This is a genomic window from Streptomyces sp. NPDC056480 (assembly GCF_042795405.1).
Taxonomy (GTDB): Bacteria; Actinomycetota; Actinomycetes; order Streptomycetales; family Streptomycetaceae; genus Streptomyces.
Map to the genome: position 1 here is coordinate 1 of NZ_JBHTSA010000042.1, position 42,540 is coordinate 42,540.

At 72.4% G+C, this 42,540-nt stretch carries 40 protein-coding genes and 1 riboswitch; of the genes, 11 read left to right on the plus strand and 29 right to left on the minus strand.

From position 1 onward, the window contains the following. Positions 1–74: 74 nt before the first annotated feature. The 4 genes from fxsA to ACFQ79_RS19860 form a co-directional block, all read right to left on the minus strand. A complete protein-coding gene (gene fxsA / locus ACFQ79_RS19845) occupies positions 75–668 on the minus strand; it encodes an FxsA family membrane protein (RefSeq protein WP_383585188.1) in 594 nt (197 codons plus the stop codon). Positions 669–741: 73 nt separating this feature from the next. Then, entirely contained in the window at positions 742–1,518 is a 777-nt protein-coding gene (locus ACFQ79_RS19850) for a polyprenol monophosphomannose synthase (protein WP_383585190.1), read from the minus strand. Positions 1,519–2,089: 571 nt separating this feature from the next. Then, the gene (locus tag ACFQ79_RS19855) at positions 2,090–3,733 is read right to left on the minus strand and encodes an amidohydrolase (protein ID WP_383585192.1); all 1,644 of its coding nucleotides are present in this window, start codon (positions 3,731–3,733) and stop codon (positions 2,090–2,092) included. Between the two features lie 68 nt (positions 3,734–3,801). Then, entirely contained in the window at positions 3,802–4,242 is a 441-nt protein-coding gene (locus tag ACFQ79_RS19860) for an Lrp/AsnC family transcriptional regulator (protein ID WP_017242178.1), read from the minus strand. A gap of 225 nt (positions 4,243–4,467) precedes the next feature. On the opposite strand from ACFQ79_RS19860, the gene ACFQ79_RS19865 reads away from it, so the two are divergent. Continuing rightward, positions 4,468–4,836, plus strand: coding sequence for a hypothetical protein (locus tag ACFQ79_RS19865; RefSeq protein WP_266963850.1), 369 nt, complete (start codon positions 4,468–4,470; stop codon positions 4,834–4,836). Positions 4,837–4,870: 34 nt separating this feature from the next. Here the strand turns inward: ACFQ79_RS19865 and ACFQ79_RS19870 are convergent, their stop codons facing one another. Then, on the minus strand, positions 4,871–5,962 hold the full coding sequence (locus tag ACFQ79_RS19870) for a phosphotransferase family protein (RefSeq protein ID WP_383585196.1): 1,092 nt from the start codon (positions 5,960–5,962) through the stop codon (positions 4,871–4,873). Positions 5,963–6,200: 238 nt separating this feature from the next. Next, positions 6,201–7,337 (minus strand): hypothetical protein, encoded by a 1,137-nt coding sequence (locus tag ACFQ79_RS19875; RefSeq protein ID WP_383585198.1) that lies wholly within the window; start codon positions 7,335–7,337, stop codon positions 6,201–6,203. 271 nt (positions 7,338–7,608) lie between these two features. Between ACFQ79_RS19875 and ACFQ79_RS19880 the strand changes: the two genes are divergently transcribed. Further along, positions 7,609–7,845, plus strand: coding sequence for a hypothetical protein (locus tag ACFQ79_RS19880; RefSeq protein ID WP_383585201.1), 237 nt, complete (start codon positions 7,609–7,611; stop codon positions 7,843–7,845). A gap of 196 nt (positions 7,846–8,041) precedes the next feature. Here the strand turns inward: ACFQ79_RS19880 and ACFQ79_RS19885 are convergent, their stop codons facing one another. The 4 genes from ACFQ79_RS19885 to ACFQ79_RS19900 all read right to left on the minus strand — a co-directional run bounded on the left by ACFQ79_RS19885 (position 8,042) and on the right by ACFQ79_RS19900 (position 11,677). Further along, positions 8,042–8,605, minus strand: a complete 564-nt coding sequence (locus ACFQ79_RS19885) for a dihydrofolate reductase family protein (RefSeq protein WP_383585204.1) — start codon at positions 8,603–8,605, stop codon at positions 8,042–8,044. 68 nt (positions 8,606–8,673) lie between these two features. Next, positions 8,674–9,849, minus strand: coding sequence for an acyl-CoA dehydrogenase family protein (locus ACFQ79_RS19890; protein ID WP_383585206.1), 1,176 nt, complete (start codon positions 9,847–9,849; stop codon positions 8,674–8,676). A gap of 184 nt (positions 9,850–10,033) precedes the next feature. Next, positions 10,034–10,189 (minus strand): SCO1431 family membrane protein, encoded by a 156-nt coding sequence (locus ACFQ79_RS19895; protein ID WP_383585209.1) that lies wholly within the window; start codon positions 10,187–10,189, stop codon positions 10,034–10,036. A gap of 75 nt (positions 10,190–10,264) precedes the next feature. After that, a complete protein-coding gene (locus ACFQ79_RS19900) occupies positions 10,265–11,677 on the minus strand; it encodes a peptidase C39 family protein (RefSeq protein WP_383585211.1) in 1,413 nt (470 codons plus the stop codon). Positions 11,678–12,015: 338 nt separating this feature from the next. Here ACFQ79_RS19900 and ACFQ79_RS19905 point away from each other — a divergent pair, with 338 nt between their 5' ends. Together ACFQ79_RS19905 and ACFQ79_RS19910 are read left to right on the plus strand one after the other, a co-directional pair. After that, positions 12,016–12,645 (plus strand): uridine kinase, encoded by a 630-nt coding sequence (locus tag ACFQ79_RS19905; RefSeq protein WP_383585213.1) that lies wholly within the window; start codon positions 12,016–12,018, stop codon positions 12,643–12,645. Between the two features lie 309 nt (positions 12,646–12,954). After that, entirely contained in the window at positions 12,955–14,880 is a 1,926-nt protein-coding gene (locus ACFQ79_RS19910; RefSeq protein WP_383585215.1) for an AAA family ATPase, read from the plus strand. Positions 14,881–15,068: 188 nt separating this feature from the next. Here ACFQ79_RS19910 and ACFQ79_RS19915 read toward each other — a convergent pair whose 3' ends face one another. The 10 genes from ACFQ79_RS19915 to ribD all read right to left on the minus strand — a co-directional run bounded on the left by ACFQ79_RS19915 (position 15,069) and on the right by ribD (position 23,800). Then, entirely contained in the window at positions 15,069–16,118 is a 1,050-nt protein-coding gene (locus ACFQ79_RS19915) for a hemolysin family protein (protein WP_383585217.1), read from the minus strand. After that, a complete protein-coding gene (locus ACFQ79_RS19920) occupies positions 16,115–17,623 on the minus strand; it encodes a hemolysin family protein (RefSeq protein WP_383585219.1) in 1,509 nt (502 codons plus the stop codon). Before ACFQ79_RS19920 ends, ACFQ79_RS19915 begins: the two co-directional genes overlap by 4 nt. 308 nt (positions 17,624–17,931) lie before the next feature. After that, the gene (locus ACFQ79_RS19925) at positions 17,932–18,387 is read right to left on the minus strand and encodes a PH domain-containing protein (RefSeq protein WP_383585222.1); all 456 of its coding nucleotides are present in this window, start codon (positions 18,385–18,387) and stop codon (positions 17,932–17,934) included. Between the two features lie 41 nt (positions 18,388–18,428). After that, positions 18,429–19,277 carry an ATP phosphoribosyltransferase gene (gene hisG / locus ACFQ79_RS19930; protein WP_383585224.1) on the minus strand — a complete coding sequence of 283 codons (849 nt, stop codon included), beginning with the start codon at positions 19,275–19,277 and terminating at the stop codon, positions 18,429–18,431. 66 nt (positions 19,278–19,343) lie between these two features. Continuing rightward, positions 19,344–19,625, minus strand: a complete 282-nt coding sequence (locus ACFQ79_RS19935; protein ID WP_073818722.1) for a phosphoribosyl-ATP diphosphatase — start codon at positions 19,623–19,625, stop codon at positions 19,344–19,346. 35 nt (positions 19,626–19,660) lie between these two features. Then, positions 19,661–20,146, minus strand: a complete 486-nt coding sequence (ribH, locus tag ACFQ79_RS19940) for a 6,7-dimethyl-8-ribityllumazine synthase (RefSeq protein ID WP_015032243.1) — start codon at positions 20,144–20,146, stop codon at positions 19,661–19,663. Between the two features lie 30 nt (positions 20,147–20,176). Then, positions 20,177–21,454, minus strand: a complete 1,278-nt coding sequence (locus ACFQ79_RS19945) for a bifunctional 3,4-dihydroxy-2-butanone-4-phosphate synthase/GTP cyclohydrolase II (protein ID WP_383585226.1) — start codon at positions 21,452–21,454, stop codon at positions 20,177–20,179. Further along, the gene (locus ACFQ79_RS19950; RefSeq protein ID WP_383585305.1) at positions 21,451–22,047 is read right to left on the minus strand and encodes a nicotinamide riboside transporter PnuC; all 597 of its coding nucleotides are present in this window, start codon (positions 22,045–22,047) and stop codon (positions 21,451–21,453) included. The genes ACFQ79_RS19945 and ACFQ79_RS19950 overlap by 4 nt, the downstream gene beginning before the upstream one ends. A gap of 44 nt (positions 22,048–22,091) precedes the next feature. Then, entirely contained in the window at positions 22,092–22,700 is a 609-nt protein-coding gene (locus tag ACFQ79_RS19955) for a riboflavin synthase (protein ID WP_030316363.1), read from the minus strand. Between the two features lie 2 nt (positions 22,701–22,702). After that, positions 22,703–23,800: a bifunctional diaminohydroxyphosphoribosylaminopyrimidine deaminase/5-amino-6-(5-phosphoribosylamino)uracil reductase RibD gene (ribD, locus tag ACFQ79_RS19960; protein ID WP_383585228.1), complete on the minus strand. Its 1,098-nt coding sequence runs from the start codon at positions 23,798–23,800 to the stop codon at positions 22,703–22,705. Between the two features lie 173 nt (positions 23,801–23,973). Continuing rightward, positions 23,974–24,103, minus strand: a riboswitch (FMN riboswitch). Between the two features lie 271 nt (positions 24,104–24,374). Here ribD and ACFQ79_RS19965 point away from each other — a divergent pair. Both ACFQ79_RS19965 and ACFQ79_RS19970 read left to right on the plus strand, forming a co-directional pair. Next, positions 24,375–26,744, plus strand: a complete 2,370-nt coding sequence (locus tag ACFQ79_RS19965; RefSeq protein ID WP_383585231.1) for a chitinase C-terminal domain-containing protein — start codon at positions 24,375–24,377, stop codon at positions 26,742–26,744. 161 nt (positions 26,745–26,905) lie between these two features. Further along, entirely contained in the window at positions 26,906–27,700 is a 795-nt protein-coding gene (locus ACFQ79_RS19970) for an SDR family oxidoreductase (protein WP_383585234.1), read from the plus strand. A gap of 137 nt (positions 27,701–27,837) precedes the next feature. Here the strand turns inward: ACFQ79_RS19970 and ACFQ79_RS19975 are convergent, their stop codons facing one another. Next, on the minus strand, positions 27,838–29,028 hold the full coding sequence (locus ACFQ79_RS19975) for an ROK family transcriptional regulator (RefSeq protein ID WP_383585236.1): 1,191 nt from the start codon (positions 29,026–29,028) through the stop codon (positions 27,838–27,840). Positions 29,029–29,152: 124 nt separating this feature from the next. On the opposite strand from ACFQ79_RS19975, the gene ACFQ79_RS19980 reads away from it, so the two are divergent. The 3 genes from ACFQ79_RS19980 (at position 29,153) to ACFQ79_RS19990 (ending at position 32,782) form a co-directional block, all read left to right on the plus strand. Then, on the plus strand, positions 29,153–30,367 hold the full coding sequence (locus ACFQ79_RS19980) for an MFS transporter (RefSeq protein WP_383585239.1): 1,215 nt from the start codon (positions 29,153–29,155) through the stop codon (positions 30,365–30,367). A 131-nt stretch (positions 30,368–30,498) separates the two neighbouring features. Continuing rightward, entirely contained in the window at positions 30,499–31,974 is a 1,476-nt protein-coding gene (locus tag ACFQ79_RS19985) for a uracil-xanthine permease family protein (RefSeq protein WP_383585241.1), read from the plus strand. Between the two features lie 73 nt (positions 31,975–32,047). Then, complete coding sequence (locus ACFQ79_RS19990; RefSeq protein WP_280922607.1) at positions 32,048–32,782, plus strand: DUF5995 family protein; 735 nt, start codon at positions 32,048–32,050, stop codon at positions 32,780–32,782. Between the two features lie 95 nt (positions 32,783–32,877). Here ACFQ79_RS19990 and ACFQ79_RS19995 read toward each other — a convergent pair whose 3' ends face one another. Together ACFQ79_RS19995 and ACFQ79_RS20000 are read right to left on the minus strand one after the other, a co-directional pair. After that, the gene (locus tag ACFQ79_RS19995) at positions 32,878–34,575 is read right to left on the minus strand and encodes a flavin monoamine oxidase family protein (protein ID WP_383585244.1); all 1,698 of its coding nucleotides are present in this window, start codon (positions 34,573–34,575) and stop codon (positions 32,878–32,880) included. 67 nt (positions 34,576–34,642) lie between these two features. Then, complete coding sequence (locus ACFQ79_RS20000) at positions 34,643–35,449, minus strand: carbon-nitrogen hydrolase family protein (protein WP_383585246.1); 807 nt, start codon at positions 35,447–35,449, stop codon at positions 34,643–34,645. Between the two features lie 287 nt (positions 35,450–35,736). Between ACFQ79_RS20000 and ACFQ79_RS20005 the strand changes: the two genes are divergently transcribed. Next, positions 35,737–36,303: a Repetin gene (locus ACFQ79_RS20005; protein ID WP_383585248.1), complete on the plus strand. Its 567-nt coding sequence runs from the start codon at positions 35,737–35,739 to the stop codon at positions 36,301–36,303. An 89-nt stretch (positions 36,304–36,392) separates the two neighbouring features. On the opposite strand, the gene ACFQ79_RS20010 is transcribed toward ACFQ79_RS20005, so the two are convergent. Then, positions 36,393–36,848, minus strand: a complete 456-nt coding sequence (locus ACFQ79_RS20010) for an Lrp/AsnC family transcriptional regulator (RefSeq protein WP_015032260.1) — start codon at positions 36,846–36,848, stop codon at positions 36,393–36,395. 10 nt (positions 36,849–36,858) lie between these two features. Then, positions 36,859–38,346 (minus strand): amino acid permease, encoded by a 1,488-nt coding sequence (locus ACFQ79_RS20015; protein ID WP_383585250.1) that lies wholly within the window; start codon positions 38,344–38,346, stop codon positions 36,859–36,861. Positions 38,347–38,635: 289 nt separating this feature from the next. On the opposite strand from ACFQ79_RS20015, the gene ACFQ79_RS20020 reads away from it, so the two are divergent. Beyond that, a complete protein-coding gene (locus tag ACFQ79_RS20020) occupies positions 38,636–39,700 on the plus strand; it encodes a GDSL-type esterase/lipase family protein (protein ID WP_383585252.1) in 1,065 nt (354 codons plus the stop codon). A 33-nt stretch (positions 39,701–39,733) separates the two neighbouring features. On the opposite strand, the gene ACFQ79_RS20025 is transcribed toward ACFQ79_RS20020, so the two are convergent. The 4 genes from ACFQ79_RS20025 to ACFQ79_RS20040 form a co-directional block, all read right to left on the minus strand. Next, a complete protein-coding gene (locus tag ACFQ79_RS20025) occupies positions 39,734–40,258 on the minus strand; it encodes a GNAT family N-acetyltransferase (protein ID WP_383585255.1) in 525 nt (174 codons plus the stop codon). Between the two features lie 76 nt (positions 40,259–40,334). Beyond that, the gene (locus tag ACFQ79_RS20030) at positions 40,335–41,777 is read right to left on the minus strand and encodes a GuaB1 family IMP dehydrogenase-related protein (protein ID WP_383585257.1); all 1,443 of its coding nucleotides are present in this window, start codon (positions 41,775–41,777) and stop codon (positions 40,335–40,337) included. Between the two features lie 105 nt (positions 41,778–41,882). Further along, complete coding sequence (locus ACFQ79_RS20035) at positions 41,883–42,215, minus strand: barstar family protein (protein WP_383585259.1); 333 nt, start codon at positions 42,213–42,215, stop codon at positions 41,883–41,885. Beyond that, positions 42,205–42,540 (minus strand): ribonuclease domain-containing protein (locus ACFQ79_RS20040; RefSeq protein ID WP_383585262.1); only part of this gene is annotated, 336 nt, incomplete at its 5' end. The genes ACFQ79_RS20040 and ACFQ79_RS20035, both read right to left, overlap by 11 nt.

The following is a 42,540-nucleotide window of genomic DNA, read 5'->3' on the forward strand; positions in this document are numbered from 1 at the left end:
GTGTACCGGGCCCCGCGGCGTTCTCCGTGCCCCGTTCCCTCACCGCGGTGAGGGAACGGGGCACGGGTGGGACATCAGGGCGTCAGGGGCGGACGGGGCTCGTCGGCCCGACGCGGGCCCTGAGCGGCGTCCTCGCGGATGACCTCACCCTGGACGACCTTGCCGTCCGGGCGGTGGATGCGGGCCTGCTGGAAGGCGTCCTGGAGGCTACCGGGAGGCGCGGCGGCCATCCGGCGCTCGGCGGCCCGGTCCGCGTACCGCCCGAGGAGCGAGCGGACCGGCGGGATCAGCAGGAGCAGACCGAAGACGTCCGAGACCAGGCCGGGGATCATCAGGAGCAGACCGCCGAGCATCAGGAAGCCGTTGCGGTCCTCCGTGCCGGTCCGCTCGGGCGCCGACGGCACGGTGCCGGCCTGCGCGGCGGCCTGGGCCTGCTGGAAGGTCGAGCTGAGGTTGCGGAAGGCACGGCGGCCGGCCCGCTTGACGACGGCGGCACCGAGCACGATGCCGCCGACGAGCAGGGCGAAGACGGTCAGTCCGCCCGCCGCGCCCGCCACCACGGTGAGCAGCCAGATCTCGAGGACCAGCCAGGCGGCGACGGCGAGCGGAAGGAAGGTACGCGCGCGTGAGCGCTTCTGGGCGAGGGGAGGCGTTGCGCCGGTCGTCATGTCCCCCAGTGTGCCTGGCGCCCCGCCGGAACGTCGTAAAGAAAGGATCAGTGCGGGACGCCCCGGCAGCGGGTCAGGAGGCCTTGCGGCCGAGGATCCTGCCGACCTTCTCCGCACGCGCCGACAGGCCCCAGCCGGTGACCCGCCAGAGCGCCTCGACCACGATGTTCCGGCTCATCTTCGAGTCGCCGATCTCGCGCTCCACGAAGGTGATCGGGACCTCGACGACATGGAAGCCCGCGGCGACGGCGCGGCGGGCCAGGTCGACCTGGAAGCAGTAGCCGGCCGAGGCCACGTCCTCCAGGCCCAGGCCCTCCAGGGTCTCCTTGCGGAAGGCCCGGTAGCCGCCGGTGACGTCGCGGATCGGCACGTCGAGCATCACGCGCGAGTAGAGGCTGCCGCCCCGGGAGATGAACTCGCGGGACTTCGGCCAGTTCACGATGCGGCCGCCCGGCACCCAGCGGGAGCCGAGGACGAGGTCCGCGCCCTTGAGGGCGGTGAGCAGCCGCGGGAGCTCCTCGGGCTGGTGGGAGCCGTCGGCGTCCATCTCGACGAGGACGCCGTACCCGTGCTCGATGCCCCACCGGAAGCCGGCGAGGTAGGCGGCGCCGAGCCCCTCCTTGCCCTTGCGGTGCAGGACGTGCACATGGTCGTCCTCGGACGCGATCTCGTCCGCGAACTTGCCCGTGCCGTCAGGGCTGTTGTCGTCGGCGACGAGGATGTGCGCCTCGGGTACGGATTCCCGCACCCGCGCGACGATCGGCTTGATGTTCTCCGCCTCGTTGTAGGTCGGAATGATCACCAAGGCCTTGCCGAGCGGGCCGTAACGCCTCTGGCCACCGTCGTTCACTACTGCCCCTTCGGATACATACACAGGCCCCCACCATAGCGAGGTCCCCGGAGTGCTCCGGCGCGGCGGGTCGGCTGTGAGGGGCGGGGCGGCGACCGGACCGAGCCGGAGGCGCGGGCGGGGCGGGGCCCGGACGGAGCCGGCGGCGCGGGCCGCGCGGTGGCCCGGCGGGGGTCGTACCGCAGGTGAGACGGCGGCCCGGCGGGGGTCGTACACGCGCGTGACGTGCGGTGCGGGGCCCGTCGTCCTTCGGTCCGACCCGGGATCCGCTGGCGGCGGATCGACCGAAAGCCGTTGTCTACTGAACGTCCGGGCCCCACCCGGGTCGCACCTTCCGCCGGAGAAACCTTCCCTCGCGGCCGAGGCGCGGGCGGCGTTCGGCGAATGCGTGGAGATGCTGTCCGGTCGGACGTCCTGTGGTGGACGCGGAGAACCTACCCGCCCCCGACGGTCGACTGTCAACACCCGCTTGACCTGCGGAGACTCCCTAAAAGGCCAGGCCGGAGGGGAAGATCCGCAGGTCGGGGACAAGCGTGCGGAAGGGGTGTCCCAGGTGGGACATATCCCTACATCACTCGTTCGGCCGTACGAACACCGGCTGTCCGTGCACGACCGTCCGCAGGCAGACGGGGAGATCGACACCGGGGGACAGATCGGGCAGACCGGGCGTGCCGGAGCGCGGGTCGGTGGACCAGCGGGCCACCCGGTCGTCGGGGGCCTGGACGACGAGTTCCTCGGTGCGCCAGACCGCGTAGTCGGCCGGGGCGCCCGGCACCAGCGTCCCCGCGTCGTCCCGTCCCACGGCCCGCCAGCCGCCCCGGGTGTGGGCGGTGAAGGCGGCCCGGGCGGAGATCCGGTGCTCGGGGGTGCGGTGGAACGCGGCGGCGCGGACGGTGCCCCAGGGGTCGAGCGGGGTCACCGGGCTGTCCGAGCCGAAGGCCAGCGGCACACCGGCGCGCAGCAGCGCCGCGTACGGGTTGAGGGTGCGGGCCCGCTCGGCGCCGAGCCGGTCGGCGTACATGCCCTCCTCGCCGCCCCAGAGCGCGTCGAACGCGGGCTGGACGGATGCGGTGAGGCCGAGTTCGGCGAAGGCCGCGATCGTCTCGGGCGTGAGCATCTCGACGTGCTCGACGCGGTGCCGGGCGGCCCGGATCCTCGCCAGGCCGAGCTTCTCGGCGGCCGCCCTGACCCCCTCGACGACGGCGGTCACGGCGGCGTCCCCGATGGCGTGGAAGCCGGCCTGGAGGCCCGCCTCGGTGCAGGCCACGACATGGAGGGCGATGGTGGCCGCGTCCAGGTGGGCGGCCCCGGTGTGGCCGGCGTCGGTGTGGTCGGCGTACGGCTCGTGCAGGCAGGCCGTGTGGGAGCCGAGGGAGCCGTCGGCGAACAGGTCGCCTGCCGCGCCCAGGGCCCCGAGGGCGCGGGCCCGCTCGACGTCGAGGTCCGCCCAGTAGCCGACGATCCGGGGGCCGGCCTCGTCGCGGGCGAGGTCCAGGAGGCCGGTGAAGTCGTCCTCGGAGGAGATGCGGGGACCGCCGCACTCGTGCAGGGTGCCGATGCCGAGGGAGGCGGCCCGGCTCCGGGCCGCGCGCTGCGCCTCGGTGCGCTGGCGCGCGGAGACGGCGCCGAAGGCGGCGGCGCGCACGGCGTGGTGGGCGTCGCCGGTGAGCGGCCGCTGTCCGTCGTGGAAGCCGTCCAGGTCGCGGACGCCGGGGACGAGGTCCAGGAGGGCGGTGGTGACGACGGCCGAGTGGACGTCGATTCGGGTGAGGTAGAGCGGGCGGCCGCCGGTGAGCTCGTCGAGTTCGGCGCGCGTGAGCGGCCGGCGCTCGGGCCAGCGGGAGGCGTCCCAGCCGTGGCCGATGAGGATGCGGTCCTCGGGGCGGGCGGCTGCGTGGGCGCGGATCAGCCGCGCCGCCTCGGCGAGCGAGGCGGCGGCGGACAGGTCGAGCCCGGTGAGGGCGAACCCGGTGGCGGTGGTGTGGACATGCGCGTCGACGAATGCCGGGGTGACGAGCGCGCCCTCCAGGTCGACCACCTCGTCCACACCGGTGGCGAAGGCGTCGGCCGCGCCCTCCGAGCCCACCCAGGCGACATGCCCGCGCTCCACCACCATGGCGGTGGCGAAGGGGTCGGCGGGGCTGTGGACTTCTCCACCGCGCAGGAGCACGGTGCGGTGCGCGGCGGGAGACGCAGGGGGCATGGACTCACTCATGCGACCAGGCTATGACCTGCCGGGACCCGGTTTGTCCGGCAGGTCCCCTCGATCACCCCGCGCGCGCGTCAGATGCGCGGCGGCCGCGCCTCGTACGGGGTGGAGAGGACGACGGTGGTGCGGCTGGAGACACCGGCCTGGGAGCGGATGCGGCTGAGCAGGTGCTCCAGCTCCAGGGGGGTGGCGACCCGCACCTTGAGGATGTAGTTCTCGTCACCGGCCACGCTGTGGCACGCCTCGATCTCCGGGATGTCGGCGAGCCGGTCGGGGGTGTCGTCGGGGGCGCTGGGGTCGAAGGGTTTGACCGAGATGAAGGCGGTCAGCGGCAGGCCGACGGCCTCCGGGTCCACGACGGCGGCGTAGCCGCGGATGACTCCGCGCTGCTCCAGACGACGGACGCGCTGATGCACCGCCGACGTGGACAGGCCCGTGGCCTTGCCCAGGTCGGTGTAGCTCATGCGCCCGTCCTTGACGAGCAACTCGACGATCTGACGATCCAGCTCCTCCATGCGGTGACCCTATTGCTCCCGGAGAGGAGCGGCACCGCCGGGGTCGACCGCAATCGGGCGGTATGGGTCATCACGGGGCACCTGCGGCGGGCATGTGACGAACGCCACAGGTTTGCGTCCGGCCTGGGGTACTGCCACACGATTATGCGGACGACCGCATGGGAAGTGCTTGCTGTGGTCGAGGCCGTACAGATCCGGCCGACCCACCCGAGGGGGAGATTCTCCATGCAGGAGCCTGTTGATTCGGTCGACACGTCCGAAGAGCTCGACGCGTACGACACCTTTGAGATGTTCCGGGTCATCTGCCCGGAGTGCGTGCAGCCGATCGCGCTGCTCGCGGACGAGGACGCGCTGCCGGAGCACGCGCTCTGCCCGACGCCGTGGAACCCCTTCGTCCTGACGGTCTGCCCGGGCACGGGACTGTCGGCGACCGAGGCCCGCCCGGCCGACGACACGCTGGAGGTCCAGGAGCAGGACACCGCCCTGCTCCTGACGCTCCCCCAGGGTCTCGACTGGCGCACGCAGCCGTTCTCGCACGTCGGTGGCCCGGGCTCGCGCCCGATCCGGGTGCCGCAGATGCGGCGCGCCGCCTAGGGCACGTCCGGACGGGGCCTCCGGGCCCCTCCGCTCACCAGTAGCTTCCCCGCACCATCGCCGCCAGGGTGGCGTGGTGCAGGATCAGGCCGTCGGGGTCCGCGGGTACCTCGACCTCGCCGAAGTGGGCCTGTCGGTGCGCGATCCTGAGCATGACGATCGCGTGCCGCAGCGCCGCGTAGAGGGTGTGGAACTCCATGTCGCGCGGGGTGTGTCCGGTCAGTTCCGCGTAGCGCCGTTCGACCGCGTCGCGCCGCAGGAGATCGGGCAGCCCGGGCTGGCCGAAGCCGACGGTCAGGTCCTGGAAGAAGCGGTGCAGGTAGACCGTCCAGCCGAGGTCGACCTCGCGCGGGGCGCAGGCCGCCATCTCCCAGTCGAGGACGGCGGCGGGGACGAATCCGTCGTAGACGATGTTGCCGATGCGCGCGTCGCCCCAGCCGAGGACGGCCGGGCCTTCGTCGGCCGGCCAGTGCGCCTCCAGCCAGTCGAAGGCCGACTCGATGAGCGGCGAGGGCGCGAGTCCCTCCACCACCCACGCGTAGTAGGCGCGTTGGGCGTCGACGTGGCGACGCAGCGGTGTGCCCGGGCCGTCCGGCAGCAGGAACTCGGCCTCCTTCGCGGGAAACTGGTCGTGCAGCCGGGCGAGGACGGAGACGGACTCGGCCTCCAGCAGGGCGCGCTCGTCGTCGGTGGCGGCGTGCAGCCAGTTCCCCTCGTACGTGTAGGGCATGACGTCCGGCGGGACCCGGCCCTCGGCGCGGGCCATCACGAAGAAGGGCGCGCCGAGCGGCTCGGGGTCCTCTTCGAGCCACAGCACGCGCGGTACGGGGATGTCGGTGTGCTCGCCGACCAGCCGCATGACCCGGTGCTGGCGGGCCATGTCGTAGACGGGGAAGACGGTGTACGCCGCGGGGTCGGCGGCCAGCCGCAGGGCGCAGCCGTGGACCGGGGCGTCCGGGTGGTCGAGGTCGAACAGCAGGGTCTCGCTGGACATGCCGTTGGAGCCGGGCACGGCGAGCCCGGTGACACGGGCGCCGGGCAGATGCCGGTCCAGCCAGCCGGTGAGCCGGCGCCCGAGCTCCTCGGGGTCGCGGGTCGTGGTGCGGGGGCGGGGCGCGGAGGTCAAGGGAAGCTCCTCGGAGGGCCGTTGACGTGGGAGGGTGCGGCACGCGGGGCCGTCGACGCGCGAGGACCGGAGCGAGGTGCCGCGGAGGAGGCGTGCCGGCGGGCGGTGAGCGAGGCGCGTCGGCGGGCGGGGGACGAGGCGTGTCGGCGGGCCACGGAGGGGCACGTCCGCGGGCCGCTGGGCGCGGCGGGAGGGAGGCCCCTCCGCGGTGCCGCTCGACGTGCGGGCGGGAAGGTTCTCAGCGCGCCGTCGACGTGTGGTCGGCGAAGCCGCTGGGGTCGTGGCGGCCGAACGAGCCGTGCTCGAAGATGCCGTAGCCGGTGTGGCCGTCGAGGGTGAAGCGGGCGGCGTGGTCGGTGACGCCGTACGCCGCCATGGGGTGGGCCGCCGGATACGTGAGGTCGTAGACGCGCCGGTCGGTCCAGCCGCGGCCCTGCCAGGTGCCGTGCTGCCAGTCGGTGGCGGGCGGGTATCCGGCGCCGACGGCGAGCGGGGACGAGGCGAGGACGTCGACGCCGATCTCCAGGGGCTTCCCGGTCGGGTCGGTGAGGTGGACGGTGGCCCGTTCGGGGTGACGGGAGCCCGGGCGGTACGTGATCTCGGTGCGGGGCCAGCCGAGTTGGGTGTCCCGGTGGCCGTTCCGTACGAGGAGGGCCTCGTTGAGGGTGCGGTAGCCGTCGGCGTCCTCCTGGGCGATGACCATGAGGAAGCGGTCCTCGAAGCGCATCGGGATCCAGAGCCAGTGGAAGCCCTCGGGGCGGAACTCGGCCCCGCGGCCGGGCTCCTCGCCGGGGATCGGGCGGACGCCCCAGCTGCGGTCCCGGGTGCCGGTCCACTCCCCCGGCGTGACCGCGAACTCCTCTCCGCCCGCCCTGATCGTGCCGGCGCAGTGGCCGGCCTGGACGAAGCGACGGCCTTCCAGGGTGAGGCGGCCGCCGTGGCGCTGGGTGTGGTGGGGTTCCCAGACGGCGGGGAAGTCGCCGGTCCAGCTCAGGTCGTACGACAGACCCCCGGGGTCGTCCGGATCGGCGGCGCAGCGCAGGGAGAGGCGCTTGAGGGGCTCGTCGACGGTGATGGTGAACGGGCCGACGGAGAGGTTCATCCGGTCGTCGCCGAGCGCGTCGGAGGCCCGGACGGCGTGCAGCCGGTCGCCGACGCGGAGGGTGGCGTAGGCGTCGACGACCCCGGTGTTCGGGTAGACCCCGAGACCGGCGATGAGCAGGGCGCGGCCGGTGTGGTCGAAGACGTGGAAGATGCATCGGTCGTAGGCGTTGCGGTCGCCGCTGACGTGGTGCTTCATCGAGAGCGGGGCCTGGTGCACGGGGTATTCGTCGAGTGCGACGGGCCGGTCGTCGACGTGCCGGTGCACGGACATGGCTGACCTCCTGGTCGGCGAGCGCGTGTCTTCCGCGAGAGGACCTGACGGTACGTCAGGTCCGTGTCGGGGGGCCAGAGTCGTGCACCGGGTACCGGACGAACTGCCGCTCGAATCCCCTCGGCGGTGACCACGGCCGCCGGGGCGCGTTGGTCCGGGCATGACCACGCTGTACACGACGCCCAGCGGAATCGGTCGGCACCGACAGGCCGAGCCGCGCCTTGAAGAATCGGTTCCTCACCCGCCGTCGGCGCCCCCTCCGACGGCCGCGGTGCCGCATCCCCCCGCGCCGGTGCCCGTCCCCGTACCGGCGCAGACGCCCACCCCGACGCACCTCCCCGCCGACCCGCCCATCTACAAGGCCGTGCTCTCCCTCTGGGCGAGCCAGGGACGCACCCTCCCGGGCCACCGCGACCAGGAGTGGGCGCGGCTCGCCTCGGGCCCCGTCTGGGCGGACCGGACGGTACGGGTCAGCGGGACTCTGGTCCGTCGGGGCGACGGGCGGTGACCACCCGCCCGGGCTGACGGGAACGGACGCGGACACGCGGTGGCCGGAGACGGATCCGGACTGCCCCGCGTGTGGGTCCGGCATGCCCCGCGTGCGGAGCCGGTCTGCCCGGCGCGCGTCCCCGGCGTTCGCGGCGTGTGGTCCCGGCGTTCGCGGCATGCGGTCCCTGCGCCCGCCCGCGCGCGCATCGGCCTGCCTAGCGCACCACGCGGTAGCGCAGGTACACGACCCTGGGGCCGAACCTGCGGGTCTCGACGAGTTCGAGCTCGACCTGGCGCTCGTTCCGGGCGAAGAACGGAATGCCACCGCCGACCAGCACCGGGTAGACCATGACCTGGTACTCGTCGATCAGGCCCAGCTCGGCCGCCTCGGCGGCGAGCGTCGCGCCGCCGATCGCGATGTCGCCCTCCCCCGGCTCGGCGCGCAGCCGCTCGATCTCCTCCGCCAGCCCGCCGGAGGCAAGCCGGGCATGGCCCTGCACCTCCGACAGCGTGCGGGAGAAGACCACCTTCGGAAGCGGGTTCCAGAGCGCGATCCACTCGCGCCCCGCGTCGTCGAGCGACGGATCCTGGTCGGCGGTCTCCCAGTACAGCATCGTCTCGTACAGCCGTCGCCCCAGCAGATGGACTCCGACGCCCCGGATCTCGTCGATCCAGAAGCGGAAGGTCTCGTCCTCGGGGACCGTCCAGTCGAAGCCGCCGTCAGGCCCGACGATGTATCCGTCGAGAGACATGCTCATCGAGTACGTCACCCTGCGCATCAGAAGTCCTCCTCGGGAAGGGGAGCCCCGCACGGAGATCGTCGCGAAGGGCGCGTGCTGCTGCCCTGCTACCTTCCCCCCTTCAGCAGCGATCGGCTGATCACCACGCGCTGGATCTGGTTCGTGCCCTCGACGATCTGGAGCATCTTCGCCTCCCGCAGGTACCGCTCCACGGGGAAGTCCGCCGTGTACCCGTACCCGCCGAGCACCTGCACCGCGTCCGTCGTGATCTGCATGGCGGCGTCCGAGCAGAACAGCTTGGCCATGGCCGCGCGGCGGCCGAAGGGCCGCCCCTCGTCCCGGAGCCGGGCCGCCTCCAGATACAGCGCCCGGCCCGCCTCGATCCGGGTCGCCATGTCGGCGAGCAGGAAGCGGATCCCCTGGAAGTCGGCGATCGGCCGGCCGAACTGCCGGCGTTCCACGGCGTACGCGAGGGCCACGTCCAGGGCCGCCTGGCCGAGCCCGACCGCGCAGGCGGCGATGCCCAGCCGCCCCGAGTCCAGGGCGTCGAGCGCGATGGCGAAGCCCTGCCCCTCCGCGCCGAGGCGCCGCGCGTCGGGGACCCGTACCCCGTCGAAGTGGAGCTGCGCCGTGGGCGAGCCCTTCATCCCCATCTTGCGCTCGGGCGGGGCCGCGCCCAGTCCCGGCGCGTCGCCCGGCACCAGGAAGGCGGTGATGCCCCGCGCCCCCTCCTCGCCGGTCCGGGCCATGACCGTGCAGAAGTCGGCGATGCCGCCGTGGGTGATCCACGCCTTGGTGCCGTCGATCACCCAGTCGCCGTCGTCGCCGTCCCGGACCGCCCGGGTGCGGAGCGCCGCCGCGTCCGATCCGGCGGAGGGTTCGGAGAGGCAGTAGGCGCCGAGAAGGCCGCCTCCGAGCATCGCGGGCAGATGGGCCGCACGCTGCTCGTCGGTGCCGTAGCGGGCGAGCGCGTGACAGGAGAGGCTGTGCACGCTCACGCCGAGCCCGACGGTGAGCCGGGCCGCGGCGAGCTCCTCGAGGACCTGGAGGTAGACCTCGTACGGCTGACCGCCCCCGCCGTGTTCGGGGTCGTAGGGCAGTCCGAGCAGCCCGGAGCGGGAGAGCAGGGTGAACAGCTCGCGGGGGAATTGTCCGGCGTCCTCCTCCGCGGCGGCGCGCGGGGCGATCTCCCGACGGGCGATGTCCCGCGTCAGGGCGAGCAGCTCGCGGGCCTCGTCGGTGGGCAGCCGGCGTTCGACGCCGTCCGGGGTGCTGTCGGCCATGACCGGGCGCTCCTCCCTGCCGGGCGCGGGCACGGGCACGGGCGTGCGGGGCGCGCGCGGGGTCGCGGGGAGTATGCCCGTTCGAGGCATCGGGATCACCCGGCGACCGGGGGATCACACGGACGCCGGGGGACGGGCGCAGCAGAACGCGGCGCGGCCGGGGCGGCGGACGGCTCCCACGGCCTCACATGAGGCCGGCGCCCGTCACGAAGACGGCGAGCACGACGACCAGGGTCCAGCCGAGGACGTGTTCGAGCAGCTTGGGGCCCCGGTCGTCCTTCGGGCCACCCGTCCGGGCGCGGAGGAGGAGTCGGGTGGCGGCGGCGGAGGTGGAGGTCATGGCGACCACCATGCGGTACGGGGGCGGCCCCGGGGTAGAGACGTCGGTCACGTCCCCCGGGGCCGCGCCGACGCCTCAGACGACGCCGAGCGCCGCGAGTGCCTTGTGCTGAGCGGCCGAGGGCCGGTCGGGGAAGTAGAGGTAACAGACCCCTCCTGTGCCGGAGACCACTTTCCCGCTCGCGTTGTACCGCTTCGTACGGAGCCAGATGTTCTCCCACTCGCGCCGCCGGTAGACCCGGCGGACGGCCTCGTTGCTCGGTGAGGCGGGGTCGTTCGCGATGACGTCGCCGTCCGCCGTGAAGCCGATGACGGTCATGAGGTGGCCCGAGGTGCCGTATCCGGCCCCGGTCAGTTCCTCCTTGAGGAACGACTGGGACGTTATGGCCGGGATGCCGGCCCGGATCAGGCTCTCCAGTTCGGTGAGCGAGCGCAGCCGGGTGACCACGGCGTTCATGTCGGGGTACGTGGCCGCGTAGGCGGCGTTGAAGGGCCAGTTGCCGCAGCCTTCGTACTGGTGGTCGAAGGTGAAGCGGGCCGCGTGGCAGACCTGGGGGTCGGCGAAGGCCGGGTTCACCCAGGCAAGCTCCTCGGCCGAGGGCCGGCGCCCCCAGTACTCGACGATCATCTGGGAGGAGGTCGGGCTGCACCACGCCTCGCCGCCGTTGTCGTACTCGGGGTACTGCCCGACGTGGGTGTTCTGCGAGTAGCGGGGCACGGCCAGCTCGCGGGCCGGGCCCGGCGCGGAGGCCGGGACGGTGAAGCGGTCCGGGATGTCCGAGGCCATGGCCCCGAGCCGCCAGACCGTGGGCGTGAGACCGCTGCCCGGGGTCCGGTAGAGCGTCAGGCGCAGCCGGTACGAGGCGAGCCGCAGCCCGCTCGTCGCGTCGTCGATCGCGAAGGTGTCGGTCCAGACGGTGCTCCTCCCGTCGGTCTGGTCGTCGACCGAGGTCCGCCGGATGTCGCCGTCCCCGGAGGCCCAGCGGCCCAGGACGTACCAGGGGGTGGCGGTCGCGTCGGTGTACGTGCCGGACAGCTCGACCTGGAGCCAGGTGCCGGGCGGGGTGCGGGCGTTCCAGGAGGCGATGACCTCGGTGGCCGGCTCGGCCGGGGTGTGCCGGGGCGAGGTCCAGGTGGCGTACTCCCACGCGGAGGTCCGCCCGGTGTGCGGGTCGGTGTAGTCGGTGCGCCCGGCCGGGGTGGCGAGGACGAGGCCCGGGCGGAGTCCGGCGACCGCCTTCGTACCGGCCGCGCCGCCGCACCTCCAGTCCGTGTACGAGGACCAGAAGCGGTTGTCGACGAGGCCGGGCGCGGGGGCGTGGCCCCGCTCCGCGTCCTCGGCGGAGGCCTGGCCCGCGCCGGGTGCTCCGGGCGGGCAGTCGGTGGCGCGGTCGGGGCCGGCGGCCATGGCGGGAGCGGCCATGGCGGCCGTTCCGGCGGCCGCGAGGGCCGCTGCGAGAACGGTTCTGCGCGGGGTGGAGCTGGTCATGGACGGTGACCCCCAGTCGAGAACGGTGGGCGTGCGAACCTGTGGACGAACCGGGCGGGCGGGTGGGCGGGCGACAGTGGGCGGCAGACCGGGACCGGCCGCAGGCGGGCGGGCAGCACGTCGGGCGGACCCGTGGGCGGGCGGGCACGCGGGCGTCCGGAGCCCCGGGCGCCAGGAGCCCGCAGGGCGCACGGCCGGGCCGCGCGCCCCACTATCGCGGCTTCCCCACCCCTCCGCCAGCACTTCGGCCCGCGTCGCCGCACCCAATATTGGTCTTGACCACTGACGGCGGTACCTCCCTGACCTGCGACGGTCCCCCACTCCCCTACCCTGGGCCCATGAACGACCTCGATCGCGCGGCCCACGCGCTGCTTCGGCTGCCGCCCTCCTGCGGACCGGTCCGGCTGATCGCGGTCGACGGTCACGCCGGCTCCGGCAAGTCCACGCTCGCCGCCCGCCTCTCCGCCGCCCTGGGCGACGCCCCCGTCCTCCACCTCGACGACCTCGCCACGCACGAGGAGCTCTTCGAGTGGACCGGGCGGCTGCGCGACCAGGTCCTCGACCCGCTCGCGCGCGGCGAGAGCGCGTCGTACCGCCCGTACGACTGGAACCTCCGCCGCTTCGGCGAGGCGTGCGAGCTCCCGTCGGCCCCGGCCGTCCTCGTCGAGGGGGTCGGCGCGGGCCGGGCGGCGGTACGGCCGTTCCTCACGTGGCTGCTGTGGATGGAGCGTGGCCCCGAGGAGTCGTGGGCGCGGGGCCGCCATCGGGACGGACCGGACCAGGCCGCTTTCTGGGACGGATGGACCGTGGCGGAGACTCGCCATTTCGCCGGGGACCCCTCCCGGCCCTTCGCCGACACCCTGGTACGCGAGTGTCACGAGGGCTACGACTGGCTCCCCGGGCCGGGTGTGACAGCGGGCGCGGACCAGATCATCACACACCGTGACGGCTTCATGTCCGTGAACTGAGGGGCCGAAACTCCGCTTCCGCAAGTGCCTCAACTCCGCTTGACCCAAGGGGCGTACAGGTCTTACGTTCTGAATGTGCGGCTTTTCGGAGCCGCCGCGGACGCGAAGCCCCCGGTTGTTCCCCCGTGATCGGGGGCTTCGTTCTGCCCCTGACGGCCCTCTCGAGGGCCCTTCGCGGCCCCTGATGCTCACCCAGGGTGACCGCTTCCGGATCATGCGCTTCTCCTTAATTACGTACCCCCTGCGCAGGTACGATGCCCCCAGGTGCGGTCAAATCCCGTCCATGCGAAGACGGTTGTGGGGGACCCGATGGACATCGGCACGCAGGGCGCGCAGGCCCCGGCCGAGCTCGCCTGGCTGCGCGGAATCGACGCCTACACGATGGGCGCGTATCCGCAGGCGGAGGACGAGTTCCGGACGGCGGTAAGGATCGACCCCGGGATGGCGGACGCCTGGCTCGGGCTGCACGCGCTCCGGGTCGACACCACGACCGCGCTGCTGCGCATGTACCGCAACCGCGACCGCTTCGGCGAGCAGCGGACCCGGTACCGGCGCACACTCAACTCCTGGTACTGGCTCGGCTGGTGGGTGCAGCCGGTCCTGGAGAGCCCGCGCGACCTGCTGCTCGCGCACGCCTCCCACTGGCTCGACGGACGCCACGTACCGGAGCTGGACCGGGCCCTCGCGGGCCTCCCCCCGGTCGACACCGACCCGCAGGTCCGCTTTCTGCACGCCTGCCGGGCCTATCTCGTCAAGGACTGGGACCAGCTCGTCCGGCACACCGAGACCCTCGTCGACGACCCGCTGCTCGGCATCGAGGCCGGGCTCTTCGGCGGCATGGCCCGGGTGCGCCTGGAGATGTACGGGCAGGCCGAGCCGCTGCTCTCGGCCTCGCTGATGCGCTGCCGCAGCGAGCAGCCCCAGCGCAAGGAGCTGCGGTACTGGCTGGCCCGCGCCCACGAGGGAACCGGGCGCAGCGCCGCCGCGCTGCCCCTCTACCGGGCCGTGCACCGGATCGACCCGACCTTCATGGACACCGCCGCCCGGCTCGCGGCGATCGCCGAGTACGACGGCTTCGAGGGGTACGACGGTGTCGACGACCCGGCCGGGCTCGCGACGGTCGCCCTGGGCACCGCCGGCGGCGGTCTCGGCCAGGACGCCGTGGACACCGCTCCGGGCGCCGAGCCCGACCCGGCGGCCGGCCCGCTGGGCGACGGAGTGCGGCTCGCGCCCGATCCCGTACCGCCGACGGCACCGGTGACGCCGCCGGAGACCGTACGCCAGAAGGCCCCGCTGCCGAACCAGCCGGTGCCACCGCGCTTCCCCGCGGGTCCGACCGATCCGGTGCGGCTCGCGGAGGCGCTCGCCGAACTGGAGGGCATGGTCGGCCTGGAACCGGTGAAGCGGCAGGTCAAGGCCTTGTCCGCGCAGCTGGAGATGGCACGGCTCCGCGCCGGTCAGGGCCTTCCGGTGCAGCCGCCCAAACGTCACTTCGTCTTCTCCGGCCCCTCCGGCACCGGGAAGACCACCGTCGCCCGGATCCTCGGCCGGGTCTTCTACGCCCTCGGGCTACTCGGCGGCGACCATCTCGTGGAGGCCCAACGGGCCGATCTGGTGGGCGAGTTCCTCGGCCAGACGGCGGTCAAGGCCAACGAGCTGATCGACTCGGCCGTCGGCGGGGTGCTCTTCGTGGACGAGGCGTACGCGCTCTCCAACACCGGCTACAGCAAGGGCGACGCCTACGGCGACGAGGCCCTCCAGGTGCTCCTCAAGCGGGCCGAGGACAACCGCGACCACCTCGTGGTCATCCTGGCCGGCTACCCGGAGGGCATGGACCGGCTGCTCAGCACCAACCCCGGGCTCTCCTCCCGGTTCACCACCCGGGTCGACTTCCCCTCGTACCGGCCGCTGGAGCTCACCGCCATCGGCGAGGTGCTCGCGGCGGCCAACGGCGACGGCTGGGACGAGGAGGCCCGCGAGGAACTGCGCTCGATCAGCGGGCACGTCGTCGAGCAGGGCTGGATCGACGAGTTGGGCAACGGCCGATTCCTGCGCACCCTGTACGAGAAGTCCTGCGCCTACCGCGACCTGCGGCTCTCCGGCTACGCCAGCATCCCGACCCGGGAGGATCTGGCGACCCTCCGGCTGGCCGACCTGATGCAGGCGTACGGCGAGGTCCTGTCGGGCCGCGGCCCGATCGACCGCGGCCCCCAGCAGGAGCCCCCGGGCTACTAGGATCCGGGCCGCCCACCACCGGAGCGAGGGGGGCACGACGACCGGCGGCGCGGAACCCGAGAAGGTCCCGACGACCGGCTCGGCGGCCCCGGAAGGTCCCGACGACCGGCTCGGCGGGCCCCATGCGGTCCCCACGACCGACGGGGCGGGCCCCGGAGAAGGGCCCGCCCCGCCGTGCGCCGCGGCTCCTACGCGGTGGGCACCCGGTCCGGCACGATCCGGTGCGCGGGGTCGCGGACCTCGCCCACCAGCATCTCCAGGACGTCCTCCAGGGCGACCAGGCCGAGCACCCGGCCAGAGCCGTCCGCGACCTGCGCCAGATGGGTCGCGGCACGGCGCATCACGGTGAGGGCGTCGTCCAGGGGCAGTTCGGCGCGGAGCGTGGCCATCGGACGCCACAGTCGCTGGGGCACCGCCCGCTCCCGTTCGTCCAGGTCGAGGACGTCCTTCACGTGCACGAAGCCCATGAAGGCCGTGGCCGCCTCGGCACGGACCGGGAAGCGCGAGTACCCGGTGCGGACGGTCAGCTCCTCGATCTCGCTCGGGGTGACCGTCGGCGGAACCGTGACCAGGGAGGACGGGGCGATGAGGACGTCCGTCACCGGGCGGGTGCCCAGTTCCAGGGCGTCCTCCAGGCGCTCCTGCTCGGCCGGGTCGAGCAGTCCGGCCTGGCCGGCGTCCTCGACGAGCCGGCCGAGCTGGGCACTGGTGAAGACCGCCTCCACCTCGTCCTTCGGCTCGACCTTGAAGGCCCGCAGGACCAGCCGGGCACAGGCGCCGAGCGCGGCCGTCACGGGCCGGCAGAGCCGGGCGAACCCGACCAGGCCGGGGGCGAGCCAGAGCGCGGTCCGCTCGGGCGCGGCCATCGCCAGGTTCTTCGGGACCATCTCGCCGATGACGAGGTGGAGGAAGACGACCGCGGCGAGGGCGATGACATAGCCGAGCGGGTGGATGAGCCCCGCCGGGACCCCGACCGTGTGGAAGACGGGTTCGAGGAGACGGGCCACGGTCGGCTCGGCGACGGCGCCCAGCGTCAGCGAGCAGACGGTGATGCCGAACTGCGCGGCCGCCATCATCTGCGGCAGGTTCTCCAGACCGTGCAGGACCTGCTTGGCACGGGCGCCGCCGAGCGGCTCGATCTGGCTGCGGCGGACGGAGACGAGCGCGAACTCGGCCCCGACGAAGAAGCCGTTGGCCAGGACGAGGAGGACGGCGAAGAGAAGCGGAAGGGTGCTCATCGGACCGCCTCCGCGGCCACGGGGACGGGCGCGTCCAGCCGGCCGGGCACCGGGTCGGACGCCGAGCCGGACACCACACCGGACACCGGATCCAGGTCGTGCCCCGGGCCCGGCACCGCACCGGACACCGGATCCGGGTCGTACCCCGGGCCGGCCGCCGGGTCGGACGCCGAGTGGAACGTCGGATCCGGCGCCGGGCCGGTCCGGACGATCCGCACCCGCTCGGCGCGGTAGCGGTCGACCTGGCGCACCGAGAGCCGCCAGCCGGGCAGTTCGGCCCGGTCGCCGGGGGCGGGGATGCGTCCCAGGAGGTCGGCGACGAGCCCGGCGACGGTCTCGTACGGACCGTCGGGCACGTCGAGGCCTATCCGGCGCAGGATGTGGACCCGGCAGGAGCCGTCGGCCTCCCAGGCGGGCCGGCCGTCCTCGGCGGGAGCGGCGGCCAGCTCGGGCCGCCCGTCGGCCACCGTGTCGTGCTCGTCGCGGACCTCGCCGACGAGTTCCTCGACGATGTCCTCCAGGGTGACGACACCGGCCGTGCCGCCGTACTCGTCGACGACCACGGCGATCGGCTGTTCCCGGCGCAGCCGTTCCAGGAGAGTCTGGACGGGCAGCGTCCCGGGCACGAGGAGCGGCGGGACCGCGATCCGGCCGACGGGGGTGCGCAGCCGGGCGTGCGGCGAGACGGCGAGGGCGTCCTTGAGGTCGACCATGCCGACGATCTCGTCGATGCGGTCGCGGTAGACGGGGAAGCGCGAGAGGCCGGTGGCCCGGGTGAGGTTGAGGACGTCGGCCGCGGTGGCGTCCCACTGGAGGGCGCTCACCTTCACGCGCGGGGTCATGACCCGCTCGGCGGTGAGGCCGCCGAGGGACAGGGTCCGTACGAAGAGGTCGGCGGTGTCCTGTTCGAGGGCCCCGGCCATGGCGGAGTGTCGGGCCAGGGAGACCAGTTCGCCGGGGGTGCGGACGGAGTCCAGCTCCTCGGTGGGCTCGACGCCCAGGAGCCGTACGAGCCGGTTCGCGACCCGGTTGAGCAGGGAGATCACCGGCCGGAAGACGGCGGAGAAGTACCGCTGCGGGGTGGCCACGAAGCGGGCCACCTGGAGCGGCCGGGAGACCGCCCAGTTCTTCGGCACGAGCTCGCCGACCACCATCTGGACGGCGGAGGCGAGCAGCATCCCGATCACCACCGCGATCCCGGAGACGGCCCCGGCGGGCAGTCCGGTCGCGGTGAGCGGTCCGTGCAGCAGCCCGGCGAGCGCGGGCTCGGCGAGCATGCCGACGACGAGGGAGGTGATGGTGATGCCCAGCTGGGTGCCGGAGAGCTGGAAGGACAGCTCGCGCAGGGCGGTGACGACGGTGCGGGCGCGCCGGTCGCCGGCGGCCGCGGCCCGCTCGGCATCGGCGCGCTCGACGGTCACGAGTCCGAACTCGGCGGCCACGAAGAAGCCGTTGGCGAGGATCAGGACGAAAGCCGCGAAGAGCAGCAGAAGGGAGATGATCATGCCGCCGCCTCCTGGGAGGGGGCGGCGCAGGTACTACCGGACGATCCGTCCATTGCTGGAGGGAGTCACTCCTCGGGTCGAAGGGTGGCCTCGCGGGCCGCGGAACCGCGGCCCTGCACACGCGAGGCGGTGGTGCCGCTCGGCACCACCGCCTCCAGAGTAGTCACGCGAAGGCCCGGAGGGGCAGGGGGTCGGCCCCGGATGGGGGACATCACGCCCCCGCCCGCCGGGCCCGTCCGCTCCGCCCCCGGCCGTCGCACGGTCCACGCCGCCCTGCCGGCCGGACCGTTCGCTCGGCCCGCCGGCCGTCAGGCCGTCTGCTCCGCGCCCGTGCCGCGGCTGTCGGCCAGGGCCCGCAGGGCGCGGGCGTCCCGGATGGCCGACTCCTTGGCGATCCCGGGCTGGATGCCCAGCGCCGGCAGGCTGGTGCCGTCGCTCAGGTCGAGGAAGACCCAGGGGTCGCCGGGGCGCAGGTTGACCTTGAGGATCTCCGCCCAGGCCAGCCGCCGGGTCCGGGTGATGTTGACGACCGTGACGCCCTCGTCGTCGGCGACGACCTTGGGGCGGCTCAGCAGCAGCAGGCCGCCGGAGAGCAGCGCGGCGGTGAAGAAGAAGCTGGCGCGCTCCCCCGGGCCGAGCCGCTCCAGCATCACCGCGACGACGCTGATGACGGCGAAGATCGCGACGCTCATCGTGATCAGGACGACCCGGGTGCGCCCGGGACGGAACGTGACCGGGAGGGCGGGCGTCTCTGCTTGGGACATCGGTGGTTCCTCGGTGCCTTCGGTGCGGGCGGTCCGTGCCGTCAGAGGCGGCAGGCGTGGATGGCGGTGGTGAGGATGGCGCGGGCACCGATCTCGTACAGGTCGTCCATGATCCGCTGCGCCTCCTTGGCGGGGACCATCGCGCGGACGGCGACCCAGCCCTCGTTGTGCAGCGGGGAGACGGTCGGCGACTCCAGGCCCGGGGTGAGGGCGACGGCCTGCTCCAGGTGCTCGGCGCGGCAGTCGTAGTCCATCATCACGTACGAGCGGGCGACGAGGACGCCCTGGAGGCGGCGCATGAACTGCTGGACCTGCGGGTTGTCGTCGGCGGCGCCGTGGCGGCGGATCACGACGGCCTCGGAGGTGAGGATCGGCTCGCCGATGACCTCGAGTCCGGCGTTGCGCAGGCTGGTGCCGGTCTCGACGACGTCCGCGATGATCTGGGCGACGCCGAGCTGGATGGCGGTCTCGACGGCGCCGTCCAGGTGCACGACGGAGGCGTCGATGCCCTGGTCGGCGAGGTGCTTGGCGACGATGCCCTCGTAGGAGGTGGCGATCGTCATGCCGCCGAAGTCCTCGGGGCCGTTCGCGGTGCCCGGGCGGGTGGCGTACCGGAAGGTGGAGCGGCCGAAGTTCAGCGCGAGGATCTCCTCGGCGCTGGCGCCGGAGTCCAGGAGCAGGTCGCGGCCGGTGATGCCGATGTCCAGCTTCCCGGAGGCGACGTAGATCGCGATGTCCTTCGGGCGCAGGTAGAAGAACTCGACCTCGTTGTCGGGGTCGATGACGACGAGCTCCTTGGACTCCTTGCGCTGGCGGTAGCCGGCCTCATGGAGCATTGCCGACGCAGGTCCGGAGAGGGAACCCTTGTTGGGAACGGCGATGCGCAGCATGGGGTGAGCTTCCTTTGCCTGGGAGTGGTGGGGAGTCCGGGCGCCGACGCGCCCGGAGGGGTGTGCTCAGAGGTGGGCGTAGACGTCGTCGAGCGAGATCCCGCGGGCGACCATCATCACCTGGACGTGGTACAGCAGCTGCGAGATCTCCTCGGCGGCGGCTTCCTTGCCCTCGTACTCGGCGGCCATCCAGACCTCGGCGGCCTCTTCGACGACCTTCTTGCCGATGGCATGGACGCCCTTGTCCACCAGTTCCGCGGTGCGGGAGGTGGCCGGGTCGCCGGTCTCGGCCTTGAGCTTGAGCTCGGCGAAGAGCTCTTCGAAGGTTTTGGGGGTTCCGTTCGCCATGATGGTCCTAAGAGTACGGGGTGAGGGTCGCGTCATCAGCGCCAGGGTTCGCTCACCGTGCGCAGCGTGGTCGCGGTGGCGACGGCGGCGGTGACGGCCTCGTGGCCCTTGTCCTCGGTGGATCCTTCGAGGCCGGCCCGGTCGAGGGCCTGCTCCTCGGTGTCGACGGTGAGGACACCGAATCCGACGGGTACGCCGGTGTCGATCGAGACCTGGGTGAGGCCGTGGGTGACGCCCTGGCACACGTACTCGAAGTGCGGCGTTCCGCCGCGGATGACGACGCCGAGCGCCACGATGGCATCGTAGCCGCGCCCGGCGAGGACCTTCGCCACGACCGGGAGCTCGAAGCTGCCGGGGACGCGGAGGAGGGTCGGCTCGTCGATGCCCAGCTCACTGAGGGCGCGCAGGGCGCCGTCGACGAGACCGTCCATGATCTTCTCGTGCCACTGCGCCGCGATGACCGCGACCCGCAGGTCGCCGCAGTTCTTCACGCTGAGGACGGGTGCGCCCTTGCCGCTCATGATTCTCCTTGCCGGTGGATACGTACGTGATTACTGGTTGGCGCAGGTGGAGGCCGGGGAGCCGTCGAGCCAGGGAAGGTCGTGGCCCATCCGGTCCCGCTTGGTGCGCAGGTAGCGGAGGTTGTGCTCGCCGGCCGTGACGGGCATGGGCTCGCGGCCCTCGACCGTGAGGCCGTGCCGGGTCAGGGCGTCGATCTTGTCGGGGTTGTTGGTCATCAGGCGCAGGCTCCGGACGCCGAGGTCGACGAGGATCTGCGCGCCGGCCGCGTAGTCGCGGGCGTCGGCGGGGAGCCCGAGTTCCAGGTTGGCGTCGAGGGTGTCGCGGCCGCGCTCCTGGAGCTCGTACGCGCGGAGCTTGGACAGCAGGCCGATGCCGCGGCCCTCGTGGCCCCGGAGGTAGACGACGACGCCGCGGCCGGCCTCGGTGATGCGGTCCATGGAGGCCTGCAGCTGGGGGCCGCAGTCGCAGCGCAGTGAGTGGAAGATGTCGCCGGTCAGGCACTCGGAGTGGACCCGGACCAGGACGTCCTCGCCGTCGCCGATCTCGCCGTGGACGAGGGCGACGTGCTCGACGCCGTCCACGGTGGAGCGGTAGCCGTACGCGGTGAAGTCGCCGTGCGCGGTGGGGAGCTGGACCTCGGCCTCGCGGCGGACGGTCGGCTCGGCGGAGCGCCGGTAGGCGATCAGGTCCTCGATGGAGATGATCGTGAGGCCGTGCTTGCGGGCGAAGGGGACCAGCTCGGGCAGGCGCAGCATGACGCCGTCCTCGCCGGCGATCTCGACGATCGCGCCGGCCGGGCGGAGTCCCGCGAGGCGGGCGAGGTCGACGGCGGCCTCGGTGTGGCCGTTGCGGGCCAGGACGCCGCCGGGCTTGGCGCGCAGCGGGAAGATGTGGCCGGGCCGGACGAAGTCGGAGGGCTCGTGGTCGCCGCTCGCGAGCATCCGCAGGGTGGTGGCGCGGTCGGCGGCGGAGATGCCGGTGGTGACGCCGTGGGCGGGGGACGCGTCGACGGAGACGGTGAAGGCCGTGCGCATCGACTCGGTGTTGTGCTCGACCATCTGCGGGAGCTGGAGACGCTCCAGTTCGTCGTTCTCCATCGGCGCGCAGATCAGTCCGCGGCACTCGCTCATCATGAAGGCGATGACCTCGGGGGTGGCCTTCTCGGCGGCGATGACGAGGTCGCCCTCGTTCTCGCGGTCCTCGTCGTCGACGACGACGACGGGGCGGCCGGCGGCGATGTCGCGGATGGCCTGCTCGACGGGGTCGAGGGCGAGGTCGGTGGCGTCCCAGATCGGCAGCGCGCTCATGCGTGGGCTCCTTCCAGAGCGTTGGCGGAGGTCGTGCGCGTCCGGAGCCACCAGTCGCGCATGCCCCAGACGACGAGGGCGAAGTAGATGACGTAGACCAGGCCGGAGAAGGCGAGGCCGCTGTTGAAGGCGAGCGGGACGCCGACGAGGTCGACGAGGAGCCAGGCGAACCAGAACTCGACCAGGCCGCGGGCCTGCGCGATCATCGCGACGAGGGTGCCGACGAAGATGTACGCGTCGGCCCACGGGCTCCAGGAGAGCGACGGGTAGAGGGTGAACAGGCCGCCGACGGCGAGGGTGCCGACGACCGCCCCGGCGAGGAGCAGTCCGCGCTCCTTCCAGGTGGCGAAGCGGACGGCGATGGAGCCGTCCTGGGCCTGCTGCCGGCCCCGGTTCCACTGCCACCAGCCCCAGGCGGCGACGCCGATGACGAGGAGCTGCTTGCCGACGCCGCCGGAGAGGTGGGCGGAGGCGTAGGCGCCGACCAGGATCACGCCGGAGAGCAGCTGGGCGGGCCAGGTGAGGATGGAACGGCGCCAGCCGAGCGCGAGGGCTATGAGTCCGATCGTGTTGCCGATCATGTCGGACCACATGATCTGCTGACCGAAGGCGCTGAACGCCTCGGAGTTGAGCCAGCTCACTTGTCGCTCTCCTTGGCGTTCGGGCCGAGCAGCCGCTCGACGTACTTGGCGATGACGTCCACTTCGAGGTTGACCGGGTCGCCGGACTGCTTGATGCCGAGCGTGGTCAGGTCGAGGGTGGTGGGGATGAGGCTGATGGTGAACCAGTCGTCGGTGACCTCGACGACGGTGAGGCTGACGCCGTCGACCGTGATCGAGCCCTTCTCGACGACGTACCGGGAGAGGTGGGCGGGCAGGCCGACCTTGACGAGTTCCCAGTGCTCGGACGGGGTGCGCTCGAGGATCGTGCCGGTGCCGTCCACGTGGCCCTGGACGATGTGACCGCCGAGGCGGCCGCCGACGGCCATGGGCCGCTCCAGGTTGACGCGGGAGCCGACCTCCAGGGCGCCGAGGCTGGACCGCTTGAGGGTCTCGGCCATGACGTCGGCGGTGAACTCGCCGTCGCCGAACTCGACGACCGTGAGACAGACACCGTTGACGGCGATGGAGTCGCCGTGCTGGGCGCCTTCCGTGACCAGGGGACCGCGCAGGCGGAAGCGGGAGGCGTCCTCCAGCTGCTCGACGGCGGTGACCTCGCCCAGTTCTTCGACGATTCCGGTGAACACGGTCAGGCTCCCTTGAGGGTGGCGGTGAGGTGCGGGGTGGCGGTGATGCGGAGGTCGGGTCCGACGCGCACGGTCTCGGTGACGTCGAGCCGCAACGCTTCGGTGATCGTGCTGATTCCTGCGTCGGCGAGCGCGTTCGGGCCGGCGCCGAGGAGGACGGGGGCGAGGTAGCCGACCACCTGGTCGACGGCGCCCGCTGCGACGAAGGCGCCCGCGAGGGTGGGGCCGCCTTCGAGGAGGACGGAGCGGACGCCGCGCGCGTGGAGGGCGTCCAGGAGGGCGGGGACGGACAGGCCGCGCTCGGCCCTGGGGAGGCGTACGGCCTCGGCGCCGTCGAGGGAGGACTCGGCGTCGTCCGCGATCGCGATCAGGGTGGGGCCCGCGTCGTCAAGGACCCGGGCACCGGGCTTCACGGCGCTCGCCTCGGTGTCGACGACGACCCGGAGCGGCTGGACGGCCCCCTCGATGCCGCGTACGGCCAGATGGGGGTCGTCCGCGCGGGCGGTGCCGGAGCCGACCACGACGGCGTCGGCCTCGGCGCGCAGCCGGTGGACGTCGGCGCGCGACTCGGCGGAGGTGATCCAGCGGGAGGTGCCGTCGGCGGCGGCGATCCGGCCGTCGAGGGTGGCGGCGTACTTCCAGCGGACGAAGGGGCGGCCGTGGCGTACGGAGGTGAGCCAGGCGATGTTGCCGGCCTCGGCCTCGGCCTCCAGGAGGCCCTGCTCGACCTCGGTCCCGGCGGCACGCAGGGTGTCGGCACCGCCGGTGGCCTGCGGGTTCGGGTCGCCGACTGCGTACACGACGCGGCTGACGCCGGCCTCGATCAGAGCCTGGGCGCAGGGGCCGGTGCGGCCGGTGTGGTTGCAGGGTTCGAGGGTGACGTAGGCGGTTCCGCCGCGGGCGAGGACGCCTGCCTCGCGCAGGGCGTGGACCTCGGCGTGGGGGCCGCCGGCGCGCTGGTGGAAGCCTTCGCCGACCACGTGTCCGGAGGCGTCGGTGATGACGCACCCGACGACCGGGTTGGGGCTGGTGGCGCCGAGACCGCGTGCGGCGAGCTCGACGGCGCGTCGCATGGCGGTGATGTCGGCCTGCTGGGCCACCGGGTCCTCCTGCCTCTTCGGGCACGGACTCCGGGGCCTGTCGATGACGACAGAGAAGCGGAACGACGCTCGCGCAGGGTGCGCCGAGGCCGAGGTCCCGCGGGTACGCCGATCGGTGTCGATACGACGACCAGCGGACATACGGCCGGCACACCCCTGACAGGGGTCGCCCGCCGCGCACTGCCTCCCATCCGGACTTTCACCGTCGGTCCAGGAATCTCACCTGGTCAACCGGCCACTGGCTGTGGACGGGTCGCGGACTATACCGCCGGTTCGGAATTACACCGACCCCGGAGTGCGCTGCTGCTGATACAGGGCCAGTGTGCCACGACCCGCGCGGGGCGATGCGGCCGGGTTCCTGTGGCCTGGCTCACAGACTTCCACATCACCCTTCTTTGGTCCAGACCTATTGACGCACTGGTCTAGTCCTCTTAATCTCCGTGTCACCTCCGAGGAACGGTCCGGCGGGGTGCGCACTCCACGGGCCCAACACGAGCCACCCCTTTGTTCGTTGTGTTCTTCCTCCCCCTGCGCCTGACGGCGTGGGGGGTCCCCCGCCCCAGGAGGAAAGATCGTGTTGTCCCCCACCGCGAAAAGAGCCTCGCTGCTCTCCTCCGGCGCAGCCGTCGCCGGGCTGCTGCTCAGCTCGCTCTCCGGCGGCGTCTCGTACGCGGCCGACAACGAGTCCTGTCGCCCCGACGGGCTCTACAAGACCCCGGGCGTCGACGTCCCGTACTGCTCGGTCTACGACACCGAGGGCCGCGAGAAGATGGGCGCGGACCACCAGCGCCGGGTCATCGGCTACTTCACCGGCTGGCGCGACGGCAAGAACGGCCAGCCCGCCTACCTGGCCAAGGACATCCCGTGGGAGAAGATCACCCACATCAACTACGCCTTCGGCCACATCGGCGGGGACAACAAGCTCTCCGTGGGCACGGACGGTCCGAACAACGCGGCCACCGGGATGACCTGGCCCGGTGTCGCAGGCGCCGAGATGGACCCCGCGTACTCCTACAAGGGCCACTTCAACCTGCTCAACAAGTTCAAGAAGCAGCACCCGAACGTGAAGACGCTGATCTCGGTCGGCGGCTGGGCCGAGACCGGCGGCTACTTCGCGGACAACGGCGACCGGGTCAACTCCGGCGGCTTCTACTCGATGGCGACCAACGCCGACGGTTCGGTCAACCAGGCCGGGATCGACACCTTCGCCGCCTCGTCCGTCGACTTCATCCGCAAGTACGGCTTCAACGGCGTCGACATCGACTACGAGTACCCGACGACCATGAAGGACGCCGGGAACCCGCTCGACTGGCAGCTCGCCAACGCGCGCCGCGCCGGACTCGTCCAGGGCTACGCGGCCCTCATGAAGTCCCTGCGCGAGAAGCTGGACGTCGCGGGCGCCGCCGACGGCAAGCACTACCTGCTGACCGTCGCCGCCCCCTCCTCCGGCTATCTGCTGCGGGGCATGGAGACCTTCCAGATGCAGAAGTATCTGGACTACGTCAACATCATGTCCTACGACCTGCACGGCGCCTGGAACGAGTACGTCGGGCCCAACGCCTCCCTCTTCGACGACGGCAAGGACGGCGAGCTCGCCGCCGCCAACGTCTACGGCTCGGCCCAGTACGGCAACATCGGCTACCTCAACACCGACTGGGCGTACCACTACTTCCGCGGCTCGATGCCGGCCGGCCGGATCAACATCGGCCTGCCCTACTACACCCGCGGCCACAAGAACGTGCAGGGCGGCACCGACGGCCTGTGGGGCAAGGCCTCCGCGACCACCTGCCCGGCCGGAGCCGGTCTGACCAAGTGCGGTGACGGCGCCACCGGCATCGACAACCTGTGGCACGACAAGGACACCAACGGTGTCGAGTCGCCCGCGGGCTCCAACCCGATGTGGCACGCGAAGAACCTCGAGAAGGGGATCGTCGGCGACTACGTCACCCAGTACGGCTTCCCGGCGAACACCACCCTGACCGGCACCTACGCCCGCAAGTACGACTCGACCCTGGTCGCTCCGTGGCTGTGGAACGCGCAGAAGAAGGTCTTCCTCTCCACCGAGGACGAGCAGTCGGTGGCAGCCAAGGCCGACTACGTGGTGAACAAGGGCATCGGCGGCACCATGGTCTGGGAGATGGCCGGTGACTACGCCTGGAACGCCGCCAAGGGCCAGTACGAGATGGGCTCGACGCTCACCTCGCTGATGTACGACAAGTTCAAGACGGCCGCCCCGTACGGCGCGAAGAAGTCCAACGCGACCCTGCCGACCAAGGCCGTGAAGATCGACGCGCAGTTCACCGAGTTCAAGCTCGGCGACTCGAACTACCCGATCACCCCGAAGATCAAGATCACCAACAACACGGCGACGGCGCTGCCGGGCGGCACCGAGTTCCAGTTCGACTACGGCACCTCGGCCCCGGCCAACGCCTCCGACCAGTCGGGCTTCGGCACGAAGGTGATCAGCAGCGACCACACGGGCAGCAACGTGGGCGGCCTGAAGGGCGACTTCCACCGCGTCTCCCTGAAGCTCCCGGCCTGGCAGTCGCTGGCCCCGGGCGCCACGGTCGACCTGGCGTTCAACTACTACCTGCCGGTGTCCACCCCCTCCAACTGGACGGTGAACATCAACGGCACGACGTACGCCCTCGCCGGTGACCTGGCGCGCGGCACGACGGTGGTGGAGCCCGGGACGACCACCCCGCCGACCACGCCGCCCACCACGCCTCCGACGACCCCGCCCACGACTCCCCCGACCACGCCTCCGACGACGCCGCCCACCGGCTGCGGCACGGTCCCGGCGTACGTGGCCGGCACGGTCTACAACGCGGGCAACGAGGTCTCCCACAACGGCCGCAAGTACAAGGCCCAGTGGTGGACCCAGAACGAGACGCCGGGCACGACCGGCGAGTGGGGCGTCTGGAAGGACCTCGGGGCCTGCTGACCCACCCCCTCCGAACCCCCGGCGGCGGAACATCACGGCCCTTGCCGCCGCCGGGCTCCCACAGCGCCGCGCCCCCCTGTCCGGGGCGCGGCGCCTCCGCGTGTGCGGGGCGCGGCGCCTCCGCGTGTGCGGGGGAGGCCGAGGGCGGTCAGTCTGGAGACATGAGCACGATCCTGGTGACCGGTGGCACGGGAACCCTCGGCCGGCCCGTCTGTGAGCGGCTGCGCGCGGACGGCCACGACGTACGGGTCCTCAGCAGGCACTCACCGCCCTACGCGGTCGACCTCCGGCAGGGCGGGCCGCTGCTCGACCGGGCGGTCGACGGGGTCGACGCGGTCGTCCACTGCAGCAACATCCTGCGCGGCGACAAGGACGCCGCGCACCTCCTGATCGAGGCGGCCCGGCGCGCCGGGGTGCCGCATCTGCTCTACATCTCGATCATCGGCGTCGACCGGGTGCCGCTCGGCTACTACCGCACCAAGTACGCGGTGGAACGCATGATCCAGGGCTCCGGCATCGGCTGGACGCTGCTCCGCACCACCCAGTTCCACGACCTGATCCTCCAGCTGCTCCAGGGCCTGGCAAAGCCGCCCGTGATGCCGCTGCCCAAAGAGGTGCGGGACCAGCCCCTGGAGGTGACGGAGGCGGCCGCGCGCCTCGCGGAGCTGGCCGCGGGGCCACCGGCGGGCCGGGTGGAGGACATGGGCGGCCCCGAGATCAAGACCTTCGTCGAGCTGGCCCACTCCTATCTGCGGGCGAGCGGCCGTCGGCGCCGCCTCGTGGAGGTCCCGTTGCCGGGAAGGGTCTACCGGGGGCTGCGGCGCGGCGAGCACCTGGCACCGGACCGCGCGGTGGGGCGGGTGACGTTCGACGAGTTCCTGGCGGGGCGGTTCGGCGGGGCGGGCGGCCCGGGCGCGGGTGCGGGCCCAGGCGGGGGCGCGGGCGCGGGCGCCTGAAGCCTTGTGCTGCCCGTAGACCTGTTCCGGTGTCCCGTCGTTCCCGGGTCCCCTCGTTCCCGGGTCCCGCCGTTCCGGTGTCCCCTCGTACCGGAGTCCCCTCGTCCCCGGGTCCCGCCGTTCTGGGGTCCGGCGTCCTAGAGTCCCGCCGTCGGCGCCCCGAAGAGCGCGTCCTGCGCCGCGTCCCGGGCCAGGAGCAGGGCACCGCGCAGCACCGCCGCGCCGCCGAGCGCCGTCGCGCGGACCTCCGTACGGAGCGGGGAGAGGGCGGCGAGTTCGGCCTCCACGCGGGCGGCGAGCGCGGCGCCGCCCTGGTGTCCGGTCTCCCCCGCGAGGACCACGCAGCCGGGGTCGAGGACCGAGACGACGGCGGCCGCGCCGACGGCGAGACGACGGGCCAGGGCGTCGAGGAAGGGAGCGTGGCCCGGATGCGGTGCCGTCCCCGTGGCGGAACCGTCCGCCCCGGCGTCCCCGGAGGTCAGCGCCTCTGCCGCCGTGAGACCGTGGACGGCGGCCAGGGACTCGACGGCCGCCGCGCAGGCCAGCTCGTGGAAGCCGCCGTCGCAGCCGGTGGCCGAGGGAAGCCCCGAGGTGCCGGGCACGGGCAGGAAGCCGATCTCGCCGGCGCCGCCCGAGGCCCCGCGGCGCAGCCGTCCGCCCAGGACGACGGCCGCGCCGACGCCCTGGCCGAGCCAGAGCAGGACGAAGTCCTCGCGGTCGCGGGCCGTGCCCTCGCGCAGTTCGGCGACGGCGGCGAGGTTGGTCTCGTTCTCGACGAGGACGTGCGCGGGCAGCCGTTCCTGGAGGACGCCGACGAGCCGCCGGTGCCAGGCGGGCAGTCCCGAGGAGTCGCGGAGTTCGCCGGTGGCCGGGTCGATGAGGCCGGGGGCGCCGACGGCCACGCTGTGCAGCCGGTCGGCGCCCGCCTCCTTCACGGTCCGCTCCAGGAGCGCGACCGCCTTCTCGACGGCGGGCCCGGTGTCACTGTCGTCGCCGACGGGTACGGAGGCCTCGGCGAGCGTGGTGCCGAGCAGGTCGGCGACGGTGACGGAGACCGACCGGGTCCGTACGTCGAGGGCGGCGAGGTGCGCGCGGTCGGCGACGAGTCCGTACAGCTTGGCGTTGGGTCCCCGGCGTTCGGCTCCGGACTCCCCGACGACATGGACGAGCCCGGAACGGTGGAGCCGCTCGACGAGGTCGGCGACGGTGGGCCGGGAGAGTCCGGTGAGGGTCTTGAGCTGAGTGGCCGTCAACGGGCCTTCGTCCTGGAGCAGTCGCAGGGCGAACCGGTCGTTGATGGCTCGTGCGGTGCTCGGGGATGCGGCCATGCGGCGATCCTCTCAGACGCGCCCGGGTACGGATGCCGTCCTGCGGTCTATTTATCAGGCAGGGTTCCTGATAGTTTACGGCCGCACCACCCGGCCATGCCACGTCACCACCCAGGGAGGGACCATGGCGGCGGAGACCGTCACCAGCACCGAACGCCTGCGGCGGGCGCGCTTCGCCGTCGCCGCCGTCTTCTGCGTCCACGGCGCCGTCACCGGCAGTTTCGCGACCCGCATCCCCTGGATCCAGGAGCACGCGGGCGTGAGCGCGGGACAGCTCGGACTCGCGCTCGCCTTTCCCGCCCTCGGCGCCTCCGTCGCGATGCCGCTGGCCGGGGCCGTGTCCCACCGGTTCGGCGCCCGTACGGCGCTGCGCGGCCTGCTCACCCTCTGGACGCTGGCCCTGACGCTGCCCTCGCTGGCCCCGAACGTCTGGGGCCTGTGCGCCGCGCTCTTCGTGTACGGCGCGACCGCCGGCATGTCCGACGTGGCGATGAACGCGCTCGGGGTCGAGACCGAGAACCGGCTCGGAAAGTCCATCATGTCGAGCCTGCACGGCATGTGGAGCGCGGGCGCCCTCATCGGTTCCGCCGCCGGTACGGTCGCCGCCCACCTCGGCGGCGACGCCCGGCTCCACCACCTGATCGCGGCCCTGGTCCTCACCGCCCTCGGTCTGGTCTTCTGCCAGGGCGTCCTGGACGTGCGCAGCACGCCGGACGAGGAGCCGCCCCCGCGCTTCTCGCTGCCGCCGAAGTCCGCGCTGATCATCGGCGCGATCGGCTTCTGCGCGGTGTTCGCGGAGGGCGCCAGCCTCGACTGGTCGGCCGTCTACCTCCGGGACGAGCTGGGCAGCTCCGCCGGGCTCGCGGCCGCCTCGACGACCGCCTTCGCGCTGACGATGACCGTCGCACGCCTGGCCGGCGACCGGGTCGTGGACCGCTTCGGCGCGGTCCGTACGGTACGGGTCGGCGGCGCCGTCGCCACCCTCGGCGGGGTCCTGGTCGTCCTCGCCCCGCACGCCGCCGTCGCCATGGCCGGATTCGGTCTCATCGGGCTCGGGGTCGCGGTCGTCGTGCCGCTCGCCTTCGCGGCGGCCGGGCGCAGCGGCCCCAACCCGAGCCAGGCCATCGCGGGCGTCGCCACCATCACGTACACCTCGGGGCTCATCGCGCCCTCGGCGATCGGCGGCATCGCCGACGCGACCTCGCTGGTCTTCTCGTTCGGCCTGGTCACCCTGCTCGCCCTGGGGCTGGTCGTGGGCGCGGGCGTCCTCAGGTCCGCGGATCGGGAGTCCACACCGGCGACGCCCGCTCCGGAGAAGACCCCGGGCCGCGTCGGGTAGCGGTTCCGGGCCCGGGCGGACGGGGGTCCCGGGCCCGGGCGAACGTCCCGAGCCCCCGGCGGCGCATACCATGTGGCTGATCTTTTGCGGTCACGACACGGCCGCCGGAACCGGAGAACGGGAGCCACCTCATGAACCTCGGCGTGCGCTGGACTTTGCACGGCGACGGGAAGACACCCGCTCCCGGAGCCGTCGTCCGCCCGGACGAACGGCTCTCCTGGCCCCGTACCGTCGGCCTCGGCGCCCAGCACGTGGTCGCCATGTTCGGTGCCTCGTTCGTCGCTCCGGTGCTCATGGGGCTCGACCCGAACCTCGCGATCATGATGTCCGGTTTCGCGACCGCGATCTTCCTGCTCGCGACCCGCGGCACCGTCCCCTCCTACCTGGGCTGCTCGCTCTCGTTCGTCGGTGTCGCCGCGGCGATCCGGGCCGCCGGCGGCACCAGCGCCACCGTGACGGGCGCGGTGTTCGTCGTCGGCGCGGTGCTCTTCCTCGCCGGCCTCGCGGTCAGGAAGTTCGGGGCGCGCATCATCCACGCGGCGATGCCGCCGATCGTGACCGGCGCCGTCGTCATGCTGATCGGCTTCAACCTGGCCCCGGTCACCGCGGCCACCTACTGGCCGCAGGACCAGTGGACGGCGCTCCTCACGATGCTGTTCACCGGCCTCGCCGTCGTCTGCCTGCGCGGCTTCTGGTCCCGCATCGCGATCTTCCTCGGCCTGATCTTCGGCTACGGCATCTCGTGGATCTTCGACCTGGTCTTCGGCAAGATCCATTCGATGTCCGCGAGCGGCCAGGTCACCGACCACTGGCGGCTCGACCTCTCCGGTGTCTCCCAGGCCGACTGGGTCGGTCTGCCCACGTTCCACGGCCCGAGCTTCGAGTGGTCCGCGATCCTGGTCGCGCTGCCCGTCGTCATCGCCCTGATCGCCGAGAACGCCGGACACGTCAAGGCGGTCGGCGAGATGACCGGCAAGCCGCTGGACGACCAGCTCGGCACCGCGATCGCCGCCGACGGTGCCGCCTCGATGCTGTCGACGGCCGTGGGCGGCCCGCCGAACACCACGTACTCCGAGAACATCGGCGTCATGGCCGCCACCCGCGTCTACTCGACGGCCGCGTACTGGGCCGCCGCCGGCTTCGCCCTGCTCTTCGGCCTCTGCCCGAAGTTCGGCGCGGTCGTCGCCGCCATCCCCGGTGGCGTCCTCGGCGGCATCACCGTGATCCTGTACGGCATGATCGGCCTGCTCGGCGCCCAGATCTGGATCAACGCCAAGGTCGACCTGCGCAACCCGCTCAACCTGGTCCCGGCCGCCGCGGGCATCATCATCGGCGTCGGCGGGGTGAAGCTGACCTTCACGGACACCTTCGAGCTGGGCGGCATCGCGCTCGGCACGATCGTCGTCATCACCGGCTACCACGTGCTGCGGGCCTTCGCCCCGGCCCACCTCAAGCAGCAGGAGCCGCTCCTCGACTCGGGCACCAGCTCGTACGAGGGCACGTCCGGTGACAGCACCTCCGGCGAGAGCACGTCCGGCGAGAGCACGTCCAGCGAGGGCACGTCCGGTGAGAGCACGTCCGGCGACGGGCCGCTGTCGAAGAACTGAGTGATTCGCCCGTTCTGGGTAAGCCGGGCCGGAGGAGTTCCCTCCCGGGCCCGGCGACTGGGAGCCTGCCCGCATGGCGCAGACCCAGCAGATCGGGCAGAGCGAACAGACACAGCGGGTCGGGCGGCAGCCCGGCCCGTTCCTCGCGGTCGACCCCGTGGTGGACCGGATGCGGGCGTTCCGATCGGCCTGGCATCCGGCCGACGGGGTCGCCGTCTTCAACCGGGTCTATCTGACCGTCACCGAGGAGATCGGCCACGCCATCGAGGCGGGCGGCTTCGCCGACCGGCGTGCCGCCGCCACCCTCGACGTGCGGTTCGCCGAGCGCTATCTGACGGCGGTCGACGCGGCCGCGACCGGCCGCCCCTCCCCCGCCTGCTGGCGGCCGCTGTTCCGCTACCGCCGGCATCCCGGCGTACGGCCGCTGCAGTTCGCACTGGCCGGGATCAACGCCCACATCGGCCACGACCTGGCCCTCGCGGTGGTCGACACCTGCCGGGTCCTGGAGTGCGCGCCCGCCGACCTGGAGGACGAGTTCGACCGGGTCGGGGACGTCCTGGTCCTCCTGGAGGAGCGCATCCGGGAGGAACTGATGCCGGGCCCGGACCTCCTGGAGATCGCGGACCCGCTGACCCATCTGCTCGGCTGCTGGAGCCTGGACCGGGCCCGCGACGGGGCCTGGCTCGCGGCGCGCTCGCTGTGGCAGCTGCGCGGCCTGCCCGAGCTGGCCGAGGAGTTCACGGAACGCCTCGACCGCTCGGTGGGCCTGGTGGGACGGATGCTCCTCACGCCCCTGACCAGGCCCTGAACCGGCCGGGCCGGACCGTTCCTGACCCGGCCGGCCTCACCGCCCCTGACCCGGCCGGGCCGTCCTTGAACCGGCCGGGCCCCGGACCGTACGGCTCAGTCCTCCGGCAGCTCGACCGGGGCGATCTCGTCGTACACGTCGCCCGGACCCGGGTTGGTGGCGTCGGTGCCGCCGCCGAAGTGGTGCATCACGCCCCACACCGCGTTGAGCGCCGTCTGCACCGCGCCCTCGGCCCAGCCGGCCGTCCACGAGATGTCGTCGCCCGCGAGGAAGATGCCCCGCTTGTCCTCGGGCAGCCGGTCCTGCATGAAGTGGGTGAACAGGCGCCGCTGGTAGCGGTAGTGACCGGGCAGGTTCGCCTTGAACGCGCCCATGAAGTAGGGCTCGTTCTCCCAGGAGACCGTCACCGGGTTGCCGATGATGTGCTTCCGGATGTCGACCTTCGGGTAGATCTCGCCGAGCGACTTCAGCATGACCTCCATCCGCTCGTTCGCGGACAGCGGCAGCCACTTCAGGCTGTCGTCGCACCAGGTGTACGACAGGCAGATCGTGGCCGGCTTGTCCGGGCCGTCGTCCAGGAGGTACGTGCCGCGGGTCATCCGGTCGGTCAGCGTCATCGACATGACGTCACGGCCGGTCTCCTCGTCCTTGTCCAGCCAGAACGGCCGGTCGACCGGGACGAAGAGCTTCGAGGACTCCATGTAGTGGGTCCGCTCGATCGCCGTCCAGTGGTCGATCGGGAAGAGCGAGTCGTCACAGGCGATCTTGGAGAGCAGCATCCAGGACTGGGCGGTGAAGATCGCCGCCTGGAAGGTGCGGATGTCGCCGGAGGCGTCGGTGACGGTGATCCGGTTGCCGGCGGTCCGGTTCAGCCGGGTCACGGCCGGCTTCGGGGCGCCCTCGTGCAGGGAGCTGAGCGAGGTGCCCTGCGCCCAGTGGACGATCTTCTCCGGCTCGCGCTCCCACAGGCGCAGCGGCAGCTGCTGCGAGCCGCCGACGATGCCGCGGTGGTGGTCGTCCGCCTCGGTGTAGACGACGCGGAGGATCTCCAGGATGGAGTTGGGGAAGTCGGTGTCCCAGCCGCCGGTGCCGAAGCCGACCTGGCCGAAGATCTCGCGGTGGCGGAAGGACTTGAAGGACTCCGACTCGCAGAGGAAGCCGTAGAAGGTCTGGTTGTCGAGCTTCTCGACGAGCTTCGACCAGATCTCGCGGATGCGCGGGACGTCGCGCTCGCGCATGGCCTGGTTCATGTCGGAGAAGTCGGCGCCCTCGTCGAGGCAGGCGTTCCACGCGTTCATCACGTCGCGGTAGACCTGCGGGAGGTCGTCGACGGTGGTGGCGTAGTGGGACTCGCCCTTGAGGTCGACGACGGTCGAGGGGGTCGTCTCGGCCAGCGGGTTCGGGAAGGGCGTGGTCTCCAGGCCGACCAGGTCGATGTAGTGCTGGAGCGCGGTCGAGGAGGGCGGGAACCGCATGGCGCCCATCTCGGCGGTGAGGCCCTCGGTGGCGGTGCCCTCGAAGCCGACGGTACGCAGGCGGCCGCCGATCTGGTCGGCCTCGTAGACGACGGGCTTGAGACCCATCTTCATCAGCTCGTACGCGGCGATGATGCCGGAGAGTCCGCCGCCGATGACGGCGACCTCGGTGCCGTGCTCGGTCGCCGGTATCTGGCCGAGCCCGGCCGGGTGGGCCAGGAAGTCGTCGTAGGCGTACGGGAAGTCCGGACCGAACATGGTGATCGGCGGCTGGCCGTCGCTGTGAGGGACGGCGGTCGTGGGCACCGTGGACGTCATGGGGTACGGACTCCTTGCGCGGAAAAAGTGGTGAGGCCTGGCGACTGCGCGAGTGGGGCGGGGCGGTTCAGACGAGAGAGCCGTAGAGGCCCGGGCGCCGGTCGCGGAGGTAGGGGTTCTCCTCGCGGGAGGCCGCGAGGAAGGCCGGGTCGACGTCGCCGAGGACGAGGTCCTCGCCGCGCCCGGCCCGAGCCCGGGCGGTGCCGTCGGGGCCCGCGAGGGTGGAGAGCCCGACGAACTCGAACTCCTTCTCCGGGCCGGTCCGGTTGGCGTACGCGATGTAGAGCTGGTTCTCGAAGGCGCGGACCGGCACCACGGACAGGGGCACGACCTCGGCGGGGTGCATGAGCGCGGTCGGTACGAGGAGGAGGTCCGTACCGGCCAGCGCGTGCGCCCGCACGTTCTCGGGGAACTCGACGTCGTAGCAGATCATCATGCCGACGGTGAGGCCGTCGAGCTCCGCCTGGACGACGGCCCGGTCACCGGGGGTGAACCACGTCAGTTCGAAGTCTCCGAAGAGGTGGGTCTTCCGGTACCGCGCGAGCGGGACGCCGTCGGCGCCGACGAGCTGCGCGGAGTTGTACAGGACCCCGTGCTGCTCGGTGTCCCGCTCCGGGTAGCCGTAGCCGACGGCCAGGCCGTGGCGCACGGCGATCGCCGCGACGGCGCGGGCGGAGGGGCCGTCGGCCGGCTCGGCGAGGCGCGCGATGTCGGCGCCGATGGCATACCCGGTGAGGAAGAGCTCGGGGGCGAGCAGCAGTCCCGCACCGGCGGCGGCCGCGCGGCCGGCCGCCTCGTCGAGGATCTTGAGATTGGCGGCCACGTCACCGAGTTCGCCGGAGCTCTGGAGCAGGGCGGTGCGCAGCGCGGGCATGCGTGATCCTCGGGGGTCGGAGTACAGGGGGAAGACGTCAAAAACGGTACGGTTTCGCGCTCGGTCGGGACAAGACGGCAGCGTTGCGGACCGACCGTCGAACCGTTGCGCGATCGACCGGTGGGGCGGCGATTCGTTGCGTACGGCTCCGCCCGGGGTCGCGGTCCTTCTCCGCCGCGCGGCGGAGAGGGAACCGTCCTGCGGCTCGACGCCGTGCGGCGGGCGCCGGGGAAGAGTGGTGGTCGTCCGGAAGACCCCGGACGACCTGCCGAAAGGACCGCGTAGCCATGAACCGTCGTACGAAGATCGTCGCCGTCTCCGCAGCCGTTCTGCTCACCCTGGGGGCCGGGGGCATGGCCGCCGCCTCGGCGGACGACAGCCACCGCCCCGTCGCCGCCCCGGCCGCCGTCTCGGAGGCCGCGGCGCTGACCGGCACGGCCAAGCTGTACCGCCCGGCCGGGGACGACATCACGTTCTCCTTCGACGCGCACCTCGCGGAGAAGGACCGGCAGGATCCGATGAAGGCCACCGGCACCTTCCGTTTCAGCCACTACAAGGGCGACTGGGGCGGCTACGCCAAGGTGAAGGTCGACTGCCTCACCACGGGCGGCAAGGTGGCCGTCGTGTCCGGAACCGTCGTCGAGACGGATGTGAAGGAGTTCCGGAAGGCGCGGGTGGGCGTCACGGTCCACGACACCCCCGGCGGCGACCGGCTCGGCTACACCTGGATGACCGCCGACCCGCAGAAGGACAAGGTGCCGCCGTGCCTCAGCGGCGCGCCGTTCGAGAAGGTCGAGAAGGGGACGGGCGACTTCAAGGTCGTGCCCTGGGAGTTCGTCTACCCGACCGAGTAGACCGCTGGACCGCCCCACGGGGGTGGGCGGGCGAAGGGCGGTGCGGGAACCACGGCCCGCACCGCCCGACAGCCGGCGTCCCCGCGGGGTTACGCGGGCGAACCCGAGGAGAAGCGTCGCAGGAGCGGCGACAGCACCAGGACGGACTTGGTGCGCTCCACGAAGGGCTCGCCCGCGATCCGCTCCAGGACCCGCTCGAAGTGGCGCATGTCCGAGGCGAAGACCTGGACGACGGCGTCCGCGTCACCGGTGACGGTCGACGCGGACACCACCTCGGGGTACCGCTCCAGACCTCGCCGGATGTCGTCCGGCGAGGTGTTGTGGCGACAGTAGATCTCGACGAAGCCCTCGGTCTCCCAGCCGAGCGCCGCCGGGTCCACCCGAACGGTGAATCCGGTGATGGCGCCCTCGGCCCTGAGCCGGTCCACGCGCCGCTTCACGGCGGGGGCGGAGAGGCCGACGAGCGAGCCGATGTCGGCATAGCTGCGGCGGGCGTCCTCCGCGAGGGCGTGGACGATGCGTTCGTCGAGGTCGTTGAGTCGCACTACGGGTGGATCACTTCTCTGCTGAGGTCTCTGCCACGGTCGGCGCGGAGGCCAGTCGGGAGCGGCGCATGCCGTACAGGAAGTAGAACACGAGGCCCGCGGCCATCCAGCAACCGAAGACCACCCAGGTGACCGAGTCCAGGCTGAACATGTTGTACACGCAGAACAGGAAGCCCAGGATCGGGAAGGTCCAGCCGAGCGGCACGCGGAAGGTGCGGTCCATGGTCGGCCGGGTGCGGCGGAGCACGATCACCGCGATGTTGACCAGGGCGAAGGCGAACAGGGTGCCGATGCTGGTGGCGTCGACGAGCTTGCCCAGCGGGATGACCGAGGCGAGGGCGCCGCAGAACAGCGACACGAGGACGGTGTTCACCCGCGGGGTGCCGGTCTTGGCGTTGACCTTGCCGAAGACCTTGGGAACGAGGCCGTCGCGGGACATCGCGAAGAGCACGCGGGTCTGGCCGTAGAGCACGGTGAGGACGACGCTGGCGATCGAGATGACGGCGCCGGCGGCGAGCAGGGTGCCCCAGAACTTCTGGCCGCTGACGTCGTTCATGATCGCGGCGAGAGTGGCCTCGGAGCCGTCGAAGTCCTTCCAGTTCCACGCGCCGACCGCGACGGCCGCGACCAGGACGTAGAGCACGGTGACGATGAGCAGCGAGAGCATGATCGCGCGGGGCAGGTCACGCTTCGGGTCCTTCGCCTCCTCACCCGCGGTGGAGGCGGCGTCGAAGCCGATGTACGAGAAGAAGAGGCTGGCTCCGGCGGCGCTGACGCCGGCCATGCCGAGCGGCATGAAGTCGGCGTAGTTGCCGGACTTGAAGCCCATGAAGCCGATGGCGCAGAAGAGCACCAGCGCGGCGATCTTCACGAAGACCATGATCGTGTTGACCACGGCGGACTCGCGGGCCCCGCCGAGCAGGAAGACCATCGCGAGCAGGACGACGATCAGGCCGGGCAGGTTGATGAAACCGCCCTCGCCCGGGGCGGAGGAGAGCGCGTCGGGGATGGTGACGCCGATCGTGCCGTCGAGCAGCTCGTTGAGGTACTCGCCCCAGCCGACGGCCACGGCGGCGACCGAGACGCCGTACTCCAGGACCAGGCACCAGCCGCAGACCCAGGCGACGAGTTCACCCATCGTTGCGTAAGCGTACGAGTAGGAGGAACCCGCGACCGGTATCGAGCCGGCCAGCTCGGCGTACGAGAGGGCGGAGAAGAGAGCCGTGAGGCCGGCGATGACGAAGGCGACGGTGACCGCGGGGCCGGCCTTCGGAACGGCGTCGCCGAGCACGACGAAGATGCCGGTGCCGAGCGTGGCACCGATGCTGATCATGGTCAGCTGCCACATGGAGAGCGAGCGGCGGAGATTGCCACCCTCGCCCTGCCCACCCTCTGCGACCAGCTGTTCCACCGGCTTGCGCCGGGTCAGTGCGCCGAGAGCGGAGGTCTTGCGGGTGGCCGATTCCTCGACCGGTGGGGCTGCGCCATGGTCCAGCACTGCGGAGGCTCCTTATCGCTGCCTGTCGTCGTGACGTGGGACCGCAGCGGTACGCGGGCATGCCGAAAAAGGCCCACGGGGGAGGGGAACCGCCGAGCAGGCGGTCCCCGCCACTCCTGGTACGAGGCATGAGCCTAAGGGGCAGAGGTTCGCACTCGTAATGCAGGGTTGTTGCGCACTGCCGGATGATCATTGCGCGCTCGGGTCGCAGACGGGGAAACATTGCGCTCCCCCGCATGAATCCACACATTGGGGGTGTGAACCGGGCTCCCGCGAGCATTGACTCCTCATGCCCCGTGACCCACGCTGCGAGGCCACGACGACCCCCCGATCGGAGGCACAGGTGGGCTGGCTCGACCCGGCGCCGTTCCTGCGCGGCACGGCCTGGCTGGACGGGAACCGGCCGGTACGCGCCGACCCCGACGACCTGGAACGGCTGCCGTGGGACATCGCCGAGCGGGCCGCGCTGCCCATCGGCGTGCGGATGGAGTTCACGGCCGCCCCCGGCACGCGCGCGGTGCGGCTGCGCTACCGGGCGGCCGTCCCCGAGTCCGGCGACCCGCTCGCCGGACTCCGCCACTGCTTCGCGCTCTGGAGCGGCACGCGGCTCGTCGGCGAGGCCTGCGCCGCCCCGGCCCCCGAGGCCACCGTCACGCTCCCGCTGCCCCCGGGCGGGGGCGTCTTCACCGTCCACCTCCCGGAGGGCCAGGCGCCGGTGCCGCTCGCCCTGCGGGCCCTCGGCGGGGCCCTCTCCCCCGCCCCCGCGCAACCCCGCTGGCTGGTCCACGGCGACTCGATCACCGAGGGCTGGTGGTCGACCCGCCCGGCCCACTCCTGGCCCGCCACGGCGGGACGGCTCCTCGGCCTCGACGCGGTGAACCTCGGGTACGCGGGCGGGGCCCGCGGCGAACTGCCGCTCGCCGAACAACTGGCGCGGCTCCCCGGCGAGGTGATCACCCTCGCGTTCGGCACCAACTGCTGGTCCACGGTGCCCGCGACGGCCGACTGGCTCTACGCCACCGTCCGGGCCTTCGTGGGCCTGGTCCGCCGAGGCCACCCGGACACCCCGCTGCTGATCGTCTCGCCCGTGCTGCGCCCGGAGGCCGAGCACACCCGCAACGTCCTCGGAGCGACCCTCACGGAGCTGCGCAGGGCCATGGAGCGGGCCGGCCGGGACCTGGCCTCCGAGGGCGACACACGGCTCCTGGTCCTCCCGGGGCGGCCGCTGCTCGGCCCGGAGCACCTGGCGGACGGACTGCACCCGGACGACCGGGGTCACGCCAGGATCGCGGCGGCGGTCGCGGAGACCCTCGGCGGGGTCCTGGAGCCTTCCCTCAGGCACCCGGCGCCGTGAGGTCCCCGACCAGGAAGGTGCGGGAGGCTCCCCTCAGGCGCCCGGCGCCGCGAGCTCCCTGACCAGGAAGGTGCACGGGTCGGCCTCTTCGTGCCGGCGGCCGTCCGCGTCCGTCCAGGTCCAGCGGTCGGTGTACGCGACGACGGGCGCGTAGCCGAGTCGGCCGTACAGCGCCGCGGCCCGCGGGTTGTCGTGCCCCACGCCGATCCCCAGGACGCTTCCGCCGCGCTCCCGCGCCAGCTCCTCGGCCGCGTGGATCAGGGCCGTACCGATGCCCTGTCCCCGGAGTTCCGCCCGTACGTCGAGGCCGTTGAACTCCGGGCACTCCCCCACCGCGGCCCGCACCTCGGGGGCGGCGCAGCCGTCCCAGCGGACCTGTCCGTGGCCGACGGGCACCCCGTCACGCCAGGCGAGGAGGTACGTGCCCGTCCCGGCCTCCTGGCGCGCGAACCGGTCCGCGTGGCGGGCCGGCGCGCCGGGCGCGGGCAGGTGCCGGTCGAGCAGGGGCAGGTCGGCGGCGCGGCAGGGCCGGATCTCCGTACGGTCCACATGGTCCATGCGGCGACCGTACGGGACGACAGCGGGCCCCCGGGAGGAGTTCCCGGGGGCCCGCTCGGGTCACGACGTGACGGTACTAGCTCCAGCTGGCGTGCAGCGGCTTGCCCTCGGCGTAGCCCGCGGCGGACTGGATGCCGATCACGGCCTTCTCCTCGAACTCGGCGAGCGAGCCGGCACCGGCGTAGGTGCAGGAGGAGCGGACGCCCGCGATGATCGAGTCGATCAGGTCCTCGACGCCCGGGCGGGCCGGGTCGAGGAACATGCGCGAGGTGGAGATGCCCTCCTCGAACAGGCCCTTGCGGGCGCGGTCGTAGGCCGACTCCTCGCTCGTGCGGTTCTGCACGGCGCGGGCCGACGCCATGCCGAAGGACTCCTTGTACGGGCGGCCGTCGGCGGTGTGCTGGAGGTCGCCGGGGGACTCGTAGGTCCCGGCGAACCAGGAGCCGATCATCACGTTGGACGCGCCGGCGGCGAGCGCCATGGCGACGTCGCGCGGGTGCCGGACGCCACCGTCGGCCCAGACGTGCTTGCCGAACTTCTTGGCCTCGGCGGCGCACTCCAGGACGGCGGAGAACTGCGGGCGGCCGACGCCGGTCATCATGCGCGTGGTGCACATGGCGCCGGGGCCCACGCCGACCTTGATGATGTCCGCGCCGGCCTCGATGAGGTCGCGCACACCCTCGGCGGCGACGATGTTGCCGGCGACGATCGGGACCTGCGGGTCGAGGGCGCGCACGGCCTTGATCGCGGCGATCATCGACTCCTGGTGGCCGTGGGCCGTGTCGATGACGAGCGTGTCGACGCCCGCGTCGAGCAGCTGCTTGGCCTTGCCCGTGAAGTCGCCGTTGATGCCTACGGCGGCGGCGATGCGCAGCTTGCCCTCGGCGTCGGTGGCCGGGGTGTACAGGGTCGCGCGGAGCGCGCCCCTGCGGGTCAGGATGCCGACCAGGCGGCCGTCCTTGTCCACGGCCGGGGCGTAGCGGCGGTTGGCGTGGTCGAGCGTGTTGAACGCGTCGCGCGGCTCGATGTCGGCGTCGAGGAGCAGCAGGTCCTTCGACATGACCTCGGAGAGCTGCGTGAAGCGGTCCACCCCGGACAGGTCGGCGTCGGTGACGACACCGACCGGCCGGCGGTCCTCGTCGACGACGACGGCGGCGTCGTGCGCCCGCTTGGGCAGCAGCGAGAGCGCGTCGGCGACGGTCTGGTGGGGGGCGAGGACGATCGGGGTGTCGAGCACGTGGTGACGGCTCTTGACCCACGAGATGACGTCGGTGACGACCTCGATCGGGATGTCCTGCGGGATGACGACCAGTCCGCCCCTGCGGGCGACGGTCTCGGCCATACGGCGGCCGGCGATGGCGGTCATGTTGGCCACGACCAGCGGGATCGTGGTCCCGGTTCCGTCCGGCGAGGAGAGGTCCACCGCCTGGCGGGAACCGACGGCCGAGCGGCTCGGCACCATGAACACATCGTCGTACGTCAGGTCGTAGGGCGGCTTGACGTCATTGAGGAAACGCACGTGCTGACATCCCAGTCGTTCGGATCGGCCCCTAGGCATTTCAGCCAGGGGAAAAAGCACGTAGTTCATTGTCCCACGCCTGTACGAATACCAGCCCCGGGCTAATCATCCGAGGCTTGCGGCAGGGGGTTCGTCGGATCCTCCGAAAGCCGCTCCCAGGGCGACGAGGACCGTGAGGTGGGCGGGGCGCTGATCGACGGCCGTGGCGAAGACGTCCTGGGCGGTCCGCCACTCGCGCGGGCGCGTCCTGGCGTACTCCCCCCAGCCGGTGACGACGAGGGTGACCGGCCGGGGCAGATCGGTGAGGCAGTCGGCGAGGGCGTCCCAGTTCCGGCCGAACCAGTCGGGCAGGGCGAGGACGGCGGCGCACCGCTCCATGAGTCCGGCCTTGTCCGTGACGCCCGTCAGGTCGAGGACGACGGGATCGTCAATTCTCATCCGCGATCACCTCCCGGAAGCTCTCGTAGTGGTCGTCGGTCCAGTAGATCTCGCCGCCCCGCCCGGTGACGATCCGACACGCTCCGCGGTCGCTCTCACCGGGCGTCCGCACGGTGTACTCGCGGTAGTAGCCGCGCTGCTCGCGGGGCAGGATCCGCTCGAAGTTGGAGAAGACGGCGCCGTCCTTGGCGTACGGGTAGGGGCCGCCGCGCGCGATGAGGTCCAGCGTCCTCCGCGCCTCGGGCGGCAGGTCGGCGGCCCGCACGGTGGGCAGTCCGGAGGTCCCGGTGGGGGGGGGGGGGGCGGGCCGCCGGCGGCGAGCGGT

Coding starts and splice junctions, on each gene's coding strand:
- ACFQ79_RS19890 (WP_383585206.1), bottom strand. CDS start 9,849: ATGGCCGACAGCACCCCGGACGGCGTCGAACGCCGGCTGCCCACCGAC.
- ACFQ79_RS19855 (WP_383585192.1), bottom strand. CDS start 3,733: ATGAGTGAGTCCATGCCCCCTGCGTCTCCCGCCGCGCACCGCACCGTG.
- ACFQ79_RS19980 (WP_383585239.1), top strand. CDS start 29,153: ATGGCGGCGGAGACCGTCACCAGCACCGAACGCCTGCGGCGGGCGCGC.
- ACFQ79_RS19910 (WP_383585215.1), top strand. CDS start 12,955: ATGGACATCGGCACGCAGGGCGCGCAGGCCCCGGCCGAGCTCGCCTGG.
- ACFQ79_RS19970 (WP_383585234.1), top strand. CDS start 26,906: ATGAGCACGATCCTGGTGACCGGTGGCACGGGAACCCTCGGCCGGCCC.
- ACFQ79_RS20000 (WP_383585246.1), bottom strand. CDS start 35,449: ATGCCCGCGCTGCGCACCGCCCTGCTCCAGAGCTCCGGCGAACTCGGT.
- ACFQ79_RS19935 (WP_073818722.1), bottom strand. CDS start 19,625: ATGGCGAACGGAACCCCCAAAACCTTCGAAGAGCTCTTCGCCGAGCTC.
- ACFQ79_RS19990 (WP_280922607.1), top strand. CDS start 32,048: ATGGCGCAGACCCAGCAGATCGGGCAGAGCGAACAGACACAGCGGGTC.
- ACFQ79_RS19985 (WP_383585241.1), top strand. CDS start 30,499: ATGAACCTCGGCGTGCGCTGGACTTTGCACGGCGACGGGAAGACACCC.
- ACFQ79_RS19945 (WP_383585226.1), bottom strand. CDS start 21,454: ATGAGCGCGCTGCCGATCTGGGACGCCACCGACCTCGCCCTCGACCCC.
- ACFQ79_RS20035 (WP_383585259.1), bottom strand. CDS start 42,215: ATGAGAATTGACGATCCCGTCGTCCTCGACCTGACGGGCGTCACGGAC.
- ACFQ79_RS19905 (WP_383585213.1), top strand. CDS start 12,016: ATGAACGACCTCGATCGCGCGGCCCACGCGCTGCTTCGGCTGCCGCCC.
- ACFQ79_RS19875 (WP_383585198.1), bottom strand. CDS start 7,337: ATGTCCGTGCACCGGCACGTCGACGACCGGCCCGTCGCACTCGACGAA.
- fxsA (WP_383585188.1), bottom strand. CDS start 668: ATGACGACCGGCGCAACGCCTCCCCTCGCCCAGAAGCGCTCACGCGCG.
- ribH (WP_015032243.1), bottom strand. CDS start 20,146: ATGAGCGGCAAGGGCGCACCCGTCCTCAGCGTGAAGAACTGCGGCGAC.
- ACFQ79_RS19950 (WP_383585305.1), bottom strand. CDS start 22,047: ATGTGGTCCGACATGATCGGCAACACGATCGGACTCATAGCCCTCGCG.
- ACFQ79_RS19865 (WP_266963850.1), top strand. CDS start 4,468: ATGCAGGAGCCTGTTGATTCGGTCGACACGTCCGAAGAGCTCGACGCG.
- ACFQ79_RS19860 (WP_017242178.1), bottom strand. CDS start 4,242: ATGGAGGAGCTGGATCGTCAGATCGTCGAGTTGCTCGTCAAGGACGGG.
- hisG (WP_383585224.1), bottom strand. CDS start 19,277: ATGCTGCGCATCGCCGTTCCCAACAAGGGTTCCCTCTCCGGACCTGCG.
- ACFQ79_RS19920 (WP_383585219.1), bottom strand. CDS start 17,623: ATGATCATCTCCCTTCTGCTGCTCTTCGCGGCTTTCGTCCTGATCCTC.
- ACFQ79_RS19975 (WP_383585236.1), bottom strand. CDS start 29,028: ATGGCCGCATCCCCGAGCACCGCACGAGCCATCAACGACCGGTTCGCC.
- ACFQ79_RS19925 (WP_383585222.1), bottom strand. CDS start 18,387: ATGTCCCAAGCAGAGACGCCCGCCCTCCCGGTCACGTTCCGTCCCGGG.
- ACFQ79_RS19895 (WP_383585209.1), bottom strand. CDS start 10,189: ATGACCTCCACCTCCGCCGCCGCCACCCGACTCCTCCTCCGCGCCCGG.
- ACFQ79_RS19995 (WP_383585244.1), bottom strand. CDS start 34,575: ATGACGTCCACGGTGCCCACGACCGCCGTCCCTCACAGCGACGGCCAG.
- ACFQ79_RS20020 (WP_383585252.1), top strand. CDS start 38,636: ATGCCCCGTGACCCACGCTGCGAGGCCACGACGACCCCCCGATCGGAG.
- ACFQ79_RS19900 (WP_383585211.1), bottom strand. CDS start 11,677: ATGACCAGCTCCACCCCGCGCAGAACCGTTCTCGCAGCGGCCCTCGCG.
- ACFQ79_RS19885 (WP_383585204.1), bottom strand. CDS start 8,605: ATGCGCAGGGTGACGTACTCGATGAGCATGTCTCTCGACGGATACATC.
- ACFQ79_RS20025 (WP_383585255.1), bottom strand. CDS start 40,258: ATGGACCATGTGGACCGTACGGAGATCCGGCCCTGCCGCGCCGCCGAC.
- ACFQ79_RS19915 (WP_383585217.1), bottom strand. CDS start 16,118: ATGAGCACCCTTCCGCTTCTCTTCGCCGTCCTCCTCGTCCTGGCCAAC.
- ACFQ79_RS20005 (WP_383585248.1), top strand. CDS start 35,737: ATGAACCGTCGTACGAAGATCGTCGCCGTCTCCGCAGCCGTTCTGCTC.